The organism is Ramlibacter monticola (assembly GCF_016722785.1).
Taxonomy (GTDB): domain Bacteria; phylum Pseudomonadota; class Gammaproteobacteria; order Burkholderiales; family Burkholderiaceae_C; genus Ramlibacter; species Ramlibacter monticola.
Map to the genome: position 1 here is coordinate 338915 of NZ_JAEQNE010000002.1, position 54452 is coordinate 393366.

Below are 54452 nucleotides of genomic sequence, written 5' to 3' on the forward strand. Positions count from 1 at the left end.
CGATGGGCGCGCCCTTGCGGTCCACGTAGGCGTGGGCTTCGGCGGCGTCGGTGAAGGCCTGGTATTCCGCCGTCGGGATCTGGTGGCGCGCCATGAAGGCCTTGGCGAAGGCCTTGGAGCTTTCCAGCTGCGCCGCCGCCTGGGTGGGGCCGAAGACGCGCAGGCCGTGAGCGCGGAACTCGTCGACCACGCCGGCGGCCAGCGGGGCCTCGGGGCCGACCACCGTCAGGGCGATCTTCTCCTTCAGCGCCCAGTCGCGCAACTGGCGCAGGTCGCTGATGGGCACGTTTTCCAGCCGCGGGTCCAGCGCCGTTCCACCGTTCCCCGGGGCGACATACACGGCCTGCACCTTGGGCGACCGGGCCAGCTTCCACGCCAGCGCGTGCTCGCGGCCGCCGCCGCCGATGACAAGAACTTTCAATCAGGCCTCGATTTCGGCGTTGTTGTAGACGTTCTGCACGTCGTCGAGGTCTTCCAGCATGTCCAGCAGCTTCTGCATGCGGGCCGCGTCCTCGCCGGTGAGCTCGATCGTGTTCTCGGGCCGCATCGTCACCTCGGCCACTTCGGGCGTCAGGCCGGCGGCCTCCAGCGCATTCTTCACCTTTTCGAACTCGCCGGGGGCGGTCAGCACCTCGATGGCGCCCTCGTCGTCGGCGATCACGTCTTCGGCGCCGGCTTCCAGCGCCACTTCCATCACCTTGTCCTCGCTCGTGCCGGGGGCGAAGATCATCTGGCCGCAGTGCTTGAACTGGAAGGCCACCGAGCCCTCGGTGCCCATGTTGCCGCCGTACTTGCTGAAGATGTGGCGCACCTCGGCCACCGTACGGACCTTGTTGTCCGTCATGGTGTCGACGATGATCGCCGCGCCGCCGATGCCGTAGCCCTCGTAGCGGATTTCCTCGTAGCTCACGCCCTCGAGGGCGCCGGTGGCCTTGTCGATGTTGCGCTTGATGGTGTCGGCGGGCATGTTGGCCGCCTTGGCCTTGTCGACCGCCAGCCGCAGGCGCGGGTTGGCCGACAGGTCACCCCCGCCCTGGCGCGCCGCCACCATGATCTCGCGGATGACCCGCGTCCAGATCTTGCCGCGCTTCTCGTCCTGGCGCCCTTTGCGGTGCTGGATGTTCGCCCATTTGCTGTGTCCGGCCACGGAATCGTCCTCTTCTGCTCTGGTGCTGTACTCTAGGAAGGTCACCATTCTACTTTTCGCACCATGGCCGAACCGCTCCTGATCGCCCGGCAAGGCAAGACCGAGGCCCACCTGCTGCCGGCACTGGCCAACCGACACGGGCTGATCACGGGCGCGACCGGCACCGGCAAGACGGTCACGCTGCAGAAACTGGCCGAAAGCTTCAGCCGGATCGGGGTGCCGGTGTTCCTGGCCGACATCAAGGGCGACCTGACCGGCATCAGCCAGGCCGGCCGGCTGGAAGGCAAGCTGGCCGCCGCCGTGAAGGAACGCGGCCTGCCCGAGCCGGAGCCCGCGCCCTGCCCCACCACGCTGTGGGACGTGTTCGGCGAACAGGGCCACCCGGTGCGCGCCACGGTCACCGACCTGGGGCCGCTGCTGCTGGCCCGCATGCTGAACCTCAACGAGACCCAGGCCGGGGTGCTGCAGATCGTCTTCCGGATCGCGGACGCCAACGGCCTGCTGCTGCTGGACCTGAAGGACCTGCGGGCCATGCTGCAGCACGTGGGGGACAACGCGAAGCAGTTCACCACCGAGTACGGCAACATCAGCGCGGCCAGCGTGGGCGCGATCCAGCGCGGGCTGCTGCAGATCGAATCCCAGGGCGGGGACCGGTTCTTCGGCGAGCCCATGCTCAACATCGCCGATTTCCTGCAGACCGACGCGAACGGGCGGGGGGTGGTCAACATCCTCGCGGCCGACAAGCTGCTGAACGCGCCGCGCCTCTACGCCACCTTCCTGCTGTGGATGCTGTCGGAACTGTTCGAGACCCTGCCCGAGGTGGGCGACCTCGACCAGCCCAAGCTGGTGTTCTTCTTCGACGAGGCGCACCTGCTGTTCGACGAAGCGCCCAAGGTGCTGGTCGAGCGCATCGAGCTGGTGGTGCGGCTGGTGCGCTCCAAGGGCGTCGGCGTGTATTTCGTGACCCAGAACCCGCTGGACATCCCCGATGCCGTGCTGGCCCAGCTGGGCAACCGCGTGCAGCATGCGCTGCGCGCCTTCACCCCGCGCGACCAGAAGGCGGTCAAGGCCACGGCCGAAACCATGCGGCAGAAGCCGGGGCTGGACATCGCGGCCGCGATCACGGAACTGGCGGTGGGCGAGGCCCTGGTCAGCTTCCTGGACGAAAAGGGCCGTCCCAGCGTGACCGAGCGCTTGTTCGTGCTGCCGCCGGGCAGCCAGATCGGGCCGGTCACGCCCGAACAGCGCAAGGCGCTGCTGGCGAACTCGATCGTCGCCGGGGTCTACGAAAAGACGGTGGACCGCGAGTCGGCCTACGAGAAGCTCAAGGGCCGGGCCGAATCCGCGGCCGCTGCCGGCGCGGCGGGCAGCACCGGCGGCACGGCGGGCGCGACGGACTCCGGCGGCGGCGTACTGGGCGGGCTGTCGGACGTGCTGTTCGGCTCCACCGGGCCGCGCGGCGGCAAGCGCGAAGGGCTGGTGGAGAGCTTCGCCAAGAACGCGGTCCGCACGATCGGCAGCTCGGTGGGGCGCGAGATCGCGCGCGGGGTGCTGGGGAGCATCCTGGGCGGGAAGCGGTAGCTTCGCCGCGGTGACGATCACCGCGGATTCCTGGCACGAAGTCACCGTCGCGGGCGGGGCCTGGCGCGTTCCAGGTGCACCATGTCCCAATCCATCCGCGACCCTGCCTCCGGACCGCTCTGGTTCTTCACCCTCACCCTCCAGGACCGCAGCGCGCGCTGGCTCGTCGAGCACGTCGATCTGCTGCGTGCGGCGGTCGCGCACGCCAGGTCACGGCATCCCTTCCACATCGAGGCGATGGTGGTGCTGCCCGAGCACCTCCACGCCCTCTGGCGCCTGCCGGTGGACGACAGCGATTTCTCCACCCGCCGGATGCTGGTGAAACAGGGCTTCACGCAGGCCCTGGTGGCCAAGGGCGTGCCGGGCGAAGAGGCCGCGGCCCCGCGGGGCGCCAGGCGCGAGCGCACGCTGTGGCAGCGCCGCTGCTGGGAACACCCGATCCGCGACGAGGAAGACTTCCAGCGCCACGTGGACTACATCCACTTCAACCCGGTCAAGCACGGCTGGGTCACGCGGGCCGGCGACTGGCCCCATTCCAGCCTGCACCGCTTCGTGCGCGAAGGCCGCCTCGCACCGGATTGGGGCCTCAACGCCCCCATCGAGGGCCAGTTCGGCGAATGAGCGCCCCGACTCTGGCAAGGCAGACCCACCGATCCAGTCACCCGGCGTACTCCAGGCGCGAGAGCTTTGCTAGAGTGGGCTTTTTGGTCCCACCCACACCATGGCCACCGAAGCCTCCGCCCCTCGCCACATCCGGCTGACCTCGCACCAGGGCGGTCACGGCGCCCTGCCGATCCAGTGGGGTGCCGCCACCCCGGCCGAGCGCGGCCCGGTGGTAGGCACGACCACCAGGCGCAGCCACCGCAACGTGATCGGCACCCACAGTGGCTCGTACAGCGTCTACCGGGCGCTGGCGGTGGCCGCCGGCGCCCTGACGCGGGATCACAAGCCGGACCTGACCAACACCGCGCCCACCGACGTGATCGGCCCCTACCCGCAGTGGACCGAACCCGAAAAGATCGTGGGCCTCGACCCCTGGGGGGCGCAGGTCGCGGACGTGTTCGCCGGCGAGCTGCAGGCCGGCTACGACATCCGCCCGACCATCGCGATCACCAAGGCGCACGTGATCCTGCCGGAGGTGATCGAGGGCCTGCTGAACGGGCGGCTGAAGCCCGATGGCCGCTTCCTGACGGAGGGCGGCGCCGCCTGCGTGACCAAGGCCGCCATCGAGCCGGTCTGGTGGCTGCCCGGCGTGGCGCGCCGCTTCGGCTGCTCCGAGGCCGACCTGCGCCGCGTCCTGTTCGAGGAAACGGGCGGGATGTACCCCGAGCTGGTGACGCGCAGCGACCTCGAGGTCTTCCTGCCCCCCATCGGCGGCCAGACGGTCTACATCTTCGGCGACCCGCGCGACCTGGCCCGGCCGGAGGTTGAACTCACCGCCCGCGTGCACGACGAGTGCAACGGCTCGGACGTGTTCGGCTCCGACATCTGCACCTGCCGCCCTTATCTCACCCACGCGATCGAGGAATGCATCCAGGGCGCGCAGCGCGGCGGCGTCGGCCTGGTGTCCTACTCGCGCAAGGAAGGCCGCGCCCTCGGCGAAGTCACCAAGTTCCTCGTCTACAACGCGCGCAAGCGCCAGGTCGGCGGGGACACGGCCGACCAGTACTTCGCCCGCACGGAATGCGTCGCGGGCGTGCAGGACATGCGCTTCCAGGAACTGATGCCCGACGTGCTGCACTGGCTGGGCGTGCGCAAGATCCACCGCCTCGTCTCCATGAGCAACATGAAGTACGACGCGATCACGAATTCCGGCATCGAGGTCGTCCAGCGCGTCGACATCCCGGCGGGGCTGATCCCCGCGGACGCGCAGGTCGAGATCGAGGCCAAGAAGGCGGCCGGCTACTTCACGCCGGCGGGCGCCCCCGACGAAGAACAACTGAAGCAGACGAAAGGGCGCAGCCTATGAGCACGGTGGAACCCGCGACCGGCACGATGGAGGCTCAGGCCGCTGCCAGCACGCTGCGCACCACGCATGCGATCCGCGAGCGCTGCGGGCAGTTGCTGAAGCGCGCGCGCGCCGGCGAGTCCCGGTGGTTCACCGTCGAAGACGCGGCCCTGGGGACCGCGGCGCGGCAAGTTGCCGAGATCACGAAGAAGCGCTTCCCGCGCCTGCAGGTGCCGCTGCACAGCCGCTGGCGCCACTTCGAGGCCGGCGGCTTCGACCGCAAGGCCGAACTGGACCGCCTCGTCGCGCACCTGCCGCGCACCACCCGCATCCACGCCTTCGTGGACCTCACCTTCGCGAGCGTGCTCCTCGATGGCGGCGCCGGGGCGGACTGGAGCTACACCGAAGCCGCCACCGGCAAGGCCTTCACCCGCTCCGAAGGGCTGGCGGTCGCCAGCTTCCACGCCTTCACCAGCGGCCTGTTCTCCAGCGACAAGGACCACCCGTGCCAGGTCGATGCGGCCGGCCTGCGCGGCCTGTCGACCGACCACCTCGCGGGCGCCTTCCAGGTGCGCGAGAACAATCCCCTCGTCGGCCTGGAAAGCCGGGCCATCCTGCTGCGGCGCTTCGGCGAGGCGATGGCGGAGCAGCCGGAGGCCTTCAACGAGGACGGCCGTCCCTCGGGCCTGTTCGACCTGATCCTCACGCCCTTCGGCGCCACCGAAGCGCCCCGCACGGCGGAGGACTCGGCGCACGACATCCTGTCCGAGATCCTGCTGACCTGCTCCGGCATCTGGCCGGCCGGCAATGCGATCGGCAACGAGCCCCTGGGCGACTGCTGGCGCCACGAAGCAGTGCGCGGCGAAGGCGCCAGCGACGGCTGGGTGCCCTTCCACAAGCTGTCGCAGTGGCTCACCTACTCGCTGCTGGAGCCTTTCGCCTGGGGCGGCGTCCGCCTGCACGGGCTGGACGCCCTCACCGCCCTGGCCGAGTACCGCAACGGCGGCCTGCTGATCGACAGCGGCGTGCTGCGCCTGCGCGACGAGTCGGTGGCGCGCGAAACCTGGCGGCCGGGCGACGAGCTGATCGTCGAATGGCGGGCCTTGACCGTGGCGCTGATGGATGAATTGGCGGTGGAGGTGCGCAAACTGCTGCACACTGACGCCACTCATCTGCCGCTGCCCTGCATCCTGGAGGGAGGCACCTGGGCCGCCGGGCGCGAACTCGCCCAGCGGAACCGCAACGGCCTGCCGCCCCTGCAGGTGGCCAGCGACGGGACCGTGTTCTGAACAGAGAGCCATGCAAGACCAAAACGTCCATGTGATCGACCATCCGCTGGTGCAGCACAAGCTGTCCCTGATGCGGAACAAGGAAGCCAGCACCAACAGCTTCCGCCGCCTGCTCAACGAACTCTCGACGCTGATGGCGTACGAAGTCACGCGCGACGTGCCGATGCAGGAGGTGGAGATCGAGACGCCGCTGGAGACCACCCGCACCAAGGTGATCGACGGCAAGAAGCTCGTCTTCGTGTCGATCCTGCGGGCCGGCGGCGGCATCCTGGACGGCATGCTCAACGTGGTGCCCGGCGCGCGCGTGGGCCACATCGGCCTGTACCGCGACCCCAAGACGCTGATGGCGGTGGAGTACTACTTCAAGATGCCGCAGCACATGGCGGACCGCGACGTGATCGTCGTCGACCCCATGCTCGCCACCGGCAACTCCGCGATCGCCGCCGTGGAGCGGCTCAAGGAGCTGGGTCCGAGGTCGATCAAGTTCGTGTGCCTGCTCACCTGCCCGGAAGGCGTGGCGGCGATGCAGAAGGCGCATCCGGACGTGCCGATCTACACGGCGGCCATCGACCGCGAGCTGAACGAGCACGGCTACATCCTGCCCGGCCTCGGTGACGCCGGCGACCGGATCTTCGGCACCAAGTAAGCGACCCCATGCGGATCCCGCGCTGCGCCTTCGCGGCGGCCGCCGCGCTGGCCGTCTTCGCCGTGGACGCCGCGGCGGCCCCCTATACGCCCGCGAGCGACGCCGAAGTGGTGGAACGGCTGCCGGTGGCGAGCGATCCGGCGCTGCGCGCCGTCGAATCGCTGCGCCGCCAGCTTGCGTCCCGGCCGGACGACGCCGCCCTGCGCCTCGACCTCGGCGAGCGCTACTTCGCGCTGGCCATGGCCCAGGGCGACCCGCGCTACGTCGGCTATGCGATGTCCAGCATCGCGCCGCTGGAAAGAGCGGCGCCGAAGGACGCCCGCTACTGGCTGGTGCGGGGCCAGCTGCAGCAGTACAGCCACGACTTCGAGGCCGCGCTGGCGAGCCTCCAGCGCGCCAGCGAACTCGATCCGCAGGCCGTCGAACCGGTGGCCTGGCGCGCGGCGATCTCCATGGTGCAGGCGCGCTACGCCTGGGCGGCGTCCGAATGCGACCGGCTCGCGCGGATCGCGCAGCCCCTGCTGGCGCAGGGATGCACCGCCTACGTGCGCGCCGCGACCGGGCAGCTCATTCCGGCCTACGACATGCTGTCGGATGCGGTGTCGCAGGCGCACGACGTGGACCCGGCCCTGATGCTGTGGCTGCAGACCCGCCTGGCGGAAATGGCGCAGCGCCTGCAGCGCCCGGGCGACGCCGAGCGCCACTACCGCAGCGCGCTCGCGCAAGGCATCACCGACCAGTTCCTGCTCGCCTCGTACGCGGACTTCCTGCTGGAGCGGGGGCGCCCGCAGGAGGTGTTGCAGCTGCTGGCCGGCTGGGAACGCTCGGACGTCCTGCTGCTGCGCCTGGCCCTGGCCGGCCGCGCCGTGAACCACCCGCGCCGGGAGGAATGGCGCTCGCAGCTGCGCGAGCGCTTCGCGGCGGCGGCGAAGCGGGGCGACCGGCTGCACGAACAGGAGGCGGCGCGCTGGGCGCTGGAGCTGGAAGGCGACCCGGCCGGGGCCGTGGCCCATGCGAAGAGCAACTACGCGCGGCAGAAGGAGCCGCGCGACGCCGAGATCCTGCTGCGCGCCGCGCTGGCCGCGAAGGAGCCGGCCGCGGCGCAACCGGCACTGGAGTGGCTCGCGGCCAGCGGCTACGAGGATCCGGCGCTGCAGGCGCTCGCGACCCGGCTCGCAGGGGGCCGCCGATGATCCGCTGGCTGCTGCTCGCCGCGCTGTTCCTCTGCGCCCCCGCTTCGGCCCACAAGCCCAGCGACTCCTACCTGAGCCTGCGCGGCGAGCCGGACGGCGTGGCCGTGCGCTGGGACGTCGCCCTGCGCGACCTCGACTACGTGCTGCAGCTCGATCGCGACGGCAACGGCGAACTCACCTGGGGCGAGGTGCGCCAGCGCAGCGCCGACATCGAGAAGCTGGCCGTCGCCAAGCTCGCCTTCGCGTCCCAGGGATCGGCCTGCCCGCTGGCGCCGGCCGGGCCGCTGACGCTGGAGCGGCACAGCGACGGCACCTATGCGGTGCTCACCCTGCACGCCCGCTGCGAGCGCCTCGCCGACATCCTGCAGGTGCGCTACGCGATGCTGTTCGACGTCGACCCCACGCACCGCGGCCTCGCGCAGTGGACTCCGGCCGGCGCCGCCGCGCCGCAGGCCCTGGTGTTCGCCGCCGATTCGGCCGTCCAGGACCTGAAGCTCGCCGCCCCCAGCGGCTGGGAGACCCTGCGCCAGTACGTCGTCGAAGGCATCTGGCACATCTGGATCGGCTTCGACCACATCCTGTTCCTGGTCGCCCTGCTGCTGCCGGCGGTGCTCGTGCGGCAACAGCGCGCCTGGTCGCCCAGCCCCAGCCTGCGGGCCGCCTCGGTCGACGTGCTGAAGGTGGTCACCGCCTTCACGCTCGCCCATTCGATCACCCTGAGCCTGGCGGTCCTCGGTCTCGCCAGCCTGCCTTCGCGGCTGGTCGAGTCCGTGATCGCGGCCTCGGTGGTGGTCGCCGCGCTGAACAACCTGCGCGGCACGATCGACCGCAAGCGCTGGGTGATGGCCTTCGTCTTCGGCCTGGTGCACGGCTTCGGCTTCGCTTCGGTGCTGGCCGACCTCGGCCTGCCGCAGGGCGCGCTGGCGCTGGCGCTGGTCGGCTTCAACCTGGGCGTGGAGATCGGCCAGCTCGCCATCGTGGCCGCCTTCCTGCCCGTCGCCTACCTGCTGCGCTCCACCAGCTTCTACCGCATCGGCGTGCTGCGCTTCGGCTCGCTGGCGGTGGCATTGCTGGCGGCGTGGTGGTTCGTGGAACGCGCGTTCGACCTGGCCCCCTCCTGATGCTCGACCTCCTCCTCACCAACGCCACCCTCCCCGACGGCCGCACCGGCATGTCGGTCGCGGTCCGATCCGGCCGGATCGCCGAGATCACGCCCGGCCTGGCCGCCCCGGCCCACGAGACCGTGGACGCGCGCGGCTGCCTGCTGGCGCCGCACTTCTGCGACCCGCACTTCCACATGGACGCGACACTCAGCTACGGGCTGCCGCGCGTCAACGAGAGCGGCACGCTGCTGGAAGGCATCGCGCTGTGGGGCGAGCTGAAGCCCCTGCTGAAGGCGGAAGACCTGATCGCGCGCGCGCTGGCCTATTGCGACTGGGCGGTCGCGCGCGGCCTCCTCGCCATCCGCAGCCACGTGGACACGAGCGATCCCAGCCTGCTGCCCGTCGAGGCCATGCTGGAAGTGCAGCGCCGCGTCGCCGGCGTCGTCGACCTGCAACTGGTCGCCTTCCCGCAGGACGGCGTGCTGCGCACGCCGGGCGGCCTCGACACCCTGCAGCGCGCGCTGGACCTCGGCGTGGACATCGTCGGCGGCATCCCGCACTTCGAGCGCACCATGGCCGAAGGCGCGGCCAGCGTGAAGCTGCTGTGCGAAGCCGCGGCCCACCGGGGCAAGCTGGTCGACATGCACTGCGACGAGACCGACGACCCGCTGTCGCGGCACATCGAGACGCTCGCCTTCGAGACCCAGCGCCTCGGGCTTCAGGGGCGCGTCAACGCCTCGCACTGCACCTCCATGCACGGCATGGACAACTACTACGTGTCCAAGCTGCTGCCGCTGGTGGCGCAGAGCGGGGTCAGCGTGGTGGCCAACCCGCTGATCAACATCACGCTGCAGGGGCGCCACGACGGCTATCCCCGGCGGCGCGGCATGACCCGCGTGCCGGAACTGCTGGCCGCCGGCGTCAACGTCGCCTTCGGCCACGACTGCGTGATGGACCCCTGGTACGGCATGGGCTCCGGCGACATGCTGGAGGTGGCGCACATGGGCCTGCACGTGGCGCAGATGACCAGCCAGGCGGGCATCCGCGCCTGCTTCGATGCCGTGACGGTGAACGCCGCGAAGGTGATGCACCTCGAGGGCTACGGCCTCGCGCCGGGCTGCGAGGCCAGCTTCGTGCTGCTGCAGGCGCGCGACGTCGTCGAGGCGATCCGCCTGCGCGCCGCGCGGCTGCACGTGTGGAAGCGCGGCCGGCTGGTGGCATCGACCGCGCCCGTGCTGCCGCAGATCTTCGTCGGCGACGCGCCGCGCACCGTGGAATTCGTGCAGAAGCCATGAGCCGCCGGGCCGCCCCACGGCGAATCCCGCAGCGCGTAGCGCGGAGGGTAGTCCAGTGACCGATCTCGAACGACTCACCGCCGCCGTGCTCCGCTTCCGCGACGAGCGCGACTGGAAGCAGTTCCACAATCCCAAGGACGTGGCGCTCTCGCTGCTGCTGGAAGCCGGCGAAGTGCTGGAGATCTTCCAGTGGAAGGACCCGGCCGGCGTAGCCGAAGCCGCCCGGGCCCGCAAGGCCGATCTCGCCGACGAACTGGCGGACGTGCTGAGCTACACGCTGCTGATGGCGCACGACCTCGGCATCGACCTGGACGCGGCGCTGCGCGCGAAGCTGGAGAAGAACGCGCTCAAGTACCCGGTCGACAAGGCGAAGGGGTCGAGCGGAAAGTACACGGATCTGTAGGAGGCCGGGCGGCAGGCCCGCCTGCCCTATTTCGCCGTGAGTTCCACCACCACCGGCGGCGTGGCCTTGTTGCTGGCCATGCCCACCCAGGCGCCCGCCGCCCCGCGCGCCAGTTCCGCGCTCAAGGGCTGGTCGCAGGGCGTCTTGGCTTCGAAGGCAAGGCCGGAGGACGTGATGCGCCCCGTGATCGGCTGGTAGCGGATCGTGCACTTCGCATCCGCCGCGGTCCAGGTCAGGCGGGCGCTGAAGCTGCCGTCGTCCTTGCGCTGGATGTTCTCGAGGTCGAAGGGCTGCGTGACGGCGGCGCTGCCGGCGGGCTTGGAGGTCCACCGGCCGTGCAGGTCCTTCGGCAGGTCCTGGACCGGGGACTGGGCCAGCGCGCCCGTGGTGGCGAGCAGCAGGGGGAGGAGACGGGCGAACGCGTGCATGGTCAGGCTGTTGGGATCGTTTGGCCGAGTCTGCTGGACCGTGCCGCGCAAGTCAATGCCGGCGGACCCCCGGGCCGGCCCGGTTCTCCTATGCTGGGACGCCCAGACGGAACCGCCCATGGCTCTCGACCTCCTGCGCATCCAGGCCCTCTGCTTCGACGTGGACGGCACCATCGCCGACACGGACGACCACCTCGTGGCGCAGCTCGCGGCGCTGCTGGACAAGGTGCCGCTGGTGAGCGGCCGGCGCAGCGAGAAGCTGGCGCGCCAGGCGGTGATGGGCCTGGAGACGCCGGTGCACGGCGCCTACGCCTGGCTGGACCGGCTCGGCCTCGACGTGCCCGCGCAGCGCCTGCGCGCCCGCCTCCACGCCATGAAGGCGCACCAGGCCGACCCCGCCCACACGCGCAACCCGGAAGCCATCGACGAAGTGCCGCACGACATGGTGGCCGGCGTGCAGGAGATGCTGCACGCGCTCGCCGCGCACTACCCGATGTGCACCATCACCACGGGCGGCGCGCCGCGGGTGGAGCGCTTTCTCGAACAGAACGGGGTGCGTGACCTGTTCAGGATCGTCGTGGGTGCGCAGACCACCCGGCGCATGAAGCCGCATCCCGAGCCGCTGTTCCATGCGGCCCGGGTCATGGGCGTGGACCCGAAGGCCTGCCTCATGATCGGCGACACCACGATCGACGTGCGCTGCGGCCGGCTGGCGGGCGCGCAGACGGTGGGCGTGCTGTGCGGCTTCGGCACCCAGCGCGAACTGAAGGAAGCCGGTGCCGACCTGATCCTGCGCACGACCTCCGACCTGCTCGCGGTGCTGAAGCCCGCGAAGGATACGCTGGGGACGACCGCCAGCCCCAGGCCGAAGGAGGAGTGAGCGGCGCGCGTCCGCGCCCCCTCAGTGCTTGCCCTCGATCAGTTTCACCAGCGCCCACAGCACCCGGTTGGCCGGCGTGGCGATGCCCAGCGCCTGGCCGCGCCGCACCACGTAGCCGTTCAGGTAGTCGATCTCGGTGGGCTTGCGCCGCGCGAGGTCCTGCGCGGTGGACGAGCACTGCGAGGGCATGGACTCCACCAGCTTGCGCGTGGCGAGATGCGGGTCGGCCGGCAACTGCACGCCGTCGGCCTGCGCCACCGCCACGCATTCGTCGACGACGTCGTGCATCACCTCCCAGATGCCCGCGCCGGCCACGTTCTCGCCGTAGGGGCGCTGCGCGATCGCGGAGATGGCGTTGTAGGCGCAGTTGAGGATCAGCTTGAGCCAGAGCGCGCCGCGCACGTTGGAGGAGACCTCGGCCGGCACCCCGGCGTCGCGCAGCGCCTGCGCGACCCGCTCGCTGGCGCGCGCCGGTTCGATCACCAGCTCGCCGCGGCCATGGTGCTTCAGGTGCCCGGGCCCCGCCATCTCGGTGGCGACGTAGACCACCGCGGCCGCGACCTCGTGCCGCGGCAGCACCGCGCGCAGCCGCTCCGCGTTGTCGACGCCGTTCTGCAGGCACAGCACCAGCGTGTCGTCCCGCAGGAAGGGCATCAGCTGGCGGCCGGTCTCCTCGGTGCCGGGCGACTTCACGCTGAACAGGACCAGGTCGGCGTCCTTCGCGCCGGCCGGCTCCGTCGTCGCGGCCAGCCGCACGCGCTCGTCGAAGCCCTTCGTCTCCAGGCGCAGACCCTCCCGCTCGATCGCCTGCACGTGCTGCGGACGCGCGATCAGCGTGACCGGGTGGCCGGCGCGTGCCAGCATGCCGCCGAAGTAGCAGCCGACGGCGCCGGCACCCATGACGGCGACTTTCAGGGGGTCGTTGTGGGCCATGGCCCATTCTAGAATCGCCCGGCCATGGCCCAAGTCGACCTCTCTCGGGACCCCGCGGCGATGCGGCGCATCTTCCTCGCGCTCGGCCTCGCGGCGGCCGACGAGGAAGTGCGCGCCGTGCCGCTCGCCGGCGGCGTGTCCTCGGGCATCTACCGGGTCGACCTGCGCCGCGGCAGCTATTGCGTCAAGCAGGCGCTGCCGCAGCTGAAGGTCGCCAAGGAATGGAAGGTGCCGGTCGAGCGCGTGTTCGCGGAGATCGGCTACCTGCGCACCGTCGGGGCGATCGTGCCCGGCCACGTGCCGCCGGTGCTGGGCGAGGACGCCGCGAGCAAGAGCTTCGTGATGGCCTTCCTCGGGCCGGAATACCGCAACTGGAAGGCCGAACTGCTCGCGGGCCGGGTCGACGCGGACACCGCGCGCGCGGTCGGCGACATCCTGGGCCGCATCCACGCGGCAACCGCGGACGACGACGCCCTGGCGCGGCAGTTCGCGAACGACGCCGACTTCCACGCCCTGCGGCTGGAGCCCTACCTGGTCGAGACGGCGCGCGAGCATCCCGCGCTGGCGGCCCGCCTGCTGCAGCTGGTCGAACGCACGGCCGCCACGCGGCGCGTGCTGGTGCACGGCGACGTCAGCCCCAAGAACATCCTGCTCGGCCCGCGCGGGCCGGTGCTGCTGGATGCCGAATGCGCCTGGTTCGGCGATCCTGCCTTCGACCTGTCGTTCTGCCTCAACCACTTCCTGCTGAAGGCCGCGCACCTGCCGGCCTGCACGCGTGCGCTCATGGACGGCCTGGACCTGTTCCTCGCCGCCTACTGGCCGCACGTGCGCTGGGAGCCGGTGGCCGCGCTGGAACGGCGCGTCGCCACGCTGCTGCCCGGCCTCGCGCTGGCGCGCGTCGACGGCAAGTCGCCGGTCGAATACCTGGCCGGGCCGCAACGCGCGGCCGTGCGCGAAGCCGCCACCGCCCTGCTGCAGGAGGCGCCCTCTTCCCTCCCCACCGTCGCGGCCCGCTGGGCGCGCGCCTTCGCATGACCATCGAACAAGTCCTCGCCCGCCGCGTCTGGGATTCGCGCGGCCGTCCCACCGTCGAAGTGGAAATCGTCAACGCCGACGGCAGCTCCGGCATCGGCATCGCCCCTGCCGGTGCCTCGCGCGGCCGCCACGAGGCGGTGGAACTGCGCGACGGCGGCGAGCGCTTCGGCGGCCGCGACGTGCAGGAGGCCCTGCGCGGCATCGAACGCGAGATCGCGCCGGCCCTGCGCGGTCGCGACGCCGCCGACCAGGAGGGCATCGACCGGATGCTGATCGCGCTGGACGGCACGCCGGACAAGTCGCGCCTGGGCGGCAACGCGCTGATCGCCAGCTCCCTGGCCGTGCTGCATGCGGCCGCGGCGCACGCGCGGCAGCCGCTGTGGCGCCACCTCGCGCAGGGACGCGAAGTGCCGCTGCCCCTGCCGCAGATCCAGATCTTCGGCGGCGGCGCACATGCGGGGCGCCGCGTGGACATCCAAGACTTCATGGTGATCGCCACCGGCGCGACCCGCTTCTCGCAGGCGCTGGAGATGACGGCGGAGGTGTACCGCGCGGCCGGCGAGCTGATGGCCGGTCGCGACGCCCTCGCCGGCGTGGCCGACGAAGGCGGCTGGTGGCCCGACTTCGCGCGCAACGAAGATGCGCTCGACACGCTGGTCGCGGCGATCGAGCGGGCCGGCTTCACGCCCGGCGACGAAGTGGCGATCGCGCTGGACATCGCGGCCTCGGAGTTCGGCGCCGGCGGCCGCTACCGGCTCGCGCTGGACCAGGCCGAACTGGACTCCGACGGCCTGTGCGAACGGCTGCTGCGCTGGATCGAGCGCTATCCCATCGTCTCCATCGAAGACCCGCTGGCGGAAGACGACGAGGCGGGGCTCGTCGCGTTCACCCGGGCGGTGGGCGGGCGCGTGCAGGTGGTCGGCGACGACTACCTGGTGACGAACGCGCAGCGCGTGCGCGCGGCCGCGCAGGCGGGCGCCTGCAATTGCGTGCTGGTCAAGCCGAACCAGGCCGGCACGGTGAGCGAAACGCGCGCCGCGCTGGAGGCCGCGCAGTCGCTCGGCTACGGCACCATCATGTCCGCCCGCTCCGGCGAGACGGAAGACGTCGCCATCGTGCACCTCGCCACCGGCTGGAACGCCGGGCAGCTCAAGGTCGGATCCTTCGCCCGCTCGGAGCGCATGGCGAAGTGGAACGAGGGGGTGCGGCTGGAGACGCGCCCCGGCGGCCCGGCGGGTTTCGCCGGCCGCGCCGCGCTGGCCGGGCGCCGCTGACGCTCCCCGCTGCGCATGCGGTCCCGCGCCTGGGACGCCCGGTGCGCCGGCCCGGGCGGGCATGCCGATAATCGGCGGGTCATGCACTACTGGCTGATGAAATCCGAGCCCGAGGAAGTCTCGGTCGACGACGCGCTGGCCGCGCCCGACGCGACCGTGCCCTGGACGGGCGTGCGCAACTACCAGGCCCGCAACTTCATGCGCGACCACATGCGCATCGACGACGGCGTCCTGTTCTACCACTCGAGCTGTGCCGAGCCGGGCATCGTGGGGGTCGCGCGGGTCGCCTCCACGCCCTATCCCGACCCGACGCAGTTCGACCCGAAGTCGCCGTACCACGACCCGGCCTCCAAGCCGGAGTCGCCGCGCTGGATGCTGGTCGACGTGCAGGTGCTGCGCAAGACGCGCAACCTCGCGCTGCCCGAGCTGCGCGCCGACCCGGAACTGCAGGACCTGGTCGTGCTGAAGAAGGGCAACCGGCTGTCGATCACGCCGGTCGAGCCGGCCCACTGGCGCCGCATCCTGAAGAAGCTCGACGCGAAGACATGACGGGCTGGCAGTTCGCGGCCTTCCTCGGCTGCGTCGCGCTGGCCACCTGCGCGCAGAGCATCACCGGCTTCGCCATGGCGCTGATCCTGCTGGGGCTGGCCAGCCTGTTCGACCTGGCCCCGCTGCCGGACGTGGCGAACGTCGCCACCGTGCTGTCGCTCGCCAGCGCGGTGATCGCGCTTCGGGGCGCGGGGCGCTCGCCGGACTGGGCCATCTGGAAGCCGACCGTGAGCGGCAGCGTGTTCGGCTACGGCGCGGGCGTGGCGCTGATGGCGTGGCTGAATGCGAACGTGGTGACGGTGCTGCGGCTGCTGCTGGGGGTCGTGGTCCTCGCCTGCGCGGCGATCGTGCTGCTGCGGACGGAGCCGCTCGCGCGGCGCTCGTCGCGCTGGTCGTTCCGCGGCTTCGGCTTCGTCTCGGGGGTCCTGGGCGGCCTCTTTTCGGCCTCGGGCCCGCCGCTCGTGTACCAGTACTACCGCCAGCCGGTGACGCTGGACGTGGTGCGCGACACCCTGGTGGCGGCGCTCGCCACCGGCTCGCTGATCCGCCTGGCCATGGTGGTGCCGGCCGGCCAGTTCACCCTGCGCTCGCTGCTGCTGTGCGCGGTGTCGCTCCCGCTCGCGATGGCCCTGACCTGGTGGCTGCGCCGGCACCCGCCGAAGTGGCGGCGCGAGACGGTGCTGAAGATCGTGTGCGGGCTGCTGGGGATCACGGGGGTGGGGCTGATCGGTCCGGCGGTGCGTGCGCTGGCCGGCTGACGGCCGGGTTTCCTAGAATGACCCGATGCCCCTCGCCCCCGCAGCCAATCCCCTCCTCTCCACCTGGACCGCCCCCTACGGCCTCGCGCCCTTCGACCGCATCCAGCCGGCGCACTTCGAACCGGCCTTCGCCGAGGCCCTGAAGGCCCACCGCGAAGAGATCGAGGCCATCGCACACGACCCGGGGGCGCCCGACTTCGAGAACACGCTGGCCGCCCTGGACCGTTGCGGGCGGCGCCTGGGCCGGCTCAACATGGTGTTCAACAACCTGTGCTCCTCGGAAACCTCGCCGGAGTTGCAGGAAGTGCAGCGTCGCATGGCGCCCGTGCTGGCCGCGCACTGGAGCGCGATCTCCATGCACCGAGCGCTGTTCGCCCGCGTCGACCAGGTTCACGCCCAGCGCGCGCGCCTCGGGCTGGAGCCCGAAGCGCTGCGCCTGCTGGAACGCACGCACCTGGGGTTCGTCCGCGCCGGCGCGCGGCTGCCGGCCGACGCGCAGGAACGCCATGCGCAGATCGTGCAGGAGCTGGCCTCCCTGCAGACCGCCTTCGGCCAGAACGTTCTGCACGACGAGTCCGCCTGGGCGCTGGTGCTGCGCGAGGAGGACGAGCTCGCCGGCCTGCCGGCCTTCGTGCGCTCGGCGGCCCGCGCCGCCGCGCAGCAGCGGGGCCTGGGCGAGGTCCACGCGATCACGCTGTCGCGCTCGCTCATCGTGCCCTTCCTCACCTTTTCCGAGCGCCGCGACCTGCGCGAGCAGGCGTGGCGGGCCTGGGTGGGCCGCGGCATGCACGCGGGCGAGCACGACAACCGCCCGCGGGTGGGCCGCATCCTGCAACTGCGGCAGGAGCAGGCTCGGCTGCACGGCTACGCCAACTACGCGGACTACGCGCTGGACGACCGCATGGCGCGCACCCCCGCGGCGGTGGACCGCCTGCTGGACGACGTCTACGGGCGCGCGAAGGCCGCCCTGGCGCGCGAGCGCGCCGCGCTGGAAGCCGTGCAGCGCGCGGCCGGCGGCACGGCCCGCATCGAGGCCTGGGACTGGCGCTACTGGGCCGAGAAGGTGCGGCAGCGCGACTTCGCCGTCGACGACGCCCAGGTCAAGCCCTACTTCCCGCTCGATGCGATGGTGCAGGCGGCCTTCGACTGCGCGCAGCGCCTGTTCGGCCTAAGATTCACGCCGCGGCCCGAGCTCGCGCTGTACCACCCCGATGCCCGCGCCTACGAAGTGCACGACGCGCAGGGCCGCGCCGTCGGCCTCTTCGTCCGCGACGACTTCGCCCGCCCCAGCAAGCGCAGCGGCGCCTGGATGAGCAGCCTCGCCCTGCAGGCGCGCAATGGCGGCGAGGTGCTGCCGGTGGTCCTGAACACCAACAACTTCGCCAAGGGCAGCCCCACGCTCCTGGGTTTCGACGACGTGCGCACGCTGTTCCACGAGTTCGGCCACGGACTGCACGGGCTGCTGTCCGACGTGACCTACGGCGACCTCGCGGGCACGCAGGTGCTGCGCGATTTCGTGGAGCTGCCGTCGCAGCTGTTCGAGCACTGGATGGCCGAACCGGAGGTGCTGCGGCGCCACGCTCGCCACGTGGAGACGGGCGAAGCCATCCCCGAAGCGCTGGTGGCGCGGCTGGACGCGGCGCAGAAGTTCGGCGAAGCCTACGAGACGGTGCGCTACTGCGGCAGCGCGATCGTCGACATGGCGGTGCACCGGCACCCCGATCCCGCAGCGGTGGACGACTGGCCGGCCTTCGAGGAGCAGGTGCTGCGCGAGCGCGGACTGCCGGAAGCGGCCGGCATCAATCACCGGCTGGCGCATTTCCAGCACCTGTTCAGCGGGGGCTACGCGGCGGGCTACTACGTGTACCTGTGGGCCGAGGTGCTCGATGCGGATGCGTGGGAGGCGTTCGTGGAGGCGGGCAGTCCGTTCGATGGCGAGGTGGCGCAGCGGCTGCGGCGCTGCATTCTCTCGACGGGCAACAGCGTGGAGCCCGGCGAGGCCTTCCGCGCGTTCCGCGGGCGCGATCCCGTGATCGAGCCGCTGCTGCGGCAGAAGGGGCTGCTGGAGGCGTGAGGACGGAAGGCCCGGGTTGCCGCCTGCCGCGCGTTCGCGCGATTTCGCGGCCCGCCGGGCCACTCGGTCGCGGGAACGGCGAAGGGGAATGAAAAAAGCCGCCCGAGGGCGGCTTTTTCGTGGCGGCGGAGGCGCTTACTGCCCGTCGCTGGAGACTTCTTCCGGCTCCGGCCGGGAGCGGCCTTCCTTCTTCGGCAGCGGCTGGATGTCCAGCTTCACCTCGGAGGTTTCCTCGCCCTTCTCGTTCTTCCCGTGCTCGATGTCCACCGTGAGGCGGCCGCCTTCGGTGAGCTTGCCGAACAGCAGTTCGTCGGCCAGGGCGCGACGGATCGTGTCCTGGATCAGGCGCTGCATCGGCCGCGCACCCATCAGCGGATCGAAGCCCTTCTTGGCCAGGTGCTTGCGCAACTGGTCGGTGAAGGTGACCTCCACGCGCTTCTCGGCCAGCTGCTGCTCCAGCTGGAGCAGGAACTTGTCGACCACGCGCAGGATGATCTGCTCGTCCAGCGGCTTGAAGCTCACGACCGCATCCAGGCGGTTGCGGAACTCCGGCGTGAACAGGCGCTTGATGTCGGCCATCTCGTCGCCCGCCTCGCGGGTCGTCGTGAAACCGATCACCGCCTTGTTCATGGTCTCGGCGCCCGCGTTCGTGGTCATGATGATGATCACGTTGCGGAAGTCGGCCTTGCGCCCGTTGTTGTCGGTCAGCGTGCCGTGGTCCATCACCTGCAGCAGCACGTTGAAGATGTCCGGGTGGGCCTTCTCGATCTCGTCGAGCAGCAGCACCGCGTGCGGCTTCTTCGTGATGGCCTCGGTGAGCAGGCCGCCCTGGTCGAAGCCGACGTAGCCGGGAGGCGCGCCGATCAGGCGCGACACCGCGTGGCGCTCCATGTACTCGGACATGTCGAAGCGGATCAGGTCGATCCCCATGATGTAGGCCAGCTGCTTGGCCGCTTCGGTCTTGCCGACGCCCGTGGGGCCGGAGAACAGGAAGGAGCCGATCGGCTTGTCGCCGCGGCCGAGGCCGCTGCGCGCCATCTTCACGGAAGCTGCCAGAACCTCCAGCGCCTTGTCCTGGCCGAACACCACGGACTTGAGGTCGCGTTCCAGGGTCTGCAGCTTGCTGCGGTCGTCGCTGGACACCGAGGCCGGCGGGATGCGGGCGATCTTCGCCACGATCTCCTCGACTTCCGCCTTGGAGATGGTCTTCTTGCGCTTGTTCACCGGCAGGATGCGCTGGGCGGCGCCGGCCTCGTCGATCACGTCGATCGCCTTGTCCGGCAGGTGGCGGTCGTTGATGTACTTGGCCGACAGCTCCGCTGCGGCCTGCAGGGCGCCCGCCGCGTACTTCACGCTGTGGTGCTCCTCGAAGCGGCTCTTGAGGCCCTTGAGGATCTCGATGGTCTGCTCCACGCTCGGCTCGACCACGTCGACCTTCTGGAAGCGCCGCGACAGCGCCGCGTCCTTCTCGAAGATGCCGCGGTACTCGGTGAAGGTCGTCGCGCCGATGCACTTGAGCGTGCCCTGCGACAGCGCCGGCTTCAGCAGGTTGGAGGCGTCCAGTGTGCCGCCCGACGCCGCTCCGGCGCCGATCAGCGTGTGGATCTCGTCGATGAACAGGATCGCGTTGGGCTTGTCCTTCAGCGAGCGCAGCACGCCCTTGAGGCGCTGCTCGAAGTCGCCGCGGTACTTGGTGCCCGCCAGCAGCGCGCCCATGTCCAGCGAGTAGACGGTGCTCTCGGCCAGGATCTCGGGCACTTCCTTCTGCACGATGCGCCAGGCCAGGCCTTCGGCAATGGCCGTCTTGCCCACGCCGGCCTCACCCACCAGCAGCGGGTTGTTCTTGCGGCGGCGGCACAGGATCTGGATCACGCGCTCGACCTCGTACTCGCGGCCGATCAGCGGATCGATCTTGCCTTCCTTAGCGGACTGGTTGAGGTTGAGCGTGAACTGCTCGAGCGGCGACGCCTTCTCGTTCTTCTCGCCACCCTCCTCGCCCTCGGAGCCGGGGTTCTCGCCGCTCTTGGCGGGCTCGGGCGGGTCGCTCTTCTTGATGCCGTGGGCGATGTAGTTCACGACATCCAGCCGCGTGACGCCCTGCTGGTGCAGGTAGTACACGGCATGCGAATCCTTCTCGCCGAAGATCGCAACCAGCACGTTGGCGCCGGTCACTTCCTTCTTGCCGTTGCCGGTGGACTGCACGTGCATGATCGCGCGCTGGATCACGCGCTGGAATCCCAGCGTGGGCTGGGTGTCCACGTCGTCCGTGCCCGCCACCTGCGGCGTGTTGTCCTTGATGAAATTCGACAGCGACTTGCGCAGGTCGTCGATGTTCGCGGAACAAGCGCGCAGCACTTCGGCCGCGCTGGGATTGTCCAGCAGGGCCAGCAACAGGTGCTCCACGGTGATGAATTCGTGGCGTTGCTGACGCGCCTCCACGAATGCCATATGGAGGCTGACTTCCAATTCCTGGGCAATCATGTGATTTCCTTCTGCTTCAAACCTCTGTTCCTTCGAGTCCCGGTTTACTCGACCGGTTCACTCAGACACTGCAGGGGGTGCCCCGCCTGGCGGGCCGCCTCCTGCACCTGCTGGACTTTCGTGGCCGCGACGTCCCTCGAGTACACGCCACAAATGCCTTTGCCGTCCAGATGGATCTTCAACATGATCTGCGTGGCCGTCTCCCTGTCTTTCCCGAAGAACTCCTGGATCACCACCACCACGAATTCCATGGGGGTGTAGTCGTCGTTCAACATCACGACCTGGTACATCTGCGGCGGTTTGGTCTTCTGCGTCTTTCGTTCTGCAACCACCGAACCGCCATCGTCCTCCTTCGGCCGGATCGTGGGTCCGGCCGGGGGCGGGAGAGGTGTCTGACTGGCCATGAAAATCATTCTATCGACCGGAACTGGCACCCGTAGACCCTAGGTGAATTGGCGACGGTCCCGTCACATTCAAGCGACATGTGTGCCAGCTTGCAGATTCCGACCGGCGCGGAGGCCTTTACAGACGCTTTGCAGAGCAGGAATCCTTTCGTGGCGCCCACTTGCGCGTGACTAAGTGAAAATGTTGACAGATGAGCGGTCTTCACGGACACTCGCCCGCAACTGAGGGAACAAAAAACGGGGGCGCGCATCATGGCGACCGGCACTGTCAAGTGGTTTAACGATGCCAAGGGCTTCGGGTTCATCGAGCCCGATGGCGGCGGCTCGGACGTGTTCGCGCATTTTTCCGCGATCACCATGGAAGGTTTCAAGACCCTCAAGCAGGGATCCCGCGTGACCTTCGACATCCAGCAGGGCCCCAAGGGCCAACTGGCGCAGAACATCCAGGCCCAGCCCGGCCCGATCCAGACGCAGCCGCCGGGCACCGACCGTCCGCCGCGCCAGCCGAAGGTACGCGCGCCGCAGTTCCATGCGGCCGGCGGCCACGGCACGGACCACGCCAACAAGACCTGAGCGGGCGCCGCCGCGCCGACGCGCGCGCTGACCCCGACCTTGTCGAACGAGCCGCCTCCGGGCGGCTTTTCACACTCCGGCCACGGCGTGCGCGGCACGCGCGCACGGTCCGCCCTTCCCCACAGGAGGGGGTTTACACCCGCGAATGGGCGATTGACCCCTGCGGGGACGATCGGGTGTGCCGGGAGCAGCGCACGATGGGCGCCGGGAACCAGTCGGAACCGAAGGCCTCCCGGCCCGCGGATCAGCCGGCGATCCAGACGCCGTCGGGGCGGCGGCAGGCCGTGCCCTGCTGGCGCTGCGGCCCGTGCTCGGTGTGCACCGTCAGGGTGTACGGACGGCAGTAGGAGCCCTGCACGTACCTCACCTGGCCGGGAACGACGGTGTAGCGCGTGGGCCCCTCGGCCCACTGCACCTGGCGGCCCGCCGGGGCGACCTCGAGGACCTCGCCCACGCAGGCGTGGTTGGCGGCGTCCATGCGCCGGCCGACCTCCCCGCCCACCAGCACGCCGGCGACGGCGCCGCCGATGGTCGCGAGGGTGCGGCCGTCGCCCTTGCCGATCTGGTTGCCCAGCACGCCGCCGACGATGCCACCGAGCAGGCTGCCGACGGCGGGGCTGTTGCAGCGGACGGTGCCGGCCACCGGGGCGGGCCGGTACTGCGGCTTGTACACGTACTCGCCCTGCTGCTGGTGCATCCAGGGCACCACCACCACCGGCTGCTGCTGCACGACCACCGGCGGCCGCTGCACGATGACGGGCTGCGCGGGCACGACCACCACGCGCTCGGGCGCACGGCACTTGCGCTTTTCGGTGTAGTCGCCGTGCTTCCACTCGCGCGTCACCTTGCAGTTGCCGTCCCAGAACTCCTCCTTGTGCTTGCCATGACCGTGGCCATGTCCGTGCCCGTGGTCATGGTCGTCGCGGTCGGCCATGGCGGCCGGCGCGGCCAGGACGGCCGCCACGGCGGCCAGGAGGATGGAAGTACGCATGCGGGTCCTGCTCTCTCTGCTCATTGAAGCCAACGGGATTTTCGGACGGCCGGCTGGCTCAACGGTAACGGCGCATGTAACAGCGCGCGGCGACGTGAAATCCTTCGGTGTCTAGCAGCCGAGGTCTTCGCACAGCCGTTGCACCCGCGCCGTGACCTCGGGATCCATCTGGATGGCCCGCCCCCATTCGCGCTGCGTCTCGCCCGGCCACTTGTTGGTGGCGTCCATGCCCATCTTGCTGCCCAGCCCGGCCACCGGCGAGGCGAAGTCCAGGTAGTCGATGGGCGTGTGCTCGATCATCATGGTGTCGCGCGCCGGGTCCATGCGGGTGGTCAAGGCCCACATCACCTCGCGCCAGTCGCGCACGTCGACGTCGTCGTCGACCACGAGGATGAACTTCGTGTACATGAACTGGCGCAGGTGGCTCCACACGCCCATCATCACGCGCCGCGCATGGCCCGCGTAGGCCTTGCGGATGCTCACCACGGCCATGCGGTAGCTGCACGCCTCGGGCGGCAGGTAGAAGTCGACGATCTCCGGGAACTGCCGCTGCAGCAGCGGGATGAACAGTTCGTTCATCGCGAGGCCCAGCACCGCGGGCTCGTCCATCGGCTTGCCGGTGCAGGTGGAGTGGTAGATCGCGTCCGGCCGCATGGTGATGCGGTCGATCGTGAACACGGGGAACTCGGCCTGCTCGTTGTAGTAGCCGGTGTGGTCGCCGTACGGCCCTTCCAGCGCGTGCTCGTAGCCGCTGGGGTGGGCGGGGTCGGGCTGGATGTGGCCTTCCAGCACGATCTCCGCCGTCGCCGGGACCTTCAACGGCACGCCGAGCGCCGGCGCCACCTCGGTGCGGCCGCCGCGCAGCAGGCCGGCGAACTGGTATTCCGACAGTGCGTCCGGCACCGGCGTGACGGCGCCCAGCAGCGTGGCCGGATCAGCGCCCAGCGCCACGGCCACCGGGTACGGCTCGCCGGGATGCGCCAGCGCGTGGTCGCGGAAGTCGAGCGCGCCGCCGCGGTGCGCCAGCCAGCGCATGATGACCTTGTTGCGCGACAGCACCTGCTGGCGGTAGATGCCCAGGTTCTGGCGCGGCTTGTGGGGCCCGCGCGTGATCACGAGGCCCCAGGTGATGAGCGGGGCCACGTCGCCGGGCCAGCAATGCTGGATCGGCAGCCGCGCCAGGTCGACTTCCTCGCCTTCGAACACCTGCTGCTGGCAGGCAGGGCGGCTCACCTCGCGCGGCGCCATGTGCCACAGGCGCTTGACGAGGTCGCCCATGCCGAGCATTTCCTTGAAGCCGCGCGGCGGCTCGGGCTCCTTCAGGCGCGCGAGCAGTTCGCCGAACACGCGCACGCCCTTGAGGTCCGGCACGCCCATGGCGCGGGCCACGCGCTGCGGCGTCCCGAACAGGTTGGCCAGCACCGGCATGCGGTGGCCGGAGGGCTGCTCGAACAGGAGCGCGGGGCCGCCCGCGCGCAGCACGCGGTCGCAGACGGCGGTCATCTCCAGGTGCGGCGAAACCGGCTGGGAGACGCGCTTGAGGTCGCCGCCTTCCTCCAGCTGCGCCATGAATTCGCGCAGGTCGCGGTAGGTCATCGAACGGCGATCAGCCCCAGGGACGCTTGTCCTCGCCCCCGCGGCCGCGCGTGAAGCGGGAGAGGTCGAACACCGGCAGTTCCAGCGCGTCGAGCGTGTTCTTCACCACGAGGCCCAGCTCGGTGTCGCCTTCCATGCTGAGGCGGCGGTTGAAGAACAGCGTGTCCGGGTCTTCCTGGCGGCGCGCGATGCGCAGGAAATCGGGGCCGCTGGCGCTGATGGTGAGATCGGGCTGCGGCTGGCGCGACAGCGGCGAGAAGCGCGCGCCATTCCAGCTGAAATCGAACGAGTTCCGGGCGTCGCGCACGTGGATGCGGAACTTGCGGTCCTTCATCAGCAGCTTCACGTCCTCGGGCAGCTGCGGCGCCAGGATCGCGTTGAGCGCCGTCGCCAGCACCAGCGAGCCCGGGTAGGCCGGCAGGCGCTCGAGCACCGCGGCGATCGGCTTCGGGCACTCGGGCAGGCTGGAAAGGGAAAAGAACGTGTTCATGCCGCCACCTCGATGATCTGCTCCATGCCGGAACGGCCATGCCAGTAGCCGTTGCAGGCCTGGTCGGGCAGCAGCTGCTGGAGCTTCTCCTGCGCCGAGCGCGGATTCGCGCCGCCGCGGACCTCGTCGAACAGGCCGATGATTTCCGCCATGTGCTGCGACTGCGGGCTCAGGCGGACGACGTCCACGCCGGCCTTCTCCATCGACGGCAGGTCGCCCAGCAGGCTGTGCACGCGGGCCGACTGGGTCTGGATGCCATTGAGCACGAGGAAGGGCTCGTTCTCGCGGGTGCGCAGCACCTGACCGTCGGGATGGGCGATGCAGCTGAAGCCGCAATCGTCCTTCGGCAGGTTCAGGTGGCGCGCCGTGAAGCAGCGCGCCGAGAAGGCGAGCGGCAGGCGGCCGAAGGCGAACACCTCGGTCTCCAGGCCGGCGGGGCGCTCCTGCTGCACCTGGACGAGGTCGTCGCGCTTCATCTCCAGCGGCATCACCCAGCGCGAGGCGCCCAGCTCGTGCATCCAGCGCAGCGTGTCGGCGTTGTAGATGTTCAGGTGCGGGCCGGCCACGAAGGGCAGCTTGCCCGTCACGCAGTGCACCGCGCCCATGTCGTTGGCCTCGACGCCGAACTCGCCGTTGGCGGCGATCTTGTGCAGCACCGTGACGTCGGAACCCGACTCCAGCAGCACCTGCGTGGAAAGGAAGACCTCCTTGCCCGCGCCGCGCAGCATGGCCGCGATCTCCAGCCAGTCGGCCAGTTTCATCTCGTGGCGGCGCGAGCACACGGCCTCGCCGAGATAGACGACCTCCACCGGCGTGTCGGCGACGGCGGCGTAGAAGGCCTGCACGGTCGCGCGCGGCCAGTAGTACAGCAGGGGGCCCAGGGACAGCTTCATGGCCTTATTTCCAGGAACGGTGGTAGGCACCGATGGTGTGCTGCTGGCCTTCGGCCAGCTGGTCGAGGCCGGCCATCCAGCTGGTCTTGACGGAATAGCGGTGGGCGCCGGCCAGGCACTGGTCGATCGCCTCGCGCCAGATGCGCGTGACCTGCGCCACGTAGGCGGGACTGCGCTGGCGGCCCTCGATCTTGATCGCGCGCACGCCGATCTTCGTCAGCTCCGGCAGCAGGTCCAGCGTGTTGAGGCTGGTCGGTTCCTCGATCGCGTAGTAGTTCTGCTCGCCGTCGACATCGAAGCGGCCCTTGCAGAGCGTGGGGTAGCCGGCGTTCTCGCCTTCGGCGTAGAGGTCGATCAGCACGCCGCCCAGGCGGGCCTCGCGGCCGCGCGGCGTCTCCTGCCAGCGCACCGCCTTGGCGGGCGAGCACACGCCGTGCGTATTGGGCGACTCGCCCGTGACGTAGGAGGACAGCTGGCAGCGGCCTTCCACCATCACGCACAGGCTGCCGAAGCCGAACACCTCGATCTCGACGTCCGTGCGCTGGGTGAGCTGCTTGACCTGCTCCAGCGACAGCACGCGCGGCAGCACGGCGCGCTGGATGCCGAACTGCTCGCGGTACAGGTTGATCGCTTCGTAGTTGGTGGCGGAGCCCTGCACCGAGAGGTGCAGCCGCAACTGCGGATGCTGGCGCGCCGCGTACTTCAGGATCCCGGGATCGGCCACGATCACCGCGTCGACGCCCATGGCGGCCGCGGTGTCCACCGCCGTGCGCCAGCGGTCGCCCTGCCCGGCCTGCGGATAGGTGTTGATGGCCATCAGCACCTTGCTGCCGCGCTCGTGCGCGTAGCGGATGCCGGACTCGATCGCGGCGCGGTCGAAGTTGAGGCCGGCGAAGTTGCGCGCGTTGGTGGCGTCGCGCATGCCCATGTAGACGCAGTCGGCGCCGGCGTCGACCGCGGCTTTCAGGGCAGGCAGGCTGCCGGCGGGACAGACGAGCTCGATGGGGCTGGCGGGGGCAGTGGAAGCGGCGGACATGAGATGCGGGGCGCTCGCCCCGGAGGAACCGGAGGCCGCCGACGATACGCGAGCACGGGGGCATGCGTACTGACCGGCGTCAAGTCAGAGCGATCCGCCCCGCCAACGAAAAGGCCGCCCGCAGGCGGCCTTCCGACACGCGCGCAACAATCCGTCACATGTGGTCGATCATCACCTGGCCGAAGCCGGAGCACGACACCTGCGTCGCGCCCTCCATCAGGCGCGCGAAGTCGTAGGTGACCTTCTTCGACTGGATCGCCCTTTCCATGGAGTGGATGACCAGGTCGGCGGCCTTCGTCCAGCCCATGTGGCGCAGCATCATCTCCGCGGACAGGATCTCGGAGCCGGGGTTCACGTAGTCCTTGCCTGCGTACTTGGGCGCGGTGCCGTGCGTGGCCTCGAACATGGCCACCGTGTCGCTCATGTTCGCGCCCGGGGCGATGCCGATGCCGCCCACCTGCGCGGCCAGCGCGTCGGAGATGTAGTCGCCGTTCAGGTTCAGCGTCGCGATCACGCTGTACTCCGCCGGGCGCAGCAGGATCTGCTGCAGGAAGGCGTCGGCGATCGAGTCCTTGACCACGATCTCCTTGCCGGTCTTCGGGTTCCTGAAGCGGCACCACGGGCCGCCGTCGATCTCCTGGGCGCCGAATTCCTTCTTCGCCAGGGCATAGCCCCAGTCCCGGAAGCCGCCTTCCGTGAACTTCATGATGTTGCCCTTGTGCACCAGGGTCACGCTGGGCTTGTCGTTGTCGATCGCGTACTGCAGCGCCTTGCGCACCAGGCGCTCGGTCCCCTCGATCGACACCGGCTTGATGCCGATGGCGGAGGTCTGCGGGAAGCGGATCTTGCTGACGCCCATCTCCTTGATCAGGAAATCGATCGCCTTGCGGGCCTTCTCGCTCTTCGCCTCGTATTCGATCCCGGCGTAGATGTCTTCCGAGTTCTCGCGGAAGATCACCATGTTGGTCTTCTGAGGCTCCTTCAGCGGCGACGGCACGCCGGCGAAATACTGGATGGGGCGCAGGCACACATAGAGGTCCAGTTCCTGGCGCAGGGCGACGTTCAGCGAGCGGATGCCGCCGCCGACCGGCGTGGTCAGCGGGCCCTTGATCGACACCACGTACTCGCGCGCGACCTTCAGGGTTTCGTCGGGCAGCCACACGTCCGGGCCGTAGACCTTGGTCGCCTTCTCGCCGGCGAAGATCTCCATCCAGTGGATCTTCTTCTGGCCGCCGTAGGACTTCGCGACCGCCGCGTCCACCACCTTCAGCATCACGGGGGTGATGTCCACGCCCGTGCCGTCGCCCTCGATGTACGGAATGATCGGCTGGTCCGGCACGTTCAGCGACATGTCGGCGTTCACGGTGATCTTCTGGCCCTGGGTGGGGACCTGGATGTGCTGGTAGGCCATGGGGGAAGCGTCTCCGGAGGGGAAATCGGTTGCACCGCGCCGGCGTCCGGCGGCAATCGTGCGGATTCTAGTCCCCGGGCCGTCGCATCCCCCGGCGCGAAATTCGACCTGCGTCAATGTCACAACTGTCGTGTCAACCGCCGGCCGCGCTGCCGCGTTGGCGGAGGGTCTGACATCCCGTTGGGCATTTTTTTCACAACGATCGAACTGAAGGAATTCCAATGAGCAAGCTCCTCGCCGTCCTCGTCGCCGGTCTGTTCTCCGTCGCCGCCTTCGCCCAGACCCCCGCCGCCGCTCCGGCCGCCGCTGCTGCTCCGGCCGCCGCCGCCGCCCCGGCTGCTCCCGCTGCCAAGGCCGCCCCCGCCAAGGCCGAAGTGAAGGCCGAAGCCAAGAAGGAAGAGAAGAAGGTTGCCAAGGCCGACAAGAAGGCCAAGAAGGCCGCCCCGAAGGCCGAAGTCAAGAAGGAAGAGAAGAAGTCGTAATTCGACTGCTTCGCTTCGTGGAGCCGCGCCGCGCGGCTTCCGGCAGGGCCCGCCTTCCGGCGGGCTTTTTCTTTTCCGCGGACGGCATGCGCCGTGGTCGGTGAATACCCTGAGCCGAACGGCGGCGGGCGATTGTCAACCACGGAGTTCCCGCTGCCGTTACGGATGGGCCGACCGGGGGGAACCGGGAGGTCGAAGAAACGTCAGACAACCTTGAAAGGACTTTCCATGAGCAAGCTGCTCGCCGCCCTGGTCGCCTCCGTGTTTGCCATGTCCACCGCGTTCGCCGCCTCGCACGCCGGCGCCCCGATGGCTGGCGCCTCCGGCGCGAAGACCGAAGCCAAGGCCGAAGCCAAGGCCGAAAAGAAGACGGCGAAGGCGGACAAGAAGTCCACCAAGAAGACCTCGACGAAGAAGACCGCCAAGACGGACAAGAACTGAGCCCTGCGTCCCGCACGGAATGCCCGCCGCGCGCGGGCATTTTCGTTTCCCGCACAATCGCCGCATGAAGAAGTCCCCCGCCCTCCTGGCCCTCCTGCTGGCCGCCGCCGCGTTCGCGCAGGAGCCGCAGATGAACCTGCCGCGCGTGAAGCTCACCGCCGGCATGCACGTGATCGACGCCCAGGTCGCCGCCACCAACGAGCAGCGCATGACCGGCCTGATGCACCGGCAGGAGATGCCGCAGCACGAGGGCATGCTGTTCGTCTTCGACTACCCCAGCCAGCAGTGCTTCTGGATGAAGAACACGCTGCTGCCCCTGGCGGTCGCCTTCGTCGCCGACGACGGCACCATCGTGAACATCGAGGAGATGAAGCCGCAGTCCCTGGACTCGCACTGCTCGATGAAGCCGGTGCGCTACGTGCTGGAAATGAACAAGGGCTGGTTCGCCAAGAAAGGCATCGCCGCGGGCGCCAGGCTGGGCGGCCCGGTCTTTCGCTGAGCGCCCGCCCCCGTCACCCCGCGCAGGCGGGAATCCGGGGCTTGCAAGACAAAGGGCCGCAATCGCGGCCCTTTGTCTTGGCCCCCCGCGAGGGCGGGGGTGGCGCGATCTATTTCAACCGAAGTTCTTCGCGGCGAACTCCCAGTTCGCCAGCTTGTCCAGGAAGGTTTCGACGAACTTCGGGCGCAGGTTGCGGTAGTCGATGTAGTACGCGTGTTCCCACACGTCCACCGTCAGCACCGCGCGGTCGGCGGTGGTCAGCGGCGTGCCGGCGGCGCCCGTGTTCACGATGTCCACCGAGCCGTCCGGCTTCTTCACCAGCCAGGTCCAGCCGGAGCCGAAGTTGCCCACGGCCGATTTCACGAAGGCTTCGCGGAAGGCCTGGTAGCTGCCCCACTTCGCCGTGATCGCCTGCGCCAGCGCGCCGGTGGGCTCGCCGCCGCCGTTCGGCTTCATGCAGTTCCAGAAGAAGGTGTGGTTCCAGACCTGGGCGGAGTTGTTGTAGATGGCGCCCGAGGACTTGCGGATGATGTCCTCCAGCGGCATGTTCTCGAACTCGGTGCCCTTCTGCAGGTTGTTCAGGTTCACCACGTAGGCGTTGTGGTGCTTGCCGTGGTGGAACTCGAGCGTCTCGCGGGAGTAGTGCGGGGCCAGTGCGTCGATGGGGTACGGCAGGGGGGGCAGGACGTGTTCCATGGCTCTTCTTTCTCGAGGTTGTGGTGTCGGATCGCCGATTCTAGGAAGGATTCACGCCCCGCGTGGCGACGCGCAGATCAACCTCCCCATCCGCAAGGGCGGCACGCACGTCGCGCCCGGGGTGCATGGCGCGCACGCTGGTGAGCGGCTGGCCGGAGGCCGGGTCGGTGAGCAGTGCGTAGCCCCGCTGGAGCACGAGGCGCGGGTCGAGCAGTTGCAGCCGCAGCGCGATGCGTTCGCAGTCGCGCGTGGCGCGGGCCAGCCGCTCGGCGATGCCGGAGCGCAGGGCCTCGCGCAGCGAACGCAGCTCGTCTTCGGAACGCTGCAGCCGCGCCGTGAGCGCGAAGCGCAGTCGTTGCGCCTGCCGTTCGATGCGCAGGTGCTGCTGGGCGGTGCGCGCCGAGGGCCGGCCCAGGTGCGCCGCCGCCTGGTCGAGCCGCTGCGCCGCGCGGTCCAGCCGGCGCAGCGCGGCCTCGCGCAGCCTCTCGTGCAGCAGGCGCAGCGCGCCCAGCCACGCCTCCCGCGGCTGCGCCGCCAGTTCGGCCGCCGCCGTCGGCGTGGGCGCGCGCACGTCGGCGCAGAAGTCGGCGATGGTGAAGTCGGTCTCGTGCCCGACCCCGCTCACCAGCGGCACCGGGCTGCGCACGATGGTGCGCGCCAGCCTTTCGTCGTTGAAGGCCCAGAGGTCTTCCATCGAGCCGCCGCCGCGCACCAGCAGGATGACGTCGATGGTGCCCCGCTCGGCGGCGCGGTAGAGCGATTCCAGCGCGGCGGCCAGTTCGCCCGGCGCCTGCGCCCCCTGCACCGCCGCGGGGACCAGCACGACCGGCACGTGGGGCGCGCGCCGCCGCAGGCAGGTCACCACGTCGTGCAGCGCCGCCGCGCCCAGCGAGGTGGCGATGCCGATGCCGCGCGGCAGGAGCGGCAGCTCGCGCTTGCGCGCCGCGTCGAACAGGCCTTCGGCCTCCAGCTTCGCCTTGAGGCGCAGGAACTGCTCGAACAGGGCGCCTTGCCCCGCGCGGCGCATGCTCTCCACCACCAGCTGCAGGTCGCCGCGCTGCTCGTACACGCCCAGCCGGCCGCTCACTTCGACCAGTTCGCCGTCGCGCGGCAGGAATTCGAGCAGGCTCGCGCTGCGGCGGAACATCGCGCAGCGGACCTGCCCCTGGGCGTCCTTCAGGGAAAAGTAGCAGTGCCCGCTGGCGGCGCGCGAAAACCCCGTGATCTCGCCGCGCACCGTCACGGGGTTGAAGCGCGCTTCCAGGGCGTCGGCCACGGCGCGGCACAGCGCGCCGACAGCCCAGACGCGCCGGCCCGGCGCAGGGAAAGCGTTACCGTCCGTCAACAAAAAGACCCTTACCAAGGGTTAACCCGATGGTCAATTCATCCACAGGGGACCCGAAGGTGGGGAAAAAGCCCCATTGATGGGCTGAGACGCTGATTTCTCCGAGCAAGTCATTGATTCCAAAGGGATTTTTCCTGCTCATTTGGTCATCGTTCTGTCAAATCGAAGCATTGGCGCGGGTTGCGGTGGGGGGGAGGATCATTTCTCAACAAAGTTGTCCACAACTTTTGTGAGTGTCGTCCTACGGCGACGCCTGCGCGTCCTACGAACGCGGCAATGCGGCCTACAGCGTGCCAGTCCGCGATAATCCGCGGCAGGCAGGGCGCGCAACGCGTGCCTGCCAGCAGTGAATCCCGGCGGAGGACCCCCGTTTGTTTTCGATCATACAAGCCGCAGGCTGGCCGATCTGGCCGCTGGTTGCCTGCTCCATCCTTGCACTCGCTCTGGTCATCGAACGTTTCCTGAGCCTCAAGACCGCCAAGATCGCGCCGCCGAAGCTGCTGGACGAAGCCCTGGCCGTTTCGCGCGCCTCCGTGCCCTCGCCCGACGTGGTGCGGCAGCTGGAACAGAACTCGGCCCTCGGCGAAGTGCTGGCCAGCGGCTTCCGCGCGCTCAACTCGGACCCGCGCTGCACCGAAGCCGACCTGCGCGCCAACATGGAGAACACCGGGCGCGCCGTGGCCCACCGCCTCGAGCGCTACCTGAACGCGCTGGCCACGATCGCCTCCGCCGCGCCCCTGCTCGGGCTGCTGGGCACGGTGATCGGCATGATCGAGATCTTCGGCTCGCAGTCGCCCGCGGGCGGCGCCACCGGCGGCAACCCGGCGCAGCTCGCGCACGGCATCTCGGTGGCCCTCTACAACACCGCCTTCGGCCTGATCATCGCGATCCCGGCGCTGATCTTCTGGCGCTACTTCCGCGGCCGCGTCGACGAGTACCTGCTGACGCTGGAACTCGCGGCGGAGCGCTTCGCGCGCCACCTCAACAACCTGCGGCGCGCATAGGGCGGCGGCGATGAATTTCCGTCCGCGCGCCAAGGACGAACCGGAGATCAACCTGATCCCGTTCATCGACGTGCTGCTGGTGGTGCTGATCTTCCTGATGCTCACCACCACCTACAGCAAGTTCACGGAGATGCAGCTGAAGCTGCCGGTGGCCGACGTCGACGCCCAGCGGGACTACCCGCGCGAAGTGCTCGTCGCCGTCTCCAGCGACGGCCGCTACATGGTGAACCGGCAGGCGGTGAGCGGCCGGGGCCCGGAGGCCCTTGCCGAATCCATGGCCGAGGCCGCCAAGGCGGGCAAGGACTCGGTCGTGATCATCAGCGCCGACGCCACGGCCACGCACCAGTCGGTCATCACGGTCATGGAAGCGGCCCGGCGCATCGGCCTGAGCCAGATCACCTTCGCCACGCAATCGTCGGCCCAGGCCGGCAGCAAGTGAGCACGTTGCAGCAGGCCTGGCTGCGCCGCGGCCCGCTGGCCTGGCTGCTGTGGCCGGTGTCGCTCGTCTACGGCGGCCTGAGCGCCCTGCACCGCCGCTCCTACACGTCCGGGCGCCGGCCCGTGGAGGGCGTGCCGGTGCCGGTGATCGTGGTGGGCAACGTGATCGCGGGCGGCGCGGGCAAGACCCCGGTCGTGCTCGCCGTGCTGAAGCACCTGCGCGAGCGCGGGCTGCGCGCCGGCGTCGTCTCGCGCGGCTACGGCCGCAGCGGCGACGAGTGCCGCGAGGTGCACCCGCAGGACGACCCCTCCGTGGCCGGCGACGAGCCCCTGCTGCTGCGGCGCAATGGCGGCCTGCCGGTGTTCGTGGCGCGGGAACGGGCCCAGGCGGCGCGCGCGCTGCTCACGGCGTATCCGCGCACCCAGGTGATCGTCAGCGACGACGGGCTGCAGCACCTCGCGCTCGCGCGCGACCTCGAGATCTGCGTGTTCGACCGCCGCGGCATCGGCAACGGCTGGCTGCTGCCCGCCGGGCCCCTGCGCGAGCCCTGGCCGCGCCGCGTGGACCTGGTGCTGCGCGACGCCGACACGCCCGGCATCGAAGGCCACGTGCTGCAGCGCACGCTGGCCCCGCAGGCGCTGCGCGGCGACGGCGCGCACCGGCCGCTGTCGGACCTGCGCGGCGGCCCGGTCATCGCGCTGGCGGGCATCGCGACCCCGGAGGCGTTCTTCGCCATGCTGCGCGACGCGGGGCTGGAGCTCGAAGCGACCTACGCCCTCCCCGACCACCACGAGTTCAGCCACCTGCCGGGCGCGATCCCCAAGACGGCGACGCTGGTCTGCACCGAGAAGGACGCGATCAAGCTGTGGCGCCTGCGACCTGGCGCCTGGGCGGTGCCGCTGCGGGTGGACATTCCGGCCTCGTTCTGGGCCGACTTCGATCGCCTGCTGGACGCGCGGCTATCATCGCCGCATGGATCCCCGCCTTCTTGAGCTCCTCGTCTGCCCCGTCACCAAGGGGCCCCTGGACTACGACCGCGAGCGCCACGAGCTGCTTTCGCGCAGCGCACGGCTCGCCTATCCCGTCCGCGACGGCATCCCCGTGCTGCTGGAAGACGAGGCGCGCACGCTGAGCGACGAAGAACTGGAGCGCCTGCCGGCGCGCACCCCGCTGGCCTGAACGCGGTGAGCGCCGCACGGCCGCCCGAAGGCGCTCGCCCCCTCCGCTTGCGGAGGGGGGAGGAGGAGTCCGCGCAGCGGACGGATCCTGGGGAAGGTATCCAATGAGCTTCACCGTCCTGATCCCCGCCCGGCTCGCCTCGACGCGGTTGCCGGACAAGCCGCTCGCCGACATCGGCGGCGTGCCGATGGTCGTGCGCGTGGCGCAACGGGCCGAGCAGTCCGGCGCCGCCCAGGTGGTGGTCGCGGCCGACAGCGAGCGCATCGCGGATGCCTGCAGCCGCCACGGCGTGCGCGCGGTGCTGACCCGCACCGACCACCCGTCCGGCAGCGACCGCCTCGCGGAGGCCTGCGAGCAGCTCGGGCTGGAGCGCGACGACCTGGTCGTGAACGTGCAGGGCGACGAGCCCCTGATCGACCCCGGGCTGATCGATGCCGTGGCCACCCTGCTGCGCGAGCGGCCGCAGGCCAGCATGAGCACGGCGGCGCACCCCATCGCCAGCGTCGCCGAATTCGCGAACCCGAACGTGGTGAAGGTGGTGCTGCAGTCCGACGGGCTGGCGCTCTACTTCAGCAGGGCTCCCATCCCCTGGTGGCGCGACGGCTTCGGCCAGGGCGTCACCGCACTGCCGCAGCCGGCGCCGCTGCGCCACATCGGCATCTACGGTTATCGCGCCGGCTTCCTGCGCGCGTTCCCGCGCATGGCGCAGGCGCCGGTGGAATCCTGCGAGGCGCTGGAGCAGTTGCGCGCGCTGTGGCATGGCCATCGCATCGCGGTGCACGTGAGCGAGACCGCACCGGGGGCGGGCGTCGATACGCCGGAGGACTTGCAGCGCGTGCGCGCCCTGTTCGCCCGGGCGGGATCGCCCTGAGGCGTAAGTTCCACGCAGGGGGGTGCGTGCTATCCTCCGTTACAACAAGCGCGACGGCCGTGAGCCTGGCACCGGCCCGCAGTGCCGACCGACTCCATACCATCCGAGGATTCCCATGAGACTGATCCTGTTGGGCGCACCGGGCGCCGGCAAAGGCACGCAGGCGAGCTTCCTGTGCCAGAAGTACGGCATCCCCCAGATCTCCACCGGCGACATGCTGCGCGCCGCGGTCAAGGCCGGCACCCCGCTGGGGCTGGCGGCCAAGAAGGTGATGGACGCGGGCCAGCTGGTGAGCGACGACATCATCATCGGCCTCGTGAAGGAACGCATCGCCGAGCCGGATTGCGCCCGGGGCTTCCTCTTCGACGGCTTCCCCCGCACGATCCCGCAGGCCGAGGCCATGAAGGCCGCCGGCGTGAAGATCGACTGCGTGCTGGAGATCGACGTGCCCTTCGCCGCCATCGTGGAGCGCATGAGCGGCCGCCGCTCGCACCCCGCGTCGGGCCGCACCTACCACGTCAAGTTCAATCCGCCGAAGGCCGAAGGCAGGGACGACGTCACCGGCGAGCCGCTGATCCAGCGCGACGACGACCGCGAGGAGACGGTGCTCAAGCGCCTGGACGTCTATTCCGCCCAGACGCGCCCGCTGGTGGAGTACTACACCGAGTGGTCCAGGGCCGACGCGCGCAACGCGCCCAAGGTCCGGAAGATCGACGGCATGGGCACGGTGGACGAGATCACCGCGCGGGCACTGCAGGCGCTGGCGGACTGCTGACGCGTCCGCCCGGCGGCGGCCTCAGGCCGCCATCAGTTCCAGCATCAGGGCGATCCGCGCCTTCACCGGCGTGAGGCCCTCCGCCGCGGGCAACCGGTCGCCCGCGTGCGGCAGCACCCTTCCCTGCAGGCAGCGCGACGTCCGCCGCACCGCGACCCCCTGCGCCTGCGCCGCCAGCAGGGCCGACTCCAGCGCCTCGTGCAGCGTGCCGTTGCCGGTCCCGGCGACGACGATCCCCCGCACGCCGTCGCTGACGAGAGCCTGCACGGTCGCGCCCGTCGCGCCGGCGTGACTGAGGACGATCTCGACCCGCGGCCACTGCGCGGCATCCTTCAGCGCGCCTGCCCCCGTTCCTTCCGGCCACGCGCGCAATTGCCGCAAGCGTCCTTCCTCCACGTACGCGAGCGGCCCGGCGTCCCCGGAGGAAAACGCGTCGACGCGGTAGCCGTGCACCTTCTGCACGTCGGCGGCGCCGTGCACCGTGCCGGCGAACACGACGCAGACGCCGCGGGCCAGGCCGGAACCCGCCACCGCCAGCGCGTCGGCCAGGTTCTGCGGGCCATCGGGGACGACCGCGGTCGCCGGGCGCATCGCCCCGGTCAGCACCACCGGCTTCGACGGCGCCAGCACCGACTGCAGGAAGAAGGCCGTTTCCTCCATCGTGTCGGTGCCGTGCGTGACCACGAGGCCGGCGACATCGGCCTGGGCTATCCAGTGCGCGCAGCGCTGCGCCAGCGCGCCCCAGGTGCCGAAATCCATGTCCTTGCTGTCGATCTGCGCGACCTGCTCGCCCTCGATGGCGAAGCCCGCCGGCAGCGGCAGCCCCTCCAGCAACTGGCCCACGCCGATCTGCGCCGCCCGGTAACCGAGGTTGTCGCCGGCCGAGGCGGCGCGCCCGGCGATCGTGCCGCCAGTCGCCAGTACCACGATTCTCGCGTTGCTCTCTTGCATTCCACTCCAAACTGTTCAAAAATACAGATACTGGATATCAACACAGTCCCGCCATGGCCACCAACGCCCGCATGCCCGCCACCGCAACGGACCAGGAGTCGTCGATGGAGCCTCCGAAGCTCACGCCACGCCAACAGCAGATTCTGGACCTGATCCAGAGCGCGATCGAGCGCACCGGCGCCCCGCCCACCCGCGCCGAGATCGCGGAGGAACTGGGCTTCAAGTCCGCCAACGCGGCCGAGGAGCACCTGCAGGCCCTCGCGCGCAAGGGCGTGATCGACCTCGTGAGCGGCACTTCGCGCGGCATCCGCCTCAAGGGCGAAGCCTTGCGCGCCATCCAGGAGGCGCGGGTCAAGCAGTTCGACCTCCCCCTGCCCACCCTGCTGCAGCTGGCCTTGCCGCTGGTGGGCCGCGTGGCGGCCGGCTCGCCGATCCTGGCGCAGGAACACGTGGACAAGACCTACTACGTGGAAAGCGGCCTGTTCCAGCGCCGCCCCGACTACCTGCTGAAGGTGCGGGGCATGTCCATGCGCGACGCCGGCATCATGGACGGCGACCTGCTCGCCGTGCAGGCCACGCGCGACGCCAAGAACGGCCAGATCGTGGTGGCCCGCCTCGGCGACGACGTGACGGTCAAGCGCTTCCGCCGCAACAAGCACCTGATCGAACTGCACGCCGAGAACCCCGATTACCCGACCATCGTGGTGGAACCGGGCGAGCCCTTCGAGATCGAGGGCGTGGCCGTCGGCCTGATCCGCAACACGATGCTCATGTAGTCACCGGCCGCCGCCGCAGGTGGCAGGCGTATGGCGAGGCGCTCGCCATCACCCTGCGGCAGCAGGCCCCACCCCAATCCTGCCTGTGTCTCTCCAGGAGCTGTCACATGGCAACCGTCTTGATTTCCCTGTCCCGTCTCGCCGCCGCCTTCCGCGGCCTGCTCGGCGCGCTCGCGCCGCGCGCCACCCCGGCCGCTCCGGCGCGCGCGCTGCCGCCCCGCCCGGCCCATGGCGAGGCGCTGAAGCCGCTGCGCGTCGTTCGGGTGCTGGAGCCGAGCGCGCCGCGCAGCACGGCCGGCCGAATGGTGATTTCCGGCCGGCTGGCCGACGTGTGCGCCGAGCTGGATCGCCTGGCGGCACTGGAGGCGCAGGGCTGCTGAGCCCGGCGGGCTCAGCGCGGCGCGCTGCCCGCCAGGTAGTCGGCCTTCCCCAGGTCCACCCCGTTGTGCCGCAGGATGGCGTAGGTCGTGGTCACGTGGAAGAAGAAGTTGGGCAGCGCCCAGGTGGTGAGATAGGCCTGCGCCGTCATGGTGCGAGTCTTGTCGCGGCCCACGGGGAAGGTGATCTCCTTGTCCTCCTTGCCGTCGAGCGCGCTCGCCGGCACCGACTGCAGGTAGTCCAGCGTCTTCTGGATGCGCGCCTTCAGATCGCCGAAGCTCGCCTCGTTGTCCTCGAACTTCGGCGCCTCCACGCCGGAGATGCGCGCCACGCCCAGCTTGGCCGCGTCGCAGGCGATCAGCACCTGGCGTGTGAACGGCAGCATGTCCGGCGCGAGGCGGTACGTGGTCAGCACCGAGGGGTCGAAGCCGCGCGCCTGGGCGCTCGCCTCGCCCTTGTCGAGGATGTGGACCAGGTTGCGAAGCATGTGCTGGAACACCGGGACGCTGGCCGCGTACATCGACATCGTCATGAGCAATCTCCTCTTCGTTGAAGGACGCCATCTTAGGAGCCCCGGAAAGCCCCCTGGGGGAGGTCCGTTCTGGCTGCCGCGGGGCGCCGGCAACACGCGCTGGCAGCGCAGCCATTTCCCCGGCGGCCCGCAAGGCACAATCGAGGGAATGAACATCGTGATCCTCGACGACTACCAGGACGCCGTGCGCAAGTTGCAGTGCGCGTCCAAGCTGGAAGCCTACCCCGCCAAGGTCTTCACCAACACGGTCAAGGGGATCGGCCAGCTGTCCGTGCGCCTGCGCGACGCCGACGTGATCGTTCTGATTCGCGAGCGCACCCACATCACCCGGCAGCTGGTGGAGAAGCTGCCGCGCCTGAAGCTGATTTCCCAGACCGGCCGGGTCGGGGCCCATATCGACGTCGAGGCCTGCACCGAGCGCGGCATCGCGGTCGCCGAGGGGGTCGGCTCCCCGGTGGCTCCGGCGGAACTGACCTGGGCGCTGATCATGACGGCCATGCGCCGGCTTCCGCAGTACATCAGCAGCCTCAAGCACGGGGCCTGGCAGCAGTCCGGCATGAAATCGGCCTCGATGCCGGCCAACTTCGGCATCGGCCAGGTGTTGCGCGGCAAGACCCTGGGCGTCTGGGGCTACGGCAAGATCGGTCAACTGGTGGCCGGCTACGGCAAGGCCTTCGGCATGCGCGTGCAGGTCTGGGGCAGCCCGGACTCGCGCGCCCGGGCCGAAGGCGACGGCCTGGTCGCGGCGCCCAGCCGCGAGGCGCTGTTCACCGAGAGCGACATCGTCACGGTGCACCTGCGCCTGAACGACGAGACCTTCGGCATCGTGCGGCTGGAGGACCTCAACCGCATGAAGCCGACGTCCCTCCTGGTGAACACCTCGCGCGCCGAGCTGATCGAGCCGGAAGCCCTGATCGCCGCGCTGAACCGCGGCCGTCCCGGCATGGCCGCCATCGACGTCTTCGAGAGCGAGCCGATCCTGCAGGGCCACGCCCTGCTGCGGCTGGAGAACTGCATCTGCACGCCGCACATCGGCTACGTGGAGCAGGAAAGCTACGAGCTGTACTTCGGCGCCGCCTTCGACAACGTGGTGAGCTTCATCAAGGGCACGCCCACCAACATCGTCAACCCGGGGGCGCTGCAGGTCCGCCGCTGATGCGGCATGACGCACGACGGAGGACGGACGACCCATGGGCGAACCCGTCATTCGTCGTGAAGCGCAGCGAAGTCATTCGTCATCCGCCGCGCTGAGCGCGCCGGCAGGACGCGAGCCGCTTCCCGCCGTCCTCTGGCCGCTCCTGTTCGGCAATTTCGTGATCGGCACCGGCGTCATGGTCGTGCCCGGCACGCTCGACGAAATCGGCCGCGACCTGGCGGTCTCGATCGCCGCCGCCGGCCAGCTGATTTCCGCCGGGGCGCTGCTGATGTGCGTGAGCGCGCCGCTGCTCGCCAGCGTGGTCGCAGGCTGGGACAGGCGCCTGCTCCTGGCGGGCGCCATGCTCTGGTACGCGCTGCTGCACCTGGCCTGCGCGCTGGCCCCCGGCTTTTCCGCGCTGCTGGCGCTGCGCGTGATCGCGCTGGTGCCCCCCGCCGTCTTCACGCCGCAGGCCGCCGCTTCGCTGGGGCTGCTGGTGCCAGCGCACCTGCGCGGACGCGCCATCACCTTCATCTTCCTCGGCTGGTCGCTGGCCTCGGTGCTGGGCATGCCGCTGGGCGCGCTGGTCGGCGGCACGCTCGGCTGGCGCGCCGCGATGCTGATGGTGGCCGCGCTGGCCGTGGCGAGCGCCGCCTGGGTCTGGCGCGCCCTGCCCTCCGGCGTGAAGCCGCCGGCGCTGTCCTTCGCCGCCTGGCAGGAAACCCTGCGCGCGCGCCCCTTGATGACGGCCGTGGCCGTCACGGTGCTGTCGGCCGCGGGCCAGTTCGTGCTGTTCTCCTACATGGCGCCCTACTTCCGGCGGAAGCTGGCCCTCGTCCCTGGCGAGCTGAGCCTGCTGTTCCTGTGCTTCGGCGCCTTCGGCCTGCTGGGCAACGTGCTGATGGCGCGCCACATCGACCGCATCGGCGCCGGCCGGGCGGTGATGACCGGGCTCGCGCTCATGGCCGCTACCCTGCTGCTGTTTCCACTGGGCAGCTCGCTGTGGCTGGCGATGCTGGTCAACGTCCCGTGGGCGCTCGGCTGCTTCTCGTCCAACTCCGCCCAGCAGGCGCGGCTGGTGGGCATGGCGCCGGCGCTGGCCTCCGCCAGCGTGGCGCTGAATTCGTCCGCGATGTACGCGGGCCAGGCGATCGGCGCGGCCAGCGGGGGCTGGCTGATCGCGCGCGGCGGCATGGACTGGCTGCACTGGGCCGGGCTGGCCGGCCTGTTGGCGGCCATGGCGGCCAGCGCCTTGGCCAGCCGCTTCGCCGCGCGCTAGATGCGGCTGTGCCGCGCGTCGAGCGGCGGCGTGATCGACGGCTCGTCGATGTCGAAATCCAGCGGCTGCAGTTCGCTCGCCACCGGCCGGGCCTTCGGCAACTCGTCGAGGTCGATATCCACGCCCAGGCGCACCGAAGACGGCGGCACCATCAGCAGCTCGAGGTCGACGTCGGGCCGCTCCCGCGCCACGAGCTCGAGCGGGCGCACCGAGGTGTCATGGACCGTGGTCTCGGGCACCTCCTCCGCCGGGGCCGGCTGCGACACCTCCTGCGCGATGTGGTACAGCAGCACCAGCTCGCGGTAGGCCTCCAGGCTGAAGGACTCCGCGCCGGGCAGCCCCGGCCGGCGGAAGATCGACTCCTCGATCACCCCCAGCACCTCCGGAGCGGGCCAGAGGGCGAGGATGCGGCCCAGCGCGCGCCCGTAGTCCTCCAGCGAGGCGCCGCGCTGCTCGAAATGCTCGAAGTCGGGCGCCTGGGCCGTGAAGCGCTCGCGGAACTCGTTGCGCAGCCGCTCGTAGTCGGCCCGGCGGCCCAGCGAGTGGTACAGCTCCAGCAGGTCCAGCCAGGCCAGCGCGCTGGTCTCCACGTCGTCGTGGACGTGCGCCTCCAGTAGCGCGATCGCCTGTTCGTCCTCGCCGATGGACAGGAAGAAGTCGGCCTTGTCGTGGACGTCGATCAGTTCCTGCACGCCCACCATGCGCGTGAGGCCGCCGCGGCTGGCCAGGAACTCCTCGCGCGCGGGAAAGGGGAAGACGGCCGCGGAGGCACGCGGCGCGGTCGCGGCCGTCAGGGCGTCGTCCAGGCCTGCGGGAACCGGCGTCAGCCGTTGCGGGGCGGGCGTCGCCTGCGTGGCGAGGCCGCTCGCCGCGGACCCGCGGTGGGCATCGCCGTGCACCTCGAACCAGCGGCCGACCTGCCGCAGGCGGTGCTCCCCGTACCAGCGCCAGCCCAGCCACCCGAACAGCGCGAGCAGGATCGCCGACAAGCCGGCGACGATCGCGCCGGCCATCCCGCGCTCGGCGCGGACCCTTTCCACTTCGGCGCGCATCTGCACCATGGCGGCGGCGTTCTGCTGCGTCGCGTCGCGCAGCGATTTCAATTCGCGCTGCACCGACTGCAGGCGCTGCGCATCCTGCAGCGACGCGTCCGGATCCTTCTGCAGCGCCTGCCAGAGTGCCGCGGCGGCCGCGCGCCGCTGCGGATCCGCGGCGACCTGGCTGCGCAGTTCCGTGGACAGGCGCAGCACCGGATCGGTCTCGATCGCCAGGTCCAGCGGTTCCAGCCTCAATCGCGGCCGGCCCTGGGTGGGCTCCGGCAGGCGGGACCGGACGACCGACGCCGGCGCGGCGGGGCGCCCCGCCTCCGGCCGCGCGGCGCGCAGGCCGCGTTCGGCGTGCAGCGTCGCCACGCCGGCCTCGCCGGAACGCGGCGCGCGCGCAACTGACACCCCAGCGGCCGGGACGGCGGGCACCGGACGGGTCGCCATCGGGGGCTGCGCCGGCACGGAGGGCAGGCGCGGCGGCGCCGCCGTTTCGTTCTGCGGCGGCGGCTCCGACAGGAGCACGAAGCGCCGCGTGGTGCCCTGGCCGCAGCCGACGTGCAGGTAGACCGTCACCATGGGCTCGTCGACCGGCGCCGGCGAGACCACCCGCAGCACGCCCTGTCCGCCCGTGCCCGGTTCCCAGCGCGCGGTGGGTGCGCGTCGCACCCGTTCCTCGCCGTAGAACACTTCGGCGCTGACGCAGGGTTCATCCCCGGCCGGCCCGTCGAGCGTGACGGGGACCGTGAGTTCGAGGGGCCTCCCAACGAGGACGGCGCCCTGGGCGCGGCCCACGGCCAGCGCGCTCGCGTCCAGCGAGACCAGGCAACCGCACGCCGCGAGCGGCAGGACGCGGCGGGTAACTTTATGCAACATCAAGAAGCAGATTTTAGGCATTAACGCCACCCGGTCCCCGAAAGTTTCGCGGCGGAGCCTCTGGTGCGCCCGCCGATAATGACCGGATGGAGACTCGTTACAACACGATAGGTATCGCCGGCGCCGGCGCCATGGGGCGCGGCATCGCGCAGATCGCCGCGCAGGCGGGCAGCACGGTGCGGCTCTACGACACCCAGCCGGAGGCCGTGCAGCGCGCCTTGCAGGAGCTCGGCGCCCAGTGGGACCGGCTGCAGGAAAAGGGCCGCATGGACGCCGCCGCCGTGCAGGCCGCCAAGGCGCGCCTGAAGGGAGCGGCCAGCCTGCAGGAGCTGGCCGACTGCGATCTGGTGGTCGAGGCCGTGATCGAACGGCTGGACGTCAAGAAGTCCCTGTTCGCCGAGCTCGAACGCATCGTCGGCCCCGACGCGGTCCTGGCCACCAACACGTCCTCCCTCTCCGTCACGGCGATCGCCAACGGTCTGCAGCGGCCGCAGCGCGTCGCCGGCTACCACTTCTTCAACCCGGTGCCGCTGATGAAGGTGGTGGAAGTGATCGCCGGACTGAAGACCGATCCCGCGGTCTGCGAGGGCCTCGCCGCCTACGCGAAGCAGATGGGTCATACGCCGGTGCAGGCGCAGGACACGCCCGGCTTCATCGTCAACCACGCCGGTCGCGGCTACGGCACCGAGGCCCTGCGCATCGCCAGCGAAGGCGTGGCCGATTTCGCCACCGTCGACCGCATCCTGCGCGACCAGGTCGGCTTCAGGCTCGGCCCCTTCGAGCTGATGGACCTGACCGGCCTCGACGTCTCGCATCCGGTGATGGAGTCGATCTACCAGCAGTACTACGACGAGCCGCGCTACCGCCCGAGCGCCATCGCGGCGCAGCGCGTGGCCGGCGGCGTGCTGGGTCGCAAGACCTCCGAGGGTTTCTACCGCTACGTCGAGGGCAAGCAGCAGGTGGCCGCCGAGCCGCCCGCGCCCACCGTAGACGAGATCCCGCCGGTGTGGGTCTCCACGCGCGCCGCCCGCCGTCCCGAGCTGCTCCAGCTGCTGAAGGACCTGGGCGCGAAGGTCGAGACCGGGCAGTCGCCCTCCATGAACGCCCTCACGCTGGTCGCGCCGCTCGGCTTCGACGTGACCACCGTGGCGGTGGTGGAACGGCTCGATCCCGCCCGCACCGTCGGCATCGACCTGCTGATCGAGGATGCGGCCACCAGGCGCCGGGTGCTGGCCACCAACCCCGCCACCCGCGCCGACATGCGCGACGCCGCCCATGCCCTGTTCGCGCGCGACGGCAAGCCGGTCAGCGTGATCCGCGACTCGGGCGGCTTCGTCACCCAGCGCGTGGTCGCCACCATCGTCAACATCGCCGCGGACATCTGCCAGCAGCGCGTCTGCTCGCCGCGCGACCTCGAGACCGCCGTGACCCTGGGCCTGGGCTATCCGCTCGGCCCGCTGGCCATGGGCGACCGCTGGGGTCCGACCAACATCCTGGAAGTGCTGTTCAACCTGCAGACGGTCTACGGCGACCCGCGCTACCGCCCCAGCCCCTGGCTGCGCCGGCGCGGCGCCATCGGGCTGTCGCTGCTGCAAGAGGAGGCCTGAGCCATGACGGCCGAACTCAAGAGCGCGAGCCAGGGCCGCACCATGGTCCTGACCATCAGCAACCCCGAGCTGCGCAACGCGCTCGGGCCGGAGATCTACGCCGCCGGCGTCGAGGCGCTCAACGCCGCCGACAGCAACCCCGAGGTGCGCAGCGTCGTCATCACCGGCGAAGGCAGCAACTTCTGCGCCGGCGGCAACCTGCAGCGCCTGCTGTCCAACCGCGACAAGGCCCCCGAGGTGCAGGCGCAATCCATCGACGGCCTGCACGGCTGGATCGACGCGATCCGCACCTTCCCCAAGCCCGTCATCGCCGCCGTGGAAGGCGCCGCGGCCGGCGCCGGCTTCTCGCTGGCGCTGGCCTGCGACCTCATCGTCGCGGCCGAGAACGCGGTGTTCGTCATGGCGTACAGCAGCGTCGGCCTGTCGCCGGACGGCGGCGGCACCTGGAGCCTTGGGCAGGCCCTGCCGCGCCAGCTCGCGAGCGAGCTGCTGATGTGCGGCGAGCGCATCGTGCCGGCGCGGCTGCAGCAGCTGGGGGTCGTCAACCGGGTGGCGCCGCCCGGCACGGCGCTGGCCGAAGCGCTGGCGCTGGCCGAACGGCTCAACGAGCGGGCCCCCAACACGCTCGGGAGCATCAAGGAACTGCTCAACGACGCGGCCGGCGCCTCCATGGCGCGCCAGCTCGCCGCCGAGCGCGACCATTTCGTGCGCAACCTGCACCACGCCAACGGCGGGATCGGCATCCGTGCCTTCCTCGCCAAACAGAAGCCGGAGTACCAGTGAGCACCGTCCCGAACGCGACAGAACCGGGCCGGCAGTCGCTCACAAGACAGACCATGGACGATCCGATTCTTACCATCGACGAACGCGCGGCCATCAACAATGGCCGCTGGTTCTCCAGCCTCTCCCCCTCCCTGCGCCACGACATCCTCCGATGCGCCTTCGTCAAACGCTACAAGGACGGCGAACTGATCTGCGCCCGCGGCGACCCGGCCGAGTTCTGGACCGCGGTGGCGCGCGGCGCCGTGCGCGTGAGTTCCACCTCCATCACGGGCAGGCAGGTCACGCTCACCTACGTGGAGCCGGGGATCTGGTTCGGTGACGTCGCGATCTTCGATGGCGAGCGGCGCACCCACGACGCCTGGGCGCACGGGGACACCACGATGCTGCTGGTGTCGCGCGCGGACCTGCAGAAGATCCTGTCGCTGCACGTGGAGCTGTACGAGGCGCTGCTCAAGCTGCACTCGCGCCGCATCCGCCAGCTGTTCGGGCTGGTGGAGGACCTCAACACCCTGCCCCTGCGCGCGCGTCTCGCCAAGCAGCTGGTGCACCTGGTGCGCAGCTACGGCGTGCCTTCGCTCGCCGACGGCCACGAGGTGCGCATCGGCCTGCAGCTCGCGCAGGAGGAACTGGCGCAGCTGCTGGGGGCCTCGCGCCAGCGGGTCAACCAGGAGCTCAAGCAGATGGAGCGCGAGGACGTCATCCGCATCGAGCCGGGCGGGCTGGTGGTGCGCAACCGCGACAGCCTCATGCGCATCGTCGAGGCCGACAATGAGAGGTAGCCGGCGCGCGCCGCACGGCCGCCCGAAGGCGCGCGCCCCCTCCGCTTGCGGAGGGGGGAGGCGCAGGCCGCATGGCGGACAAGCCTGGGGGAGGATCACAAAATGACCGACAACAGCTTCGACCATTTCGTCGGCACCCGGGCCGTGTCCGGGCAGCACGCCTTCGACACCGGCGCGCTCACCGCCTGGCTGGAAAAGAACCTCGAAGGCTTCCGCGGCCCGCTCACGGTGGAGATGTTCAAGGGCGGCCAGTCCAACCCCACCTACCGGCTGGTGACGCCGCAATGCAGCTACGTGATGCGGGCCAAGCCCGGCCCGGTGGCGAAGCTGCTGCCCTCGGCGCATGCGGTGGAGCGCGAGTTCGCGGTGATGCGCGGGCTCGCGGGCACCGACGTGCCGGTGCCGCGCATGCACGTGCTGTGCGAGGACGAGTCCGTGATCGGACGCGCCTTCTACGTCATGGAGTTCATGCAGGGCCGCGTGCTGTGGGACCAGGGCCTGCCCGACATGACGCCTGCGCAGCGCGGCGAGATCTACGACGAGATGAACCGCGTGATCGCGGCGCTGCACACGGTGAAGTTCGCCGAGCGCGGGCTGGCGAATTACGGCAAGCCGGGCAACTACTTCGAGCGCCAGATCGGCCGCTGGAGCAAGCAGTACAAGGCCTCGACCGACGGCGCCGGCCCCATGAGCCAGCCCATCCCCGAGATGGAGAAGCTGCTCGACTGGCTGCCGGCGCACGTTCCGGCGGCGGCGCGCGACGAGTCCAAGGTGTCCATCGTGCACGGCGACTTCCGGCTGGACAACCTGATGTTCCATCCGACCGAGCCGCGCATCATCGCGGTGCTGGACTGGGAACTCTCGACGCTGGGCCACCCCTTCGCCGACTTCAGCTACCACTGCATGTCCTGGCACATCCCGCACGGCGCCTTCCGCGGCATCGCCGACCTCGACCTGCAGTCGCTGGGCATCCCGGCCGAGGACGACTACATCCGCCGCTACTGCGACCGCACCGGCCTGGTCACCGTGGCCGACCTGAAGGCGGACTGGAACTTCTACCTGGCCTACAACCTGTTCCGCATCGCGGCGATCCTGCAGGGCATCGCCAAGCGCTTCGAGGCCGGCACCGCCTCCAGCCCGCAGGCCGCCGACGCCGGCAGCCGGGCGCGGCCGATGGCGGAACTGGCCTGGCGCTTCGCCCAGCGCGCCTGATCCCTTACCCACCTCCGAGGAGACACAGCATGGACTTCGAATACTCCGCCAAGACCCGAGAACTCCAGGCGCGCCTGCAGAAGTTCATGGACGACCATGTGTATCCCAACGAGGGCACGTACAAGAAGCAGTTGCAGGCCAACACCGAGGCCGGCAAGCGGTGGTCGCCGATCCCGATCATCGAGGAGCTCAAGCTCAAGGCGCGCCCCGCCGGCCTGTGGAACCTGTTCCTGCCGGTCGACAGCGCCAGGCACTCCGGCTACGAGGGCGCCGGCCTCACCAACCAGGAATACGCGCCGCTGGCCGAGATCATGGGCCGGGTGCCATGGTCCTCCGAGGTGTTCAATTGCTCGGCGCCCGACACCGGCAACATGGAGACGCTGGCGCGCTACGGCTCCGAGGAGATCAAGGCGAAGTGGCTCAAGCCGCTGCTGGAAGGCGAGATCCGTTCCGCCTTCGCGATGACCGAGCCGGAAGTCGCCTCCTCCGACGCGACCAACATCCAGACCCGCATCGAGCGCGACGGCGACCACTACGTGGTCAACGGCCACAAGTGGTGGATCTCGGGCGCGCCCGACCCGCGCTGCAAGGTCTACATCACCATGGGCAAGACCGACCCGGACGCGCCCCGGCATTCGCAGCAGAGCATGATCGTGATCCCGGCGGACGCGCCCGGCATCCGCATCGTGCGCCCGCTGGACGTGTTCGGCTACGACGACGCGCCGCACGGCCACGCCGAGATGTACTTCGAGAACGTGCGGGTGCCGGCCGGCAACATCCTGCTCGGCGAGGGCCGCGGCTTCGAGATCGCGCAGGGCCGCCTCGGCCCGGGCCGCATCCACCACTGCATGCGCCTGATCGGGCTGGCCGAGCGCGCGCTGGAGCTGATGTGCAAGCGTTCGCTGGAGCGCGTGGCCTTCGGCAAGCCGGTGGCGCAGCAGACCGTGACGCAGGAGCGCATCGCCGAGGCCCGCTGCAAGATCGACATGGCGCGCCTGCTGACGCTGAAGGCCGCGTGGATGATGGACATCGCCGGCAACAAGGTCGCCCGGACCGAGATCGCGATGATCAAGGTGGTGGCGCCCAACATGGCCTGCCAGGTGATCGACTGGGCCATCCAGGCCCACGGCGGCGGCGGCGTCTCCGGCGCCTTCCCGCTGGCGCAGGCCTATGCGCACGCCCGCACGCTGCGCTTCGCCGACGGCCCGGACGAAGTGCACCGCAACGCGATCGCCAAGTGGGAGCTGGGCAAGTACGGCAGCTTCGGCAAGAGCGCCCCTGCGCCCGTCACGCGCGGGGCGTGATCCCCCTGCTCCCTCCCCCGCCCGGGGGAGGGCCGGGTGGGGGCACTCAGCGCTTGAACGCCCCCAGCGCGCTCTCGCACGCCGCCGTGAACACCCGCGTCGCATGATCCAGCGTGGACGTCACCGGGGGCAGGTACTGCATGCGCAGGTAGCACTTGCCGCGCAGCAGCACGATCAGGAAGGGCACCTGCGGCCCCGGCGCCGGCGCAGGCCAGCCGAGGAGCAGGTCGATCAGCGAATCCTCCACCCAGGCCAGCGCGTGTTCGCGCTTGTCCGCCAGCACGGCGTAGCGCTCCCAGAACGCCTGCGGCGCGCCCTCCCAGCCGATCTCGTCGTAGATGGCGAGCCAGCGCATCTCCTCGGGCAGGCGCGGGTCGGCGGTGGTCTGCAGGGTGTCGGTGATCATGCTGTAGGCGCGGCGTTCCAGCGCATCCTTCAGCGGCCGGTTGATGATCAGCGCGCCGACCTCGCCGAACACCCCCAGGTCGGCGCGGGCGCGCAGTTCCTCGCCCGGGATGTAGTCGCGGTTGGGCTTGCCCAGTTCCATGCGCCAGGGATGGCCGCCCACCTCGCCCTGCATCGACATGGTGTGGCCCAGCGGCGCGGTGGAAAAGCTCATGCCGCGCGAGGCCGCCCATTCCGACACGGGGCCGTGCGACGAGTGCGAGGACGCGTCTTCGCCGTCGCGCTCCTTCGGCTCGCGCTGGAAGGCCTTCCGGATGCGTTCGAACATGCGAATGCCGTATGCCCTAGAGTTCTCCGGTCCCCAGTCTATTTGAAACAGGAGGTTTCTGCGTGTCGACGATAGCGGTTTATTCCTGGCCCACGCCCAACGGGCACAAGGTCCACATCATGCTCGAGGAATGTGGCCTTCCCTACGAGGCGATCCCGGTGAACATCGGCGCCGGCGAGCAGTTCAAGCCCGACTTCCTGAAGATCAGCCCGAACAACAAGATCCCCGCGATCGTCGATCCCGACGGGCCGGACGGCGAGCCGGTCTCGCTGTTCGAGTCGGGCGCGATCCTGGTCTACCTGGCCGCCAAGACCGGCCGCTTCCTGCCCGCGGGCGACCGCGCGAAGTACGAAGTGCTGCAGTGGCTGATGTTCCAGATGGGGGGCGTCGGCCCCATGCTGGGACAGGCGCACCACTTCCGCATCTACGCCCCCGAGAAGCTGCCCTACGCCATCGACCGCTACACCAACGAGGCCAGGCGGCTCTATGGGGTGATCGACAAGCGCCTCGCGCAAAGCCATTGGCTGGGCGGGGACGAGTATTCGATCGCCGACATCGCCACCTTCCCCTGGCTGCGCAGCTGGCAGAACCAGGGCATCGTGCTGGAGGAGTATCCGCGCCTGGAGCGCTGGTTCTACGCGATCGCCGAGCGGCCCGCGGTGCAGCGCGGCGTGAAGGTGCTGGCGGAACTGCGCAAGCCGATCACGGAAGACCCGAAGGCGCGGGAGATCCTGTTCGGCGCCACGCAGTACCAGCGGCGCTGATCACGCGGAGCGCAGGCGCAGCAGGCTGAAGGCAGCCGAGGCGGCGGCGAGCGCCGAGGCCAGCGCGAAAGCGATGGCCGGCCCGCCGCCCTGCACCCCCACCACGCTGAAGACGAGGGCCAGCAGCACCGCGCCCAGCGACTGGCCCGTGAGCCGTGCCGTGCCCAGCATGCCGCTGGCCGCCCCGGCGCGCTGCAAGGGGGCGCTGGTCACGATGGTGTGGTTGTTGGGCGACTGGAACAAGCCGAAGCCGGCTCCGCACAGCATCAGCGGCACGGCCATCTGCCAGGGGACGGGCTGCGCCGGCAGCAGGGCGAGCCACAGCAGGCCCAGCGACAGTGCACCCTGCCCGATGCCCCCCAGCACGCCCGCCGGATGGCGGCCCACCAGCCGGCCCGCGATGGGCGCCATCACCACCACCGCCGCCGGCCAGGCGGTGATCAGCAGGCCGGCGCCCAGGTGGCTGCGGCCCTGCCCCTGCAGCAGCAGGAAGGGCAAGGCCACGAAGGCGAGCGTCTGGGCCGCGAAGGCCGTCACCGAGGTGCACATCGAGAGCGCGAACACCGGGATGCGCAGCAGGTCCACCGGGAACAGCGGCGCCGGCCGCCGAAGTTGCCCGCGCACGTAGATCCACGCCACCGCCACGCCCAGCGCGATCAGGCCCAGGCCGGTCGCCAGCATGCGCGCATCGGGCACGCCGCCCCGCCGCGCACCCAGGGCGTCCACTCCCAGGAACACCAGCGAGAACATCGCGATGTTCATCGCGACCTCGGCAACCCGCAGGGGCTGGCCCCCGCTGCGCGCCGGGTTGAACGGCAGCGCACGCCGGCCGACCGCCAGCAGCGCGAGCCCGAGCGGCACCTGGATCACGAACAGCCAGGGCCAGGACGCCACCGACAGCACCAGCGCCGCGATACTGGGCCCGGCGACCGAGGAGGTCGCCACCACCAAGGAATTGAGCGCCAGGCCGCGCCCCAGCACCGAGGAGGGATACGTGAGGCGCACCAGCGCCGCGTTCACGGCCATCATGCCGGCGGCGCCGAAGCCCTGCACCGCCCGCGCCAGCGCCAGCAGCGGCAGCGAGGGCGCGAGCACGCAGGCGAGCGAGGCCGTGGTGAACACGGCCAGCCCCACCAGGTAGACCTTGCGGTAACCCAGGCGCTCGCCCAGCTTGGCGCAGGGCAGCAGCAGGCCCAGCGTGGCGAGCTGGTAGGCGTTGACCACCCACACGGCGGCCGCGGGCGAGGCGCCGAAATGCCGGGCGATGTCCGGCAGCGCCAGGTTGACCAGGGTGGCGTCGAGCACCGACAGCGCGATGCCCAGGAGGATCGCGGCCATCGCCCAGTAGCGCGCGGGAACGGGCAGGCCGTCGGGGAGCACGGGGGTCCCCTCTTCGTACTTCTTCTGCACCGGGCGGAGTCTATCGGTATGCACGCAAACCTTTTGTCCCGGGGACTTTCCGGCGCGGGGGGTCGCGCGCTGGCGCGGCTCACCGCCAGCCTACAATCGGCTCTTTGTCCCTGCTCCGGCACGCGCCGGACGCCTCGCCGCACTTCCGATGTTCAAGAACGCCTGCTTCTTCCGCGTCGCGGAGGACTTCGTCCTGCCCGACCTCGCCGCGCTCGAGCGCGTGCTGCACAAGACCCCCTTCGTCCCCTGCGGTCCCACCCAGCCCGAGTCGTCCGGCTGGGTCGCGCCGCGCGGCAACAAGAGCAAGCTGTTCGCCGAGACCATCGCCGGCCACCTGATCCTGAAGCAATGCACCGAGAAGCGCGCGGTGCCCGCCTCCGCGGTGAAGGCCGCGGTGGAGGAGAAGGTCGAGCGCTACAAGGCCGAGACCGGCAACGAGCGCGTGCCGTCCAAGCTGAAGAAGGAGTTCAAGGAGGAGGTCCTGCTGGACCTGCTGCCGCGCGCCTTCAGCAAGCGCAGCACCACCCTGCTGTGGCTGGACCCGCGCGCGAAGCTGCTGGTGGTGGACGCCAGCAGCCTGGCCGCGGCCGACCGCATCGTATCCTCCCTCCTGGCGGCCCTGCTGGAGGTGCCCGGGGCGGGCCCGGCGCTGGACCTGCAGTTGATCCAGACGCAGACCTCCCCGGCCGCGTCGATGTCGCACTGGCTGTCCACGCGCGAGGCGCCCTGGCGCTTCACCGTCGACCGCGACTGCGAGCTCAAGGCCCCGGACGAACAGAAGTCCACCGTGCGCTATTCGCGCCACACGCTGGAAATCGACGAGGTGGCCCAGCACATCGCCGCGGGCAAGATGCCCACGCAACTCGCGATGACGTGGAACGACCGCGTGTCCTTCGTGCTCGGCGAGGCCGGCCAGATCCGCAGGCTCAAGATGCTGGACGTGGTGGTCAAGGAAGCCGAGGGCACCAAGGGCAAGGACGACGAAGGCTTCGACACCAACGCGGCGATCCTCACGGGCGAGCTCTCGGAACTGATCCCGGACCTGCTGGAGGCGCTGGGCGGAGAACTGTCGCCGGGCATGGCGCCTGCTGCCGAAGAGGCGCTCGCCGCCTGAGGCCCCGGGCGCAAACCCTCGCTTCGGTTCCGGTGCGCACCCTCCTGTGGCAGCATGCCCGCATGGAGGTGCCGCCATGCAGGCCGAAGCGCAACTCGCAAAGAGCGCCATCCTCGAGGTCGCGCTGCAACTCGCGGAGAAGAGCAGCTGGGACCGCATCCACCTGTTCGACGTCGCGCGGGAGATGGGCGTCGGCCTGGCCGACATCCATCGCCACTTCCGCAACAAGGACGCGCTGGCCGAGGCCTGGTTCGACCTGGCGGATGCGGCCCTGCTGCGGCTGGCGCAGACGCCCGGCTGGCAGCAGGTGCCGCAGAAGCAGCGACTGCAGTTCGCCTATTCCGCCTGGCTCGACGCGCTGGCGGGCCACCGCCGGCTCACGCGCGAAATGATCGGCTACCGCCTGCAGCCCGAGCACGTGCACCTGCAGGTGCGCGGCGTGCTGCGCATCAGCGACACGGTGCAGTGGATCCGCGAGGTCGCCATGCTTCCCGCCGCGGGCTGGCGGCGGGAAGGGGCCGAGACGGTGCTGACCACCATCTTCCTGGCGGTGTTCGCCCGCTGGCTGGTCGACGAATCGCCGGGGACGCGCAAGACGCAGGTGCTGCTGGGGCGGCTGCTGGTCGCGGCGGATCTGGGCGCGCGGCTGGTCGCGGGCCTTTCGCTTCGCTCCCCCGCCAGCCTGCGGGCGTTCAATTGACGCCGAGGTAGGCCTGGCGGATGTAGTCGTCCGAGCCCAGTTCCGCGCTGCTGCCGCTGCGTCCCACCTGGCCGTGCTCCAGCACGTAGACGCGGTCGGCCACGCGCAGGGCCGATTGGGCGTCCTGCTCCGCCATCAGGATGGCGGTGCCGTTCGCCTGGATGCGCTTGATGGCGTCGAAGATCTCCACCTTGAGCCGGTGCGCGATCCCCACCGAGGGCTCGTCGAGCAGCAGCAGCGCCGGCCGGCCCATCAGCGCCCGGCCGATCGCCACCATCTGCTGCTGTCCGCCGGACAGCGTGCCCACCACCTGCGCGCCGCGCTCCTTCAGCACGGGGAAGAGGCGATGGACCTGGTCCAGGTCCGCCTCCACCGCCGCGCGGTCGCTGCGCAGCCAGGCGCCCAGCATCAGGTTCTTGATCACCGTGAGTTCGGGGAACAGGCGCCGTCCTTCCGGGCAATGGCAGATGCCCTTGCCCACCACCGCGTGCGCCGGCAGCGGCTGCAGCGATTCGCCGCGGAAGCGCAGCGTGCCCGAGGACGGCTGCGCGCGCGAGATCGCCTTCAGCAGCGTGCTCTTGCCGGCCCCGTTGGGGCCCAGCACGGCGACGAACTCGCCGGCGCGCACTTCCAGCGACACGTTCTCCAGCGCCACCGCCTTGCCGTAGGCCACGGACAGCTCGCGCACCTCAAGGAGCATGGGCGCCCTCCGCGACCCCGGCCTCGCGGCCGATGTAGGCCTCGATCACCGCGGGATGGCGCACGATCTCCTCCGGCGGCCCCTCGGCGATGACGGCCCCGAAATCGAGCGCGATCACGCGCTGCACGAGGCTCATGAACTCCCGCAGCTTGTGCTCGATCAGCACCACGGTGAGCCCCTCCCGGGCGTGGACCTGCCGCAGCAGCGCGGACAGGTCCGCCATCTCGCCGCTGC

General features: G+C 70.3%; 57 protein-coding genes and 1 pseudogene (2 of these 58 running past the window's edge). 37 read left to right on the forward strand and 21 right to left on the reverse strand.

What is annotated here, in order from left to right; all coding sequences use genetic code 11:
• Positions 1-421, reverse strand: the 5' end (the start) of a protein-coding gene (gene purD, locus JJ685_RS09505) for a phosphoribosylamine--glycine ligase (RefSeq protein WP_201674010.1). The gene continues 863 nt to the left of window position 1, outside the view; 421 of the gene's 1284 nt are visible here — the first part of the coding sequence; the start codon lies at positions 419-421; its stop codon lies off the left edge, out of view.
• Positions 422-1147, reverse strand: a complete 726-nt coding sequence (locus JJ685_RS09510) for a YebC/PmpR family DNA-binding transcriptional regulator (protein WP_201674011.1) — start codon at positions 1145-1147, stop codon at positions 422-424.
• A 63-nt stretch (positions 1148-1210) separates the two neighbouring features.
• On the opposite strand from JJ685_RS09510, the gene JJ685_RS09515 reads away from it, so the two are divergent.
• The 9 genes from JJ685_RS09515 (at position 1211) to JJ685_RS09555 (ending at position 10605) form a co-directional block, all read left to right on the forward strand.
• A complete protein-coding gene (locus tag JJ685_RS09515) occupies positions 1211-2728 on the forward strand; it encodes a helicase HerA-like domain-containing protein (RefSeq protein ID WP_201674012.1) in 1518 nt (505 codons plus the stop codon).
• A gap of 81 nt (positions 2729-2809) precedes the next feature.
• The gene (locus tag JJ685_RS09520; protein WP_201674013.1) at positions 2810-3349 is read left to right on the forward strand and encodes an REP-associated tyrosine transposase; all 540 of its coding nucleotides are present in this window, start codon (positions 2810-2812) and stop codon (positions 3347-3349) included.
• 100 nt (positions 3350-3449) lie between these two features.
• Positions 3450-4697: a GTP cyclohydrolase II gene (locus tag JJ685_RS09525; RefSeq protein ID WP_201674014.1), complete on the forward strand. Its 1248-nt coding sequence runs from the start codon at positions 3450-3452 to the stop codon at positions 4695-4697.
• Complete coding sequence (locus JJ685_RS09530) at positions 4694-5965, forward strand: URC4/urg3 family protein (RefSeq protein WP_201674015.1); 1272 nt, start codon at positions 4694-4696, stop codon at positions 5963-5965. The genes JJ685_RS09525 and JJ685_RS09530 overlap by 4 nt, the downstream gene beginning before the upstream one ends.
• Before the next feature lie 10 nt (positions 5966-5975).
• Positions 5976-6611, forward strand: coding sequence for a uracil phosphoribosyltransferase (gene upp, locus JJ685_RS09535; protein WP_201674016.1), 636 nt, complete (start codon positions 5976-5978; stop codon positions 6609-6611).
• An 8-nt stretch (positions 6612-6619) separates the two neighbouring features.
• Complete coding sequence (locus tag JJ685_RS09540; RefSeq protein ID WP_201674017.1) at positions 6620-7804, forward strand: tetratricopeptide repeat protein; 1185 nt, start codon at positions 6620-6622, stop codon at positions 7802-7804.
• Positions 7801-8925, forward strand: coding sequence for a HupE/UreJ family protein (locus tag JJ685_RS09545; RefSeq protein ID WP_201674018.1), 1125 nt, complete (start codon positions 7801-7803; stop codon positions 8923-8925). Before JJ685_RS09540 ends, JJ685_RS09545 begins: the two co-directional genes overlap by 4 nt.
• Positions 8925-10202: an amidohydrolase family protein gene (locus tag JJ685_RS09550; protein WP_201674019.1), complete on the forward strand. Its 1278-nt coding sequence runs from the start codon at positions 8925-8927 to the stop codon at positions 10200-10202. Before JJ685_RS09545 ends, JJ685_RS09550 begins: the two co-directional genes overlap by 1 nt.
• A gap of 55 nt (positions 10203-10257) precedes the next feature.
• Positions 10258-10605, forward strand: coding sequence for a nucleotide pyrophosphohydrolase (locus tag JJ685_RS09555; protein ID WP_201674020.1), 348 nt, complete (start codon positions 10258-10260; stop codon positions 10603-10605).
• 26 nt (positions 10606-10631) lie between these two features.
• On the opposite strand, the gene JJ685_RS09560 is transcribed toward JJ685_RS09555, so the two are convergent.
• Positions 10632-11033, reverse strand: a complete 402-nt coding sequence (locus JJ685_RS09560; protein WP_201674021.1) for a hypothetical protein — start codon at positions 11031-11033, stop codon at positions 10632-10634.
• 118 nt (positions 11034-11151) lie between these two features.
• Here JJ685_RS09560 and JJ685_RS09565 point away from each other — a divergent pair, with 118 nt between their 5' ends.
• Positions 11152-11913, forward strand: coding sequence for an HAD family hydrolase (locus JJ685_RS09565; protein ID WP_201674022.1), 762 nt, complete (start codon positions 11152-11154; stop codon positions 11911-11913).
• A gap of 21 nt (positions 11914-11934) precedes the next feature.
• Here the strand turns inward: JJ685_RS09565 and JJ685_RS09570 are convergent, their stop codons facing one another.
• Positions 11935-12828, reverse strand: coding sequence for a ketopantoate reductase family protein (locus JJ685_RS09570; RefSeq protein WP_201674719.1), 894 nt, complete (start codon positions 12826-12828; stop codon positions 11935-11937).
• A 42-nt stretch (positions 12829-12870) separates the two neighbouring features.
• Here JJ685_RS09570 and JJ685_RS09575 point away from each other — a divergent pair, with 42 nt between their 5' ends.
• From JJ685_RS09575 to JJ685_RS09595, 5 genes are all read left to right on the forward strand, one after another.
• A complete protein-coding gene (locus JJ685_RS09575) occupies positions 12871-13881 on the forward strand; it encodes a phosphotransferase (RefSeq protein WP_201674023.1) in 1011 nt (336 codons plus the stop codon).
• Positions 13878-15155 carry a phosphopyruvate hydratase gene (gene eno / locus JJ685_RS09580; protein WP_201674024.1) on the forward strand — a complete coding sequence of 426 codons (1278 nt, stop codon included), beginning with the start codon at positions 13878-13880 and terminating at the stop codon, positions 15153-15155. Before JJ685_RS09575 ends, eno begins: the two co-directional genes overlap by 4 nt.
• An 81-nt stretch (positions 15156-15236) precedes the next feature.
• A complete protein-coding gene (locus JJ685_RS09585; protein WP_201674025.1) occupies positions 15237-15704 on the forward strand; it encodes an EVE domain-containing protein in 468 nt (155 codons plus the stop codon).
• Entirely contained in the window at positions 15701-16462 is a 762-nt protein-coding gene (locus JJ685_RS09590) for a TSUP family transporter (RefSeq protein ID WP_201674026.1), read from the forward strand. Before JJ685_RS09585 ends, JJ685_RS09590 begins: the two co-directional genes overlap by 4 nt.
• 25 nt (positions 16463-16487) lie before the next feature.
• Positions 16488-18536, forward strand: coding sequence for a M3 family metallopeptidase (locus tag JJ685_RS09595; protein ID WP_201674027.1), 2049 nt, complete (start codon positions 16488-16490; stop codon positions 18534-18536).
• A gap of 135 nt (positions 18537-18671) precedes the next feature.
• On the opposite strand, the gene clpA is transcribed toward JJ685_RS09595, so the two are convergent.
• Both clpA and clpS read right to left on the reverse strand, forming a co-directional pair.
• Positions 18672-21017, reverse strand: coding sequence for an ATP-dependent Clp protease ATP-binding subunit ClpA (clpA, locus tag JJ685_RS09600; protein WP_201674028.1), 2346 nt, complete (start codon positions 21015-21017; stop codon positions 18672-18674).
• Positions 21018-21061: 44 nt separating this feature from the next.
• Entirely contained in the window at positions 21062-21430 is a 369-nt protein-coding gene (gene clpS, locus JJ685_RS09605) for an ATP-dependent Clp protease adapter ClpS (RefSeq protein WP_201674029.1), read from the reverse strand.
• A gap of 243 nt (positions 21431-21673) precedes the next feature.
• Here clpS and JJ685_RS29745 point away from each other — a divergent pair.
• Positions 21674-21871: pseudogene (locus JJ685_RS29745) on the forward strand (cold-shock protein); the annotation flags it as partial.
• Between the two features lie 367 nt (positions 21872-22238).
• Here JJ685_RS29745 and JJ685_RS29750 read toward each other — a convergent pair.
• The 6 genes from JJ685_RS29750 to icd form a co-directional block, all read right to left on the reverse strand.
• A complete protein-coding gene (locus JJ685_RS29750) occupies positions 22239-22985 on the reverse strand; it encodes a glycine zipper 2TM domain-containing protein (RefSeq protein ID WP_236598859.1) in 747 nt (248 codons plus the stop codon).
• A 111-nt stretch (positions 22986-23096) separates the two neighbouring features.
• Entirely contained in the window at positions 23097-24581 is a 1485-nt protein-coding gene (ubiD, locus tag JJ685_RS09620; RefSeq protein ID WP_201674031.1) for a 4-hydroxy-3-polyprenylbenzoate decarboxylase, read from the reverse strand.
• Between the two features lie 10 nt (positions 24582-24591).
• Positions 24592-25071: a ubiquinone anaerobic biosynthesis accessory factor UbiT gene (ubiT, locus tag JJ685_RS09625; RefSeq protein WP_201674032.1), complete on the reverse strand. Its 480-nt coding sequence runs from the start codon at positions 25069-25071 to the stop codon at positions 24592-24594.
• Positions 25068-25964 (reverse strand): U32 family peptidase, encoded by an 897-nt coding sequence (locus tag JJ685_RS09630; protein WP_201674033.1) that lies wholly within the window; start codon positions 25962-25964, stop codon positions 25068-25070. The genes ubiT and JJ685_RS09630 overlap by 4 nt, the downstream gene beginning before the upstream one ends.
• Positions 25965-25968: 4 nt before the next feature.
• On the reverse strand, positions 25969-27000 hold the full coding sequence (gene ubiU / locus JJ685_RS09635; RefSeq protein ID WP_201674034.1) for a ubiquinone anaerobic biosynthesis protein UbiU: 1032 nt from the start codon (positions 26998-27000) through the stop codon (positions 25969-25971).
• A gap of 154 nt (positions 27001-27154) precedes the next feature.
• The gene (gene icd, locus JJ685_RS09640) at positions 27155-28411 is read right to left on the reverse strand and encodes an NADP-dependent isocitrate dehydrogenase (RefSeq protein ID WP_201674035.1); all 1257 of its coding nucleotides are present in this window, start codon (positions 28409-28411) and stop codon (positions 27155-27157) included.
• Positions 28412-28632: 221 nt separating this feature from the next.
• Here icd and JJ685_RS09645 point away from each other — a divergent pair, with 221 nt between their 5' ends.
• From JJ685_RS09645 to JJ685_RS09655, 3 genes are all read left to right on the forward strand, one after another.
• The gene (locus JJ685_RS09645) at positions 28633-28893 is read left to right on the forward strand and encodes a hypothetical protein (protein ID WP_201674036.1); all 261 of its coding nucleotides are present in this window, start codon (positions 28633-28635) and stop codon (positions 28891-28893) included.
• Between the two features lie 228 nt (positions 28894-29121).
• Positions 29122-29334: a hypothetical protein gene (locus JJ685_RS09650; RefSeq protein WP_201674037.1), complete on the forward strand. Its 213-nt coding sequence runs from the start codon at positions 29122-29124 to the stop codon at positions 29332-29334.
• A 64-nt stretch (positions 29335-29398) separates the two neighbouring features.
• Positions 29399-29833, forward strand: coding sequence for a DUF192 domain-containing protein (locus JJ685_RS09655; protein WP_236598860.1), 435 nt, complete (start codon positions 29399-29401; stop codon positions 29831-29833).
• A 114-nt stretch (positions 29834-29947) separates the two neighbouring features.
• Here the strand turns inward: JJ685_RS09655 and JJ685_RS09660 are convergent, their stop codons facing one another.
• Both JJ685_RS09660 and xseA read right to left on the reverse strand, forming a co-directional pair.
• Positions 29948-30529, reverse strand: a complete 582-nt coding sequence (locus JJ685_RS09660) for a superoxide dismutase (RefSeq protein WP_201674039.1) — start codon at positions 30527-30529, stop codon at positions 29948-29950.
• A gap of 40 nt (positions 30530-30569) precedes the next feature.
• Positions 30570-31877: an exodeoxyribonuclease VII large subunit gene (gene xseA, locus JJ685_RS09665; RefSeq protein WP_408015462.1), complete on the reverse strand. Its 1308-nt coding sequence runs from the start codon at positions 31875-31877 to the stop codon at positions 30570-30572.
• 368 nt (positions 31878-32245) lie between these two features.
• Here xseA and JJ685_RS09670 point away from each other — a divergent pair, with 368 nt between their 5' ends.
• From JJ685_RS09670 to adk, 6 genes are all read left to right on the forward strand, one after another.
• A complete protein-coding gene (locus JJ685_RS09670; protein WP_201674041.1) occupies positions 32246-32878 on the forward strand; it encodes a MotA/TolQ/ExbB proton channel family protein in 633 nt (210 codons plus the stop codon).
• Between the two features lie 10 nt (positions 32879-32888).
• On the forward strand, positions 32889-33317 hold the full coding sequence (locus tag JJ685_RS09675) for an ExbD/TolR family protein (RefSeq protein WP_201674042.1): 429 nt from the start codon (positions 32889-32891) through the stop codon (positions 33315-33317).
• The gene (gene lpxK / locus JJ685_RS09680) at positions 33290-34309 is read left to right on the forward strand and encodes a tetraacyldisaccharide 4'-kinase (RefSeq protein WP_201674721.1); all 1020 of its coding nucleotides are present in this window, start codon (positions 33290-33292) and stop codon (positions 34307-34309) included. Before JJ685_RS09675 ends, lpxK begins: the two co-directional genes overlap by 28 nt.
• Positions 34290-34496 (forward strand): Trm112 family protein, encoded by a 207-nt coding sequence (locus JJ685_RS09685; RefSeq protein ID WP_201674043.1) that lies wholly within the window; start codon positions 34290-34292, stop codon positions 34494-34496. The genes lpxK and JJ685_RS09685 overlap by 20 nt, the downstream gene beginning before the upstream one ends.
• Positions 34497-34599: 103 nt before the next feature.
• On the forward strand, positions 34600-35367 hold the full coding sequence (kdsB, locus tag JJ685_RS09690) for a 3-deoxy-manno-octulosonate cytidylyltransferase (RefSeq protein WP_201674044.1): 768 nt from the start codon (positions 34600-34602) through the stop codon (positions 35365-35367).
• A gap of 115 nt (positions 35368-35482) precedes the next feature.
• Entirely contained in the window at positions 35483-36142 is a 660-nt protein-coding gene (gene adk, locus JJ685_RS09695) for an adenylate kinase (protein ID WP_201674045.1), read from the forward strand.
• Positions 36143-36163: 21 nt separating this feature from the next.
• On the opposite strand, the gene JJ685_RS09700 is transcribed toward adk, so the two are convergent.
• Entirely contained in the window at positions 36164-37093 is a 930-nt protein-coding gene (locus JJ685_RS09700; RefSeq protein WP_201674046.1) for an asparaginase, read from the reverse strand.
• A gap of 104 nt (positions 37094-37197) precedes the next feature.
• Here JJ685_RS09700 and lexA point away from each other — a divergent pair, with 104 nt between their 5' ends.
• Together lexA and JJ685_RS09710 are read left to right on the forward strand one after the other, a co-directional pair.
• Positions 37198-37869: a transcriptional repressor LexA gene (gene lexA, locus JJ685_RS09705; protein WP_201674722.1), complete on the forward strand. Its 672-nt coding sequence runs from the start codon at positions 37198-37200 to the stop codon at positions 37867-37869.
• A 107-nt stretch (positions 37870-37976) separates the two neighbouring features.
• Entirely contained in the window at positions 37977-38249 is a 273-nt protein-coding gene (locus JJ685_RS09710) for a hypothetical protein (protein ID WP_201674047.1), read from the forward strand.
• Between the two features lie 11 nt (positions 38250-38260).
• Here the strand turns inward: JJ685_RS09710 and JJ685_RS09715 are convergent, their stop codons facing one another.
• The gene (locus JJ685_RS09715) at positions 38261-38779 is read right to left on the reverse strand and encodes a DUF1993 domain-containing protein (protein WP_201674048.1); all 519 of its coding nucleotides are present in this window, start codon (positions 38777-38779) and stop codon (positions 38261-38263) included.
• 148 nt (positions 38780-38927) lie between these two features.
• Between JJ685_RS09715 and JJ685_RS09720 the strand changes: the two genes are divergently transcribed.
• On the forward strand, positions 38928-39935 hold the full coding sequence (locus tag JJ685_RS09720) for a D-2-hydroxyacid dehydrogenase family protein (RefSeq protein ID WP_201674049.1): 1008 nt from the start codon (positions 38928-38930) through the stop codon (positions 39933-39935).
• A 34-nt stretch (positions 39936-39969) separates the two neighbouring features.
• Positions 39970-41193, forward strand: coding sequence for an MFS transporter (locus JJ685_RS09725; RefSeq protein ID WP_201674050.1), 1224 nt, complete (start codon positions 39970-39972; stop codon positions 41191-41193).
• Here JJ685_RS09725 and JJ685_RS09730 read toward each other — a convergent pair.
• On the reverse strand, positions 41190-43112 hold the full coding sequence (locus JJ685_RS09730) for a type IV pilus assembly protein FimV (protein WP_201674051.1): 1923 nt from the start codon (positions 43110-43112) through the stop codon (positions 41190-41192). The genes JJ685_RS09725 and JJ685_RS09730 overlap by 4 nt on opposite strands.
• An 86-nt stretch (positions 43113-43198) precedes the next feature.
• On the opposite strand from JJ685_RS09730, the gene JJ685_RS09735 reads away from it, so the two are divergent.
• From JJ685_RS09735 to JJ685_RS09755, 5 genes are all read left to right on the forward strand, one after another.
• A complete protein-coding gene (locus JJ685_RS09735; RefSeq protein WP_201674052.1) occupies positions 43199-44719 on the forward strand; it encodes a 3-hydroxyacyl-CoA dehydrogenase in 1521 nt (506 codons plus the stop codon).
• Between the two features lie 3 nt (positions 44720-44722).
• On the forward strand, positions 44723-45502 hold the full coding sequence (locus JJ685_RS09740) for an oxepin-CoA hydrolase, alternative type (protein ID WP_201674053.1): 780 nt from the start codon (positions 44723-44725) through the stop codon (positions 45500-45502).
• A gap of 53 nt (positions 45503-45555) precedes the next feature.
• Positions 45556-46281: a Crp/Fnr family transcriptional regulator gene (locus tag JJ685_RS09745; RefSeq protein ID WP_201674054.1), complete on the forward strand. Its 726-nt coding sequence runs from the start codon at positions 45556-45558 to the stop codon at positions 46279-46281.
• 102 nt (positions 46282-46383) lie between these two features.
• Positions 46384-47493 carry a phosphotransferase gene (locus tag JJ685_RS09750; protein ID WP_201674055.1) on the forward strand — a complete coding sequence of 370 codons (1110 nt, stop codon included), beginning with the start codon at positions 46384-46386 and terminating at the stop codon, positions 47491-47493.
• 29 nt (positions 47494-47522) lie between these two features.
• On the forward strand, positions 47523-48797 hold the full coding sequence (locus JJ685_RS09755) for an acyl-CoA dehydrogenase family protein (RefSeq protein WP_201674056.1): 1275 nt from the start codon (positions 47523-47525) through the stop codon (positions 48795-48797).
• A gap of 46 nt (positions 48798-48843) precedes the next feature.
• Here the strand turns inward: JJ685_RS09755 and JJ685_RS09760 are convergent, their stop codons facing one another.
• Positions 48844-49530, reverse strand: coding sequence for a hypothetical protein (locus JJ685_RS09760; protein WP_201674057.1), 687 nt, complete (start codon positions 49528-49530; stop codon positions 48844-48846).
• 62 nt (positions 49531-49592) lie between these two features.
• On the opposite strand from JJ685_RS09760, the gene JJ685_RS09765 reads away from it, so the two are divergent.
• Positions 49593-50294: a glutathione binding-like protein gene (locus JJ685_RS09765; RefSeq protein WP_408015463.1), complete on the forward strand. Its 702-nt coding sequence runs from the start codon at positions 49593-49595 to the stop codon at positions 50292-50294.
• On the opposite strand, the gene JJ685_RS09770 is transcribed toward JJ685_RS09765, so the two are convergent.
• Positions 50295-51632 (reverse strand): MFS transporter, encoded by a 1338-nt coding sequence (locus tag JJ685_RS09770; RefSeq protein ID WP_201674723.1) that lies wholly within the window; start codon positions 51630-51632, stop codon positions 50295-50297.
• A 220-nt stretch (positions 51633-51852) separates the two neighbouring features.
• Here JJ685_RS09770 and JJ685_RS09775 point away from each other — a divergent pair, with 220 nt between their 5' ends.
• Together JJ685_RS09775 and JJ685_RS09780 are read left to right on the forward strand one after the other, a co-directional pair.
• Positions 51853-52818 carry a recombination-associated protein RdgC gene (locus JJ685_RS09775; protein ID WP_201674058.1) on the forward strand — a complete coding sequence of 322 codons (966 nt, stop codon included), beginning with the start codon at positions 51853-51855 and terminating at the stop codon, positions 52816-52818.
• 76 nt (positions 52819-52894) lie between these two features.
• On the forward strand, positions 52895-53518 hold the full coding sequence (locus tag JJ685_RS09780; protein WP_201674059.1) for a TetR/AcrR family transcriptional regulator: 624 nt from the start codon (positions 52895-52897) through the stop codon (positions 53516-53518).
• Here the strand turns inward: JJ685_RS09780 and JJ685_RS09785 are convergent.
• Positions 53511-54218 (reverse strand): ABC transporter ATP-binding protein, encoded by a 708-nt coding sequence (locus JJ685_RS09785; RefSeq protein ID WP_201674060.1) that lies wholly within the window; start codon positions 54216-54218, stop codon positions 53511-53513. The genes JJ685_RS09780 and JJ685_RS09785 overlap by 8 nt on opposite strands.
• Positions 54208-54452: the 3' end of an ABC transporter ATP-binding protein gene (locus JJ685_RS09790; protein ID WP_201674061.1), read on the reverse strand. The gene runs 511 nt beyond the window's last position; the window shows 245 of its 756 coding nt (coding positions 512-756); its start codon lies off the right edge, out of view — the gene reads right to left on this strand; the stop codon is at positions 54208-54210. Before JJ685_RS09790 ends, JJ685_RS09785 begins: the two co-directional genes overlap by 11 nt.

Bases quoted from the DNA above. Each gene is read 5' to 3' on its own strand.
- JJ685_RS09685 (WP_201674043.1), top strand. From the start codon at position 34,290: ATGGATCCCCGCCTTCTTGAGCTCCTCGTCTGCCCCGTCACCAAGGGG.
- JJ685_RS09725 (WP_201674050.1), top strand. From the start codon at position 39,970: ATGGGCGAACCCGTCATTCGTCGTGAAGCGCAGCGAAGTCATTCGTCA.
- JJ685_RS09655 (WP_236598860.1), top strand. From the start codon at position 29,399: ATGAAGAAGTCCCCCGCCCTCCTGGCCCTCCTGCTGGCCGCCGCCGCG.
- eno (WP_201674024.1), top strand. From the start codon at position 13,878: ATGACCATCGAACAAGTCCTCGCCCGCCGCGTCTGGGATTCGCGCGGC.
- ubiT (WP_201674032.1), bottom strand. From the start codon at position 25,071: ATGAACACGTTCTTTTCCCTTTCCAGCCTGCCCGAGTGCCCGAAGCCG.
- JJ685_RS09675 (WP_201674042.1), top strand. From the start codon at position 32,889: ATGAATTTCCGTCCGCGCGCCAAGGACGAACCGGAGATCAACCTGATC.
- ubiU (WP_201674034.1), bottom strand. From the start codon at position 27,000: ATGTCCGCCGCTTCCACTGCCCCCGCCAGCCCCATCGAGCTCGTCTGT.
- JJ685_RS09710 (WP_201674047.1), top strand. From the start codon at position 37,977: ATGGCAACCGTCTTGATTTCCCTGTCCCGTCTCGCCGCCGCCTTCCGC.
- JJ685_RS09770 (WP_201674723.1), bottom strand. From the start codon at position 51,632: ATGGCCGCGATCCTCCTGGGCATCGCGCTGTCGGTGCTCGACGCCACC.
- JJ685_RS09660 (WP_201674039.1), bottom strand. From the start codon at position 30,529: ATGGAACACGTCCTGCCCCCCCTGCCGTACCCCATCGACGCACTGGCC.
- JJ685_RS09550 (WP_201674019.1), top strand. From the start codon at position 8,925: ATGCTCGACCTCCTCCTCACCAACGCCACCCTCCCCGACGGCCGCACC.
- JJ685_RS09515 (WP_201674012.1), top strand. From the start codon at position 1,211: ATGGCCGAACCGCTCCTGATCGCCCGGCAAGGCAAGACCGAGGCCCAC.
- JJ685_RS09565 (WP_201674022.1), top strand. From the start codon at position 11,152: ATGGCTCTCGACCTCCTGCGCATCCAGGCCCTCTGCTTCGACGTGGAC.
- JJ685_RS09715 (WP_201674048.1), bottom strand. From the start codon at position 38,779: ATGACGATGTCGATGTACGCGGCCAGCGTCCCGGTGTTCCAGCACATG.
- JJ685_RS09520 (WP_201674013.1), top strand. From the start codon at position 2,810: ATGTCCCAATCCATCCGCGACCCTGCCTCCGGACCGCTCTGGTTCTTC.
- JJ685_RS09590 (WP_201674026.1), top strand. From the start codon at position 15,701: ATGACGGGCTGGCAGTTCGCGGCCTTCCTCGGCTGCGTCGCGCTGGCC.
- JJ685_RS09700 (WP_201674046.1), bottom strand. From the start codon at position 37,093: ATGCAAGAGAGCAACGCGAGAATCGTGGTACTGGCGACTGGCGGCACG.
- JJ685_RS09780 (WP_201674059.1), top strand. From the start codon at position 52,895: ATGCAGGCCGAAGCGCAACTCGCAAAGAGCGCCATCCTCGAGGTCGCG.
- JJ685_RS09750 (WP_201674055.1), top strand. From the start codon at position 46,384: ATGACCGACAACAGCTTCGACCATTTCGTCGGCACCCGGGCCGTGTCC.
- JJ685_RS09530 (WP_201674015.1), top strand. From the start codon at position 4,694: ATGAGCACGGTGGAACCCGCGACCGGCACGATGGAGGCTCAGGCCGCT.
- icd (WP_201674035.1), bottom strand. From the start codon at position 28,411: ATGGCCTACCAGCACATCCAGGTCCCCACCCAGGGCCAGAAGATCACC.
- JJ685_RS09740 (WP_201674053.1), top strand. From the start codon at position 44,723: ATGACGGCCGAACTCAAGAGCGCGAGCCAGGGCCGCACCATGGTCCTG.
- JJ685_RS09525 (WP_201674014.1), top strand. From the start codon at position 3,450: ATGGCCACCGAAGCCTCCGCCCCTCGCCACATCCGGCTGACCTCGCAC.
- JJ685_RS09745 (WP_201674054.1), top strand. From the start codon at position 45,556: ATGGACGATCCGATTCTTACCATCGACGAACGCGCGGCCATCAACAAT.
- clpS (WP_201674029.1), bottom strand. From the start codon at position 21,430: ATGATTTTCATGGCCAGTCAGACACCTCTCCCGCCCCCGGCCGGACCC.
- JJ685_RS09545 (WP_201674018.1), top strand. From the start codon at position 7,801: ATGATCCGCTGGCTGCTGCTCGCCGCGCTGTTCCTCTGCGCCCCCGCT.
- JJ685_RS09735 (WP_201674052.1), top strand. From the start codon at position 43,199: ATGGAGACTCGTTACAACACGATAGGTATCGCCGGCGCCGGCGCCATG.
- JJ685_RS09560 (WP_201674021.1), bottom strand. From the start codon at position 11,033: ATGCACGCGTTCGCCCGTCTCCTCCCCCTGCTGCTCGCCACCACGGGC.
- JJ685_RS09760 (WP_201674057.1), bottom strand. From the start codon at position 49,530: ATGTTCGAACGCATCCGGAAGGCCTTCCAGCGCGAGCCGAAGGAGCGC.
- JJ685_RS09585 (WP_201674025.1), top strand. From the start codon at position 15,237: ATGCACTACTGGCTGATGAAATCCGAGCCCGAGGAAGTCTCGGTCGAC.
- JJ685_RS09720 (WP_201674049.1), top strand. From the start codon at position 38,928: ATGAACATCGTGATCCTCGACGACTACCAGGACGCCGTGCGCAAGTTG.
- JJ685_RS09775 (WP_201674058.1), top strand. From the start codon at position 51,853: ATGTTCAAGAACGCCTGCTTCTTCCGCGTCGCGGAGGACTTCGTCCTG.
- JJ685_RS09785 (WP_201674060.1), bottom strand. From the start codon at position 54,218: ATGCTCCTTGAGGTGCGCGAGCTGTCCGTGGCCTACGGCAAGGCGGTG.
- JJ685_RS09595 (WP_201674027.1), top strand. From the start codon at position 16,488: ATGCCCCTCGCCCCCGCAGCCAATCCCCTCCTCTCCACCTGGACCGCC.
- JJ685_RS09645 (WP_201674036.1), top strand. From the start codon at position 28,633: ATGAGCAAGCTCCTCGCCGTCCTCGTCGCCGGTCTGTTCTCCGTCGCC.
- JJ685_RS09630 (WP_201674033.1), bottom strand. From the start codon at position 25,964: ATGAAGCTGTCCCTGGGCCCCCTGCTGTACTACTGGCCGCGCGCGACC.
- JJ685_RS09650 (WP_201674037.1), top strand. From the start codon at position 29,122: ATGAGCAAGCTGCTCGCCGCCCTGGTCGCCTCCGTGTTTGCCATGTCC.
- JJ685_RS09540 (WP_201674017.1), top strand. From the start codon at position 6,620: ATGCGGATCCCGCGCTGCGCCTTCGCGGCGGCCGCCGCGCTGGCCGTC.
- adk (WP_201674045.1), top strand. From the start codon at position 35,483: ATGAGACTGATCCTGTTGGGCGCACCGGGCGCCGGCAAAGGCACGCAG.
- JJ685_RS09755 (WP_201674056.1), top strand. From the start codon at position 47,523: ATGGACTTCGAATACTCCGCCAAGACCCGAGAACTCCAGGCGCGCCTG.
- ubiD (WP_201674031.1), bottom strand. From the start codon at position 24,581: ATGACCTACCGCGACCTGCGCGAATTCATGGCGCAGCTGGAGGAAGGC.
- upp (WP_201674016.1), top strand. From the start codon at position 5,976: ATGCAAGACCAAAACGTCCATGTGATCGACCATCCGCTGGTGCAGCAC.
- JJ685_RS09730 (WP_201674051.1), bottom strand. From the start codon at position 43,112: ATGTTGCATAAAGTTACCCGCCGCGTCCTGCCGCTCGCGGCGTGCGGT.
- JJ685_RS29750 (WP_236598859.1), bottom strand. From the start codon at position 22,985: ATGCGTACTTCCATCCTCCTGGCCGCCGTGGCGGCCGTCCTGGCCGCG.
- JJ685_RS09575 (WP_201674023.1), top strand. From the start codon at position 12,871: ATGGCCCAAGTCGACCTCTCTCGGGACCCCGCGGCGATGCGGCGCATC.
- lexA (WP_201674722.1), top strand. From the start codon at position 37,198: ATGGAGCCTCCGAAGCTCACGCCACGCCAACAGCAGATTCTGGACCTG.
- kdsB (WP_201674044.1), top strand. From the start codon at position 34,600: ATGAGCTTCACCGTCCTGATCCCCGCCCGGCTCGCCTCGACGCGGTTG.
- clpA (WP_201674028.1), bottom strand. From the start codon at position 21,017: ATGATTGCCCAGGAATTGGAAGTCAGCCTCCATATGGCATTCGTGGAG.